Here is a 57,157-nt window from a genome sequence, read left to right on the forward strand (position 1 = left end):
CATCGAAACCACGGTTAAGGTCATCGACCGCATCGAAGCCCGTGTGGCGCGCGATAAGTACCTGAGTACCGGCGAGCTCGACCGCATTTTGCGCGAGGAAATTGTAGCCTTGCTGGAGGATAATAACTCGGGCTCTACAGCCGTGCTGGACAGTGCGGGCAGTACCGGTCAGCCTTACGTTATCATGGTAGTGGGGGTGAATGGCGTGGGCAAAACAACCACCATTGGCAAGCTGGCGCACCGCTTTCACTCGGCCGGCAAAAAAGTTGTGTTGGGTGCTGCCGACACCTTTCGCGCCGCGGCTGTCGACCAGCTTATTATCTGGGGGCAGCGTGTGGGCGTGCCCGTAGTGAGCCACGGCATGAACACTGACCCGGCTTCCGTAGCTTTCGATGCCGTGAAAAAGGGCGTGGAAATGGGGGCTGACGTGGTCATCATCGACACGGCTGGCCGCCTGCACAACAAGGTGAACCTGATGAACGAGCTGAGCAAAATCAAGCGCGTAATGCAGAAGATGATTCCCGATGCTCCGCACGAGGTGTTGCTGGTGCTTGACGGTAGCACCGGCCAAAATGCCTTTTTGCAAGCCAAGGAGTTCACCAAAGCCACCGAAGTCACCGCCTTGGCCATCACCAAGCTCGACGGCACTGCCCGCGGTGGGGTGGTCATTGGCATCTCGGACCAGTTCAGTATTCCAGTGCGCTACATTGGGGTAGGGGAGAAAATGACGGACTTGCAGCTATTTGACCGCCACACGTTCGTGAATTCGCTGTTCAAGAAATAATGACAACTGGTTTTCGTTGGCGCTGAAACCAAGCAGTAGGCAGCCGCAGTTGACAGAACTGTTACAGCCTTGCTATTAACCGATAATTCCCGCCTATATGCGTTGTCTGCTCTTGCCCTTGGGTTTCTGTGCGTTACTAGCTACTGCGGCCTGTGGCTCAAAAAACGACGAACAGCCGCTCATTCCTTACGCGCCGGTAAACCTCAGCATCAACCTCGCCAACCAGGAATACGTGAACCTGCGGTCTCCTAACGGGGCCGTAATGCTGCCCGTGCAGGGCCCTGCTGGCGCTGGCGGCGTGAAAGGCGTGATTGTGGTGCGGCAGAGCGGCAACAGCTACTTAGCATTTGAGCGAAACTGTCCTTATCAACCCTACAGTGCTTGCTCCACAGTAAGCTTGGACCGAAGTTCGCGGCTTTTTATGCGGGATTCCTGCTGCAATTCACAATTTGACTTGCAGGGGCAAATTACCGGCGGCCCCACGTCACGCCCTCTAAAACAGTACGCTACGAGTGTGCAAGGCAATACCCTGAGTGTTATAAACTGAGAATTGCGTAAAATTTTTGAAAAAAACTTGCGGCGGCCTTGGACATCTCTGAAAAGCCGTTGTAGATTTGCACTCCGAAACAACAACAACCGGGTTTCGGAATAGAAAAAGCTTCCTTAGCTCAGCCGGTTAGAGCATCTGACTGTTAATCAGAGGGTCCCTGGTTCGAGCCCAGGAGGGAGCGCTACAATAAGAGAAAGCCCCACATAAATCATTGATTTATGTGGGGCTTTCTCTTGGTATGCCTTTCCTCTCTCGGCTGCCAGTTTGCGTCTCGGCTCGCAGCAAGTACCCCCCTTTGCTTAAAACGCTTTAAAGCACAAATTCGGCAGTTTGTTGGTGATACATCATTCAGCAAGTGGCACCCATAAGCACTATATTCGTAACTGCCGCCCTTATGGCTTCCTGTCTCATTTATGCAGCACCTAACGTTGCGTATCGCCACGCGTTGCGCTATTCTGCTGATTGGCTGCCTAGAAGCATGCCAGCCTGCTGCCTCGGACGCGGACGAGGTGCATCTGGAGCAAATAAATGCCACCCTGCAAGCCCTCAACCAATCACAGGCCCGCGCCTCTAATAAGCAGCTTGACCGGATGGCCGAAGCTTTTGAGCATAATGGCGCTGCCGACAGCGATGTGTTACAGAAGGCGCTGGCCTTACGCGCCCGCACGAATACGGAAGTGGTCTACCTGCACCGCTTGCGGCAGCGGCCGGGTCCGGTGAGCAGTGCCGCGGCCGATACGCTGCGCCAACGGCTGCGCGATTACAGCCAGTACGTGCGCGGGCATGTCCCCGACATCGGTGCGGCCATTGGGTTGGACGTCAAAGATGATTTGGATATACAAGCCGTGGCCGGCCGACGTTTGAATGATCATTCTTTTGGGCAATTCTATTTTGAGGAAAATACCCCAACGGGCAGCTCGGCCATGTTGGGCTTGCACGAGCAGCAGGTGCTGCGTGTTGAACACGAGGCCTTGACCAAGCTGGCTGAGCGCATGGGCCCCGTGGGATTGTTCTTTGACAAGATTGCGCCCGCTGCGGTTGCCGAAGCCGAAGAGGTACGGGCAGGGGAGCCCTATCGCGCGCGGCTATTTCTTGCTGCTGCCTCGCCCAACGTGCAGCACCTGCGCTTGAGCGCTAATGGCGCATCGTTTACAGTGAACCCCGTTACCGGAAATGGGCAAGTCGACTTTCGGGTGCCCGTAGACGCGGTACCGGGCGCGGCTTCCTGGCAGGGTACGATTCAGGGCACTTACCGTGGCCGCAAAGTTTCGTTTCCGTTGCGCGTACCTTATCAAATTGAGGCCCGATGAAGCTTAGGACCCTCTTGCACGTGTTCTTTTCCGTCACCGACTGTGCCGAGCGCCTAGTGCGCCTGGCGTTGTTGCTGCCGTTGGCTGGAACTGCCTTTAGCTGCCAGGGCCCATCCTCGCAGCAGCTATCCGTGGTTCGCCTCCATCAGCTGGAAGGCGCCTTACTCGGTGGCAACGACAATCTATCTAAAGTAAATGCGAGCCAATTCCAGCAAATGGAAATTCAGGCACATGCCACCGGCATGCGACCGGCCGACCAGGCCGTGCTGAGCCAGGCGCGAGCCCTGCACGACAGCGCCCGTGCGCTGTCTTGGTATTTGCGTAGCCTGCGGGAGCGCCTCAATCAACGCACGCATGGCCCGGACTTGCTAGAGCAGTTGGCCACCCGTGGCGCCGTCGGTGAATTTATGCGGGTTCCTGCCGACAGCTTGCGGCAACGACTAAGCAACTATGAGCACCTGCTGCAGCAAACAGATGCAACCACCAGCGAGCATCCAACACGGGCTCCAGGGCAATACGCCCTCGCCCCGTTTGACTTTGAGCATACGACACTAGCAGGGGCGCTGGTAGCGCTGTCCCGCTACGAAACGGAGCTGCTGCTTCAAGAAGAAACGGCTCTGGCAAGGATGAGTGCCAAGCTTACTCCCAGCCGCTTGCGCTCTGCCTTGCACACCATGGTGAGTGCCCAAACTAGCTCTATCAGCCCGGGGGCCACCTACCGCGCCCAGGTGCAGGTAGCGCAGGCCAGGTTCCAGCCCGGTGCCTTGACTATGATGGTTAACGGACGGCCCATACCCGTAGGGCCTGATGGCATTGGCCACGTCGAATTGCCTACATCCGCACTTAGGCAAGGCACCAGGCTACAAACCTATTGGGATGGCAGCATTACGGTCCGCATTAGCAGCCGCGACTCCACCTTCCGCTTGCGGGTGCCCTACACCGTGGTGAAGTAAATTCGTTGCTTCCAGAGCGACCTTTTCTTGTCCCACACTTTCTCGCGCTTTGCTTTCTTTTACTCCTCACTCCATGCCGCTGTTCCGACCTGGTCTTTACATTTATGGCCTTGCTGCTGCCCTACTTACAAGTTGCGCCGCGTCGAAGCTGCCGTTGAGCTATTCATTGGATGACAGTGACAAGGTAGTTGACTTCGCTGCCAATCGCACGTGGAAGCCAGCATTGTCGGATACGCTCGTTGCCCGCCTCGAACGGGGCGTTATTCCTGCGTATAATCAACGCGACCAACCAGTTCCCGCGGATTCTCTGCGGTCCGCGCGGCGCCTGCGTGGATTGGTCTTCGACACCAACCCGACCAAACCGGCCCTGCAGTCTCCGCAGGCCCTAAAAGGCATTCTGCCTTCGGACAGCGGGCAGCAATTCGTCGATTTGCACTTTTATGACCGCGGCGTGCAACTGTATCTTTTTTACGCCCGGGTGCGCCAGACGGACCTGGAGAAGCTTGCCCAGCGTCCGTTGGAGTTTGTGCCGCTTAAGTAGAGGTTAGGTCTTTGCTGGCTCTCTGGATTCGCTCCAAGCTTTAACGGGTGGACTAGTTTATAACGGAGATTCGCGCCATATTAGTGGAAACGATGGCGCAAGTTATTTGCAATCAATGTGGTGGGTTTCTCTCTTCAGAGGCCATTACACGTGGCTTAGACGGTAGTTACCTGAACTGCCATCTATTCCCCACCACCTTTACACCGGCACCAGCAGCAGTCTCCGTTCAGCTTGAACCAGTTGCAGGAAATGGAGTATTGGTCTATCCGGTTCCACTGCACCGAGCAGGAGTTGCGCACCGCCGTGGCGCTGGTGGGGCCGCTTATTATTTCAATGTGGCGTTATTTGCTGCCATAAGCGTTGGGTTGCTGAACAGGGTTCTTGCTTGTCTTACTCGCTGTTCATATTAATCCCTGCTCTAACGTCCTTGTCCTGATTTTTGCTGCCTTGCTCTTTGCCGCTGATGACGACATTTGAACTGTTTAAAGGCGGCGGCGAAATGGGCCAACGCATCCGGCAACTCGACTGGTCGCAGACGTTGCTTGGGCCCGTTGACGCTTGGCCTCAAAGCCTGCTGACAGCCGTCAACATCATGCTGGGCTCGCGCTTCCCGATGATGGTGCACTGGGGGCCGGAACTGGTGCATTTCTACAACGATGGCTATGCCGCCATTTTGCAGAGCAAACATCCCGGCGCTCTGGGCCAGCCCGCCGAGCCGTGGTGGCGGGAAATGTGGCCCTTCCTGCTCGACATCTTCCGGCCGGTGCTGGCCGGGGAGACGACCTATTTTGAGAACAGCTTGGTGCTGCCCAACCGGCAAGGCTTTGTAGAAGAGGCATACTTTACGTTCTCGCATAGCCCGATTTACGCCGAGGATGGTACCGTGGGCGGCATCTTTGTCACAGCGCTGGAAACGACCGGCACGGTGGTACAACAGCGCCGACTGGCCCTGCTCAGCCACCTGACGGCCCAAACGGCCACGTCGGCGCAGCCGGCGGAGGTTGCCCAGCACATCATCGCGGCCCTGGCCACCAATAGCGGCGACGCGCCGTTCGCGTTGCTCTACACCCACGAGCCCCCGACGGCCCATGCCCACCTGCGCGCCTGGTTTGGCTTACCCGCCGGGGAGCCCACCGCGCCCGCTACCTTGCCCACAGACCCAGCAGCGGCTGGCCCGTTCGAATGGCCCGTGGCCGAAGCGTTGCGCTGCGGCAGCCCCTTGCTCGTAGAAGACCTGCCCGAGCGCTTTGCAGGCGTGTGGCCTTGGGGTGCGCGGCCGGAAACGCCCACGCAGGCGCTGCTCTTGCCCCTGCCGGTAGTACCCGCTGGCCCTGCCACTTCTCTGTTGATTGTGGGGCTGAGCCCGCGCCGCCCGCTGGATGAGGCCTACCGGACCTTCCTTGCCTTGGTGGCCGACTACGCAGGCCGGGCCTTAGCGCGGGCCACCGCCCTGCACGAGGCCCAGCAACTGAACCAAGCCCTGCGCGAAGCCAATGCCTCGCTCGATACCTTCGTTCACATCGTGGCCCACGACCTCAAGGAACCGGCCAACAACTTGCTCAGCTTGCTCGAAGCGCACCGCGAAGAACCCCCCGGCCTCGGCCGCGACCACCTCGTGGCGTTGATGGAAGCGGAAGTGCGGGGGTTATTTGGTACCACCCAGGGTTTGTTGCACTTGCTGGAGGCCCAGCACGGAGCCGTTGTCGAAGTGGAGCCTGTGCCGCTGGCCGACGTGTACGCCACCGTGCAGGCTGAAGTCGCCGCGTTGCTCCACCAGCACCAGGGCGAGTTCACGGCCAACTTCCGGGCCGCGCCTACCGTGCGCTACCCCCGCGCCTATTTGGAAAGCATCCTAAAAAACCTGGTGAGCAACGCCCTGAAGTACCGTGCTCCGGACCGGGCCCCCGTTATTCGGGTGCAGAGCCAGCCCCGGGGCGCAGGCGTTGTGCTGACGGTGGCCGACAATGGGCGCGGCATCGACTTGGCCCAGGACGGGCAACGCTTATTCCAGCCCTTCACCCGGCTCGTTGCCGACGGGGTCGGCGTTGGGTTGGGCCTGCACATCATCCAAGCCCTCGTGCAGCAACGCGGCGGTTCGTTGGGTGTGCGCAGTACGCCCGGCGTCGGCACTACGTTTGAGGTGGTGCTGCCCGAATGAGGCCCGGCTTCCACGTCGGCCAGACCTAGTAGCTCACGCCCGACTACTGGAATGCTGACAGCGCTATCTTGCGGGCATGTCAACCAATCGCATTCTCGCACTCGGTGCTGTGGCTCTGATGCTTTACTTGGGCTTTTTCTATGGGCTACGGGCCGCCTTCCCGCGCGCCGAAGTCGGGTACGATACGGCACTCACGGGTCGCATCACCGGAACCTTTATGAGTAAGCGCCAGCGCACCTTCTTCTTAAACGGCCAGAAATCTCCCCGCTATGACTTCGATGCCTTTGCCTTGATGACCACAACTGCTGGGCAGCTCCATGCTGGGTATGAACAGCGGGAAGGTAAGCAGCTCAGCCAGTACCTGCGTGTTGGGGATGTGGTCCGTAAACCAGCCCACGGCATTGCGCTCACGGTGCAGCGTGGCGACAGCCTGACTCAGTGGGTGTGCGCGCCATCGCAGACGACCCATTAGAAAAGCCACCTTGCTACTATGAGCTTCCACACCTTCAACTAGCTTTTACAAGAGGTGCAACTGACCTCCGTTAACCGCGAGGGTATATATCTGGCTCGGCGCTAGGATAACTTTCACCAGGCTCTGAACCTGTGCCAGATGACGGGTGGCTTCTTTGCCGAATTGAACACTATCACACTGGTACCAACAAAATGGGGGTTGACTTCGCCTTATTCGGGCTGCTGCGTATAGATAAACCGCTTCGGCCGTTTAACGCCTTTTTATTAGATAAAAGCCAATTGATAGTAGGGGAGGAGCTACTGTGAATCAGGCTTTAGTAGCTGTTTTTCGCGGAGCTTGTATTCTTCCAAATCCAGGATGGTGAGATACTTTCGAATGACTTCCTCATCGAATTCCGTGTGACGGTTCATCTCGTGTAACAAAGAGCGCTGCTGGTCAAGCAGCTCCAGATAAGCCTGATGGAAGTGGTGCAGGGCGCTATCTGATGGACTGCCGGGTGTTTCCAGTTCCTGGGCAAAGAAACTGGTGTCGAGCAGAAGGCGCGCCCGCAGATTGTGCAGGTAGTCGTTGGATGGGCTATCGGGGGTGGCTACCGATTCCACGTAGCGCAATGCCTGCTGGGCCAGCTTCTTTTGAAGAATTAGCTCCTGCTGCTCTTCCGGGATGGTAACATATCGGGCCCCTAGATCAACCTTCCGAATCAGCCAAGGCAGCGTCAGCCCCTGAAAAACGAGCGTGACCAAAATTACTACGAAAGTGATGAACAAGATGAGGTTGCGGTAGGGAAAAGGCAGCCCCTGCGGCGTGAGTAGTGGAATGGACAGCGCCGACGCCAGCGACACCACCCCGCGCATGCCGGCCCATCCCAACACCAGCGGCCCCCGCCAGCCCGGATTTGTATCGGCCACCGTGATGAAGCGACTGGCTACCTGCGTAAACACCGCCGCGCCAAATGAGCACAGCAACCGGCCCATCACCAGCGTGAAGGAGATAAGCAGGCCGTAGCCGATGGCCGAACTTAGCCCTCCGTCGCCGAGCTGCTGCGTGATGGTGGGCAACTCCAGCCCAATAAGCAGAAAAACCAGTCCATTGAGCACAAAACTCAGCACGGACCACACATCAATGCTTTCAATCCGGCTGCGGTAAGTCAGCATGGTGTTGCGCTTACTGGATAGCAGCAGGCCGCCGCTCACCACTGCCAACACTCCCGAATAATGGAAATGCTCGGCGGCGTAATACAGGCAGTAGGGCGTGAGCAGGGTCAGCACCGTATCGATGCTTGGTGTGGTGGGCAGCCAGCGGTGAATGGCATAGAATACCAGCCCCAGTCCCACCCCAATGAGCGTGCCCAGCACAATAACCAGGAAAAAGCTGCTCGCCGCCTGGCTGAACGCAAACTGCCCCGTGAGCACCGCCGCTAGCGCAAAACGAAACACAATCAGGGAAGAGGCATCATTCAGCAGGCTTTCGCCCTCAATAATGCTGACCATCATGCGTGGCACTTTCACCTGCCGCATAATGGTGGTGGCCGAGATGGCATCAGGGGGTGACACGATGCCGCCCAATAAAAACCCCAGCGCCAACGTGAACCCCGGAATAAGGGCATGCGATACCACCGCCACAATGCATGAAGTGATGATGACCACCGGAAACGCAAAGCTTGTAATCACCCGCCGCCACTTCCAAAACTCCTTCCACGACACCTGCCAAGCTGCCTCGTAGAGCAGCGGCGGCAGAAACACCAGAAACACGATTTCCGGGTCGATGCCAATGTTGGCAAACCACCCCGTGAAGCTCAGTGCCAGCCCACCCAGCACCAGCACAATGGGGTAGGCCAGCCGCATTCGGGTGGCTAGCATTACCAGCGCCAGAATAATGAGGACCAGAAATACGAATTCGAAGAACAGGTTTTGCATAGCGCGACGCCGGAAGTGAAACAACCCAAGCCCACTGCTGGGCTTGCGCAAGGTAATGCACCGCATGCGCTGCTGGCTAGTAGGTTATCCCGTTGCACTGAGTTTGCTGAAAGTGATGACGTGGCCAACACGGCTGCTTTGCGCAGACACCAGCGGTGCGGCCGGCCTACGGTGCTACAGCCGTAGTCCGTCGAGCAATTGCCCGGTGACTTGACTTGGTTGTGCTACTAGTGCACCGTGATGGCTTGCGGCAGTACGTCGGCGCATTCCGCCTGTTAATCGATGGAATGCAAATTGAGTAAGGAGTTAAATGTCTGTTTGGTAATTGTTTGTGTGAATCCATTGCTTTTGGCTTTGTCGGGTGTGGCACAGCACTTGTATCTGGAAGGGCAGACGCGTCAATAAAGAAACCCCGCCTAACGGCTCTGCTACTCGGTAGCTCACCCAAGATTCTTCCCAACCATTCAACGCAACTTTAGCCATGAAAACCTCCTTGCTTTCGCTCATTGCCGCCTTCGGCCTGTTTGCTTCCACCGCTGCTTCGGCCGCTGCTCCCACCGACCACAATGACCCGCGCCGCCTCTCGCCCATCGAACGGGCTCGCTACGAAAAAGCCCAGCGCGACAACGAGCGCCGCATGGCCCTGGAACGGGCCCGCTACGAAGAAGCCCAACGCAAGCAGCAGGCCCTGGAGCGCGCCCGCCTGGAAGCCCAGCGCCGCGAAGACCAGCGCAAAGCCGCCGAGCGCGCTCGTTGGGAAGCCCAGCACCGCAACGACCGCCACAATGGACGCTACGGCCGCTAACCTTCCGTTAAACCACGGATAACCAAAGGCCCCGAAGCTTCACGAAGCTTCGGGGCCTTGCTATGAGAGGGCTTTAAATGCGTCTACTGCCGTGCCACCTCGCTGGGCGGGTAACCAAAATGCCGCGAAAACACCGTGGAAAAGTGCGCCGGGCTGCCAAAACCCACTTGGTAGCTGATTTCTGAGACAGTACCCACTCGCTCCCGCAACAGTTCCAGAGCCCGTTGTAGCCGCGTCGTGCGGATGTACTCAGCCGGGGCCTGCCCGGTGAGGGCGCGTAGCTTGCGGTGCACCTGGGTCCGGCTCAACGCCACGGCCCGGCTAAGATGGTCGACATCGAAGTCGCTGTCACCCAGGTTTTCCTCTACCGTGCTTATCACTTTCTCCAGGAAATTCCGGTCGATGGATGAGAGGCGGGCGGGGGCACTGGGTTGGTCATTATCGGGCAGTGGTGGCAGCTGAGTAGATTGCGCCTCGGTGAGGGCCGCTTGCGGAGTGACGAGCGTGAACGTACGGTTGCGGTCACGCAGGGCTAGCAGGTTACGCACCTGTGCCCGCAACTCGCGCGCTGAAAAGGGTTTGCCCAGGTAGGCATCGGCTCCGGTTTCCAAGCCTTCCAGCCGGTCGGTGCCGGCCGATTTGGCGGTGAGCAGCACGATGGGGACGTGGCTGGTGGCGCTGTGAGATTTCAGCTGCCTTACCACGCCGTAGCCGTCGAGTCCTGGCATCATCACGTCGCTCACAATCAGGTCAGGCACATGTTCCAGGGCTAGTTCCACGCCGCGCAGGCCGTCGGGTGCCTCTAGCAGGCGGTAGCCAGCTGGGGCCAGGCTGGAGCGCACAAATTCCCGCACATCCTCATTGTCCTCAACAAACAGGACGACGTCGGCTTCCGCAACCGGCTCCGGATAATCGTCAAGTGATGGGGTGAAAGCCATCATTTCTGAGGAAAGAGCCGTGGACGCGAGCCGGCTGGCATCCGTTTCCGCCGAGGGGGCACCATTGACCGGCACCAGGTCCATGGGCAGGCGCACCGTGAACGTGGCTCCCTGGCCGGGCGGGCTGCTCACGGCCACGGTGCCGCCGTGCAGTTCGGTAAGCTCTTTCACGAGGGTGAGGCCGACCCCCGTGCCCGGCTGGGCACCCGGCACCGAAGGCGAAGCTCCTTGATAAAAGCGGTTGAACAGTTGCGGCAACTGGCTAGCCGCAATGCCAGGGCCGGTGTCGCGTACCATAAATTCTACGGCTGCGGGCTCAGCGGCTGTGGCGGGTACGACGCGCCAGCCCAGCACGACTTCGCCGCCGTTGGGGGTGAAGCGGAGCGCATTAGTGAGTAGGTTGCTGAGAATGGTTTCCAGTTTGGGCGCATCGAACACCAGGGGCAGCCGCACGGGGCCTTCGGTGCGAAACTGCACGCCCTGCGCCTCGGCCAGCGAGGCAAAAGTAGCCGCTTGCTGCCGGGCCAGGCTGGCGGCGTCGCCGGCTGTGGGCAGCAGCTCCATGGCGCCGGCTTCGAGCTTGCTAAGGTCCAGCAACTGGTTCACCAGGCGCAGCAGGCGTTGCGCATTGCGAAGAATCAGGCTGCCGCTACGGCGCGTGGTGGGGTCGGGATTGTCGATGGCCAGGTCTTCAGCCGGACCCAGTATTAGGGTGAGTGGCGTGCGGAACTCGTGGCTGATGTTGGTGAAGAAGTTGGTTTTTAGCTCATCCAGGCTTTTGAGCTGCTCGGAAGTGGCAAGGCTGTCGCGCAGCTCAGCATAGGCCTTTTCCAGCTCGGCGGCGCGGCGTGTGAGCTGCCGGTTGGCGGTTTGCTGCACCTCTTCCTTCTCACGTAGCGTGGCCAGGGCCCGGCTTTGGGCTTCCTGCTCGGCCGCACGGGCCAGGTTGAAGCGGCTGGCCAAGCCAAACGACAGAAACGCCATTTCCAGCACCCACGCCAGGCCCGTGCCGTTCATGGTCCAGCCATTGGCCGGCAGCACGTTCATTCGGGTCAGCGAGTAAACGAAAACGGCCAGGATAACCAGGCCCCAGCCGGCCATGTAGTAGCGGGCGGGCCGGTAGCCGGTACGCATCACGGCAATGCCAACGGTCAGCATGACCAAGCCCGTGAAGAAGGGCATGAACTGATAAATAAAGGAAAAGATGCCATCGGGAAGCAGGTAGCGGGCCACCAGCGGCAGCGGTGCCGCCACCGCCGAAGCCACCAGCAGCCAGTCAAGACGTGGCACCAGTCGCTTGGTATCCAGAAAGGAGCGGGCCATGAGCGCGCCAAACAAGGTGGCCGCCGTTGTCAGGACTAATAGCAGCAGCTCGTTATTGGCAGTGCTCAGAGCCGGGTAGAACCACCAGAAAAACAGCCCCTTCGACTGCATGTGCAAGCCGCAGAACGCCAGTACATAGGCCACATAATACAGATAGGCTACTTCCCGAATGGAAATGAACAGGAACAGGTTATATAGCCCCAGCATGAGCATGGTGCCCAGAAAAAGCGCCAGTCCAAGGTTTTCCCAATAGCTGAGCCGCTGGAGGGTGTGCTGCTCGCATAGGCTGTAATCGATGATGCCTCCCCGGGTTTGTAGGTATACCGTGACGGGCTGGCCCATGGGTAGGGGCAGCACCCGGTGGTAGCAGCGGTAGGGCACGGCTTGGTTTTGGGCCGCCAGGGAAGCCGGTCCCATTGCCAGCTCCTGCACGTTGCCATCGGGGCCCACCACATAAGCCGTAATTTTATTGGTGCTGGATAACTTGTTGCGGAGTATCCAAGTGGTGTGGGGCGTAGCGGCATTCACCACTGTGGTGCGCAGCCAGACTTCGCCGTTGCCGCCTCGTTCGTTGGGGGCATCTTGCTGGCTACGCCGGAAGCGGGCAGCCCACTCGGGGGCGCGCACCTGCGCCAGCGTCAGGTTATCTGGTTCGCTGGTGGGCACGGCTAATACGTCCCAATGGCGGCCCAAGGTGTAATCCTGAGCAGTATCGCGCAGAAAAAGCGGTGCCTGAGCTGCTACGCCGTGCATCTTGGCCAGCGCGAGCAGCACCAGCAGCCAGCCCCGCCACCTACCCCCAAACCAAGTTGTGCGGTTAGTCATCAGCTCAAGAAAAGGTGCACTGAAAATACCTGGATTGCCAGTCATAAACTGCCATTGTCCCATGATAAAGGTATATCTGCGCTATTAACTATCCGCTTGTCAAATAAATATGAATGCGCCTGTCTTTTGAATATGAGATAGTTAGGTGGGATGAGTTCAGCGAAAAAACAGTGGATGTTCAATGGGCGGCGCTCTACCTACGCTCTGTAAAGGGTATAGGTGCTATGCTGAATATAGAGTAAAAAGAACGTGCCACGCCGAGTTTTCACTCAGAGTGGCACGCTGCTGTTCAGTGGTTTTAGTCAGGCTAGGCCGAGGATTGCCCAGCACAAGGCTATTTCATGTTGGTGCGCCGATTGTTGAGGCGAGTGACTTGCCCAACCCGCTTGCCGCTGCGCTTGATGTGGGCAGTGGGGTCTTTTTCAAGTACCAGTCGCGGCAGGGTGCAATCAGTGAGGGGGACATCCTGGGGGATATAGCCGGCTGCTCCCACGGTTAGTTGCTGGCCTTCATACACTGTGTTCGAAAGCAGAAACTTGCCCTCCGAATCGGTGACGTAAATGTCGTGCGTGCCTTTCACGAGCAGCGTAGCACCCACAAGTGGCACCCCGTTGGGGTCGTAGACTTTTCCTACGAGCGGCACGCAAGCCAGCCGGCCGGACCGGGAAGCAGGTGCCGTCCGTTCGGTCGAGCTGCTGGCAGTAGGGGGCTGGGTGTCAGCGCGCTGAGCACTTGCTGGCCGGGTACTGCAAAACATGGCAACGGTGGCAACGAGAAAAAGTAAGCGCATAACAAGTCAACGTTTGGGGTGGGACAGGGGCGCGGTAGTGTGCCGGTTGGAACTCTAACAGGAAACAATATAACAGTCCTAACACGAAACTCATTGGGTAAAAGTTTCCGTCATATCCGGCAAGTTGAGCAGGCGACTTGCCCGAGCTTGGTATCACCTTTGTAAAGGGGCAAAGGACTATTCATCACGCATTCACACGGGCAGCCATAAATTGCTGCTTTAATCCAACTTCATGCAGTTTAAAATTCAACGGTTGCTGGCTTTTGGGGTGGCTGGGTTGCTGCCGGTGCTGAGCCCGGCGCAGGGCCTAGTCGCGTTTCCGGGAGCCGAGGGAGCAGGGCGCTTTACCAGCGGCGGGCGGGGTTCGTCGGCAGTGCCCACTACGGTGCTGGAAGTGACCAACCTCAGTGACGATGGCAAACCTGGCAGCCTGCGCTACGCCGCGCAGCTTAGCGAGGCCAAAGCACCGGCGCGCACCATTGTGTTTCGGATATCGGGCACTATCCACCTGCTTTCGCCGCTCACATTTAGCAAGGGCAACACTACCGTTGCGGGCCAGACGGCTCCCGGCGACGGCATTTGCCTAGCTGACTATCCGGTGTCGGTGAAGGCGAATAATGTCATCGTGCGCTTCCTGCGCTTCCGGATGGGCGACAAAAACCAGAACAAAGGCTTCGTGGACGGCGCGGGTGGCGACGACGCCTTTGGTGGCCTGCGCAATAACCACCTGATTATCGACCACTGCTCAATGAGCTGGAGCACCGATGAGGCCCTAAGTGTGTACGAAGGCGACAGCACCACGCTGCAATGGAACATGATGGCCGAGCCATTGAACTACTCCTACCACTTCGAAAAGGGGGATACCGACTTTGAGCACCACGGCTTCGGCGGCATCTGGGGCGGGCAGCATGCCTCGTTCCATCACAACCTGTTTGCGCACTGCAAAAACCGCACGCCGCGCTTCAACGGCAGCCGCTACACGCACCCGGCGGGCTTCGAGAACTGCGATTTCAGCAATAATGTCATCTACGACTGGGGCGAAAACAACGTGTACGCCGGCGAGGGAGGCAATTACAACATCGTCAACAACTACTACAAGCCCGGGCCCAGTACCAACGAAAAGGTGCTGGCCCAGGTGCTGAACCCTTACAAGATTGACAAGGAAAAAGGCCGGCTGCCCTATGGCAAGTTTTATCTGACCGGTAACTACGTGGACGGCTCTGCTGCCGTAACAGCCCGCAACTGGCGCGGCGTGGTGATGAACGGCGGTACCGCCGCTGATACGGTGCAGTCGAAGGTGGAAACGCCTTTTTCACTGGGACCCACTACCCTGCAAACGGCTCCCGAAGCTTACGAGGCCGTGCTGCGTGGCGCCGGCGCCATTGCCCCGCGCCGCGACACGCTCGACCAGCGCATCATCCGGGAAGTGCGTACCCGCACCGGCACTATCATCGACGTGCAGGGCCACTACCCGCACGGCACGGCCTACAGTGTGTCGCAGAAAGCCTGGCCGGTGCTGAAGTCCGCCGCCGCGCCCGCCGATACCGACCACGACGGCATGCCCGACGCGTGGGAGAAGGCCAATGGCCTCAACCCCAAGGACGCCGCCGACCGCGCCCTGCGTGCTACTGATGGCTACACGAATCTGGAGAGCTACCTCAATAGCTTGGTGCCGGCCGAAGCGAAGTAGGGAGCAAGTGGGTGAGCCGCAGTATAGATTATTGCCTCGGTAGCTCATCCGATTAGTTCCAGAAATGCATCCGATGCTCCCGGCTACGCGTCCGATGGCCTGGGTGGTGGTTGCCGTTCAACCGCTACCCAGCCCATTCAGCGGGCTGGATTACCGTTCGCGGGAAATGGGTTTCGGAGGCTGAAATGGGCCGGTAAGTTTGGGTCATTCAATCGCCAATAACCCCAACCAAACCCATGAAAACCGCTGCTTTCGCCCGTCGCCTGTCCTTGTCGCTGCTGTTGCTGAGTGCCGCTGGCGCGACGCAGGCTGCCACTCCTGCTGTACTTATGCACACTGTTATTGTGGATAACCCCGCCCAGCACCCCACCTTCACGGTGCGGGTGGTGGGCAAGGGCCAGCCCATGCTGCTGATTCCCGGCCTGACCTGCCCCGGTGCAGTGTGGGACGAGGCCGTGGCTCACTACCAAAAGCAGTACCAGTGCCACATCATCACGCTGGCCGGCTTTGGGGGCAGTGCCCCGGCAGCCACGCTGGCCGACCCGCTACTGCCCGCTGTGCGCGACCAGCTCCTGGCCTACATTAAAACCCAAAAGCTAAACAAGCCCGTGGTGATGGGCCACAGCCTGGGCGGCTTCATGGCGCTGGCTCTGAGTACGGCCCAGCCCGATGCCATCGGCCCGCTCGTGATTCTGGATTCGTTGCCTTACCTGGCAGCTGTGCAAAACCCTACTGCTACCGTGGAAACCGTGAAGCCTATGGCAGAGCAGACGCGCCAGCAAATGAAAAAGGGTCAGATGCCCATGGCAGCCCGCCGGCCGATGGTGGCCGGAATGGTGACCGATACCGCCCGTCAGACGCAAGTGGCCCGGTGGGGCGTGGCCTCGGATGCGCCCACCGTGGCCCAGGCCATGTACGACATGTACACCATGGACCTGCGCAACGACATCAGCCGCATCAAGCAGCCGGTACTGGTGCTCGGGGCTTGGGCTGCCTACGCGCAGTACGGCTCGACCAAGGAAAGCACCCGCGCTGTCTTCACGCAGCAATACGCCAAGCTCCCGCAGGCTCGCATTGAACTGTCGGAAGCTGGCCGCCACTTCCTGATGTACGACGACACTGCTTGGTTCCTGGCCCAGTCCGACGCGTTTCTGAAACAGCCTGCCGTGGCCAAGAAGTAGGGCATGTATTTAACTCACCGTGCAGCCCGTCATGAAGTTAATTTTGCAGACCTGCCTGCTCCGGCTTTTTCAATAATCCTTCCGCTCATGTCCCGCTCCTCAGCCCGCCCGCGCTTGTATTGGATTCTTCAGGTTGGCGGCTGGGGAGCGTATGGACTGCTGGGCGGCGTGCTGTCAGTGGTTTTTGGCAAATTCAGGCCGATAGTTGTGCCCATTGAGGTCATCGTGGCGGGTTCGATGCTGCTGGGCAGCCACGTGCTGCGGCTGTACTTGCGCCGCCACGGCTGGACGCGCCTGCCGCTGGCGGCGCTGCTGCCGCGGCTGCTGCTCGGCAACCTGCTGGTGGCGGTGGGGAGCATGGCCCTGACCGGGGTGCTGGTGTCGCTGCTGTTCTGGGCCCTGCAAACGGGTGAGTACGGCAAGGGCTTTCCGTGGCTGCAATACGTGGGCTACACGGCCAACTCATTTTTCTTTATGCTGCTGTGGTCGGCGGCGTATTTTAGCCTGCATTACTTCGACAACCTGCGCCAGGCCGAAATCGACAAATGGAAGCTGACGGCTGCCGTGCGAGAGGCCGAGATGCGCACCCTCAAGGCTCAAATTAACCCGCACTTCCTTTTCAACGGCCTCAACAACATCCGGGCGCTGGTGCTGGAAAACCCGGTGCGCGCCCGCGAGATGATGACCCACCTCTCGGACCTGCTGCGCTACTCCCTGCAGCTGAACAGCAGCGAGCAGGTGCCGCTGGCCCGCGAGCTTGAAATAGTGGAGCACTACCTCATCCTCGAAAGCCTGCAGTTGGAAGAGCGCCTGCATTTCTCCATCGACGTGGCGCCCGTGGCCCGGGAAGTGTTGCTGCCGCCTATGACGCTTCAGTTATTGGTAGAAAATGCCATCAAGCACGGCATTGCGCCCCGGCCGGGGGGCGGCGGCGTCCACATTTCGGCGCAGCTCGAACGGCCCGGGCAGGTGCTCATCACAGTGCGCAACCCCGGCCACTTCCAGCCCAACCCCGCCGCCCCCGACCACACCGGCGTGGGCCTGCCCAATGCCCACGAGCGCCTCCAAATGCTGTTCGGCCCCACCGCCAGTCTGGCTGTCGCCGACGATGCCCGGCAGGCCGATACTGTGACCGCTGAGCTGCGGCTGCCTTTATTGTCATCATGAGCTCGCCAAGGAGCTTATCACCGAAAAGCGGTTTGCAGTAACTCAAACGGTACAATCGGTAATAAGCTCTTAGCTGCGCGCAGGATGACTGACGACTTCCGAATTACCCATTTATGAACGTTCTACTAGTTGACGATTCGCGCCTGGCGCGCACCGAGCTGCGTCACCTGCTCCAGGCTTTCCCCGATGTGACGGTAGTTGGCGAGGCCCGCCACGCCGATGAAGCCCGTACCCAAATCCAGGCCCTGCGGCCCGACTTGCTGCTGCTCGACGTGCAGATGCCCGGCCAGACCGGCTTCGAGCTGCTGGCTACGCTGGAGGCGGCCCCACACGTCATCTTCACCACCGCTTACGACGAATACGCCCTGCAGGCCTTCGCCGTCAATGCCCTGGACTACCTGCTGAAGCCAGTGCAGGAATCCCGCCTGGCGGCTGCCCTGGCCAAAGCCCGGGCCCAGCTGGCCAAAGCCGCGCCGGCCGAAACTGCTCACGCTAGCCCGGCCGAGGAAGCTCCACTAGCCCCGCTCACGGCCCAGGACCAGGTGTTTGTGAAGGACGGCGAGCGGTGCTGGTTTGTGAAGCTGGCCGACATCAAGCTCTTTGAAATCAATGGCAGCTACACCCGCATTCACTTCGACCAGCACCGGCCGCTTATCCCGCGCACCCTGCAGCAGCTGGAGGCCCGCCTCGACCCCAAAGTTTTCTTTCGCGTCAACCGCCAGCAGATTATCAATCTGAAATGGATTGCCGGCATTGAGCCCTGGTTCAGTAACACGCTCAAGCTAACCCTGCGCGACGGCCCCGAAGTAGAGGTGTCGCGCCAGCAGTCCGTGCGCTTCCGGGAGCTGCTGAGCCTTTAATCATTCTTAGCTATCAACCCCCTTCCAGTGCGCCGGGCTCACAGAAGATGAGGCGGTTGCCGAAGGGGTCGAGAACTTCCATTTCCAATACCCGCTCATTCCAGTAGGCGGGGGCTAGGGTGGGTTGCATGGGCGGCTGGTCCTTGCTCATAAGCCGGCGGTGGTAGGCGGGCAGGCCCCGCACTTCCATGCGGACAGCGGCCCCCATGGCGCTGTCGGCGGGGCTGTCGCTGAGATGCAGCACCACATCGTTGCGCGAAATCTGTAGGTATACCCGGTTTCGCTTGGGCTGCTCTTCCCAGTCGATTCGAAAGCCCAGCCAGCCGATGTAAAATGCCAGCGCCGCAGACTCATCAGCAATGAGGAATACAGGTGTTACCATGTTGCGGAGAAGAAATCAGTAGAAAAAGCAGGCCGGCTTATCTGAATACGAAATATAATGATTTCCAGGTGATACAGGCCTTTGCGCCGGTACCTACGGAACTACCGCGGCTTTGGAGCTTGCCTTGGATAAGGAAGTACATTTAGCGCATGATTTCTTCTTCTGAATACGACCAGTTCGATGCCCTGGCCATGGCTGCCCTTGTGCAAACTGGCCAGCTCACTGCTGCCGAGCTGTGCGCCGCCGCCATTGCCCGCGCCGAAACGGTCAACCCGCGAATTAACGCCGTAGTGCAGCCGCTCTACGAGCCGGCCCGGCAGCGGGCCACGGCGGGGCTGCCCGCCGGGCCGTTTGGCGGTGTGCCGTTTCTGCTGAAGGATTTTGGGGCGCAGTACGCGGGCGTGCCGCACACTTCAGGCAGCCGGGCGCTACGCAGCTTCGTGCCCCAGGAAGATGCCGAGCTGGTACGTCGCTGGCAGGCGGCGGGCCTCAACATCCTGGGCAAAACCAACACCCCCGAGTTTGCCCTGATGGGCGTGACCGAGCCCCTGCTCTATGGCCCTGCCCGCAACCCCTGGCACCTGGACCACACGCCCGGCGGCAGCAGTGGCGGCGCAGCGGCGGCCGTGGCGGCGGGCATTGTGCCGGTGGCCGGGGCAGGGGATGGGGGCGGCTCCATTCGGATTCCGGCGGCCTGCTGCGGGCTGTTTGGGCTGAAACCCAGCCGGGGCCGGGTGCCCACCGGCCCGGAACAGGGCGAAAAGTGGCAGGGTGCGGCCGTAGAACATGTGCTCAGCCGCTCGGTGCGCGACAGCGCGGCCCTGCTCGACGCCACCTGCGGGCCCGATGCGGGCGCACCCTACTTCCTGCCCAACCCCGCACGGCCTTATCTGGAAGAAGTGGGCCAGGCCCCCGGCCGGCTGCGCATTGCCTTTAGCCTGGGACACCCGCTGGGCAGTGCCCTGCACCCGGAATGTGCCACAGCCGTGCGCGAGGCCGCTGGTCTGCTCGAAGGCCTGGGCCACGACGTGGAGGAAGTACCGCTGCCCTTCGATGGCCGGGCTGTGGCCACGGCTTTCCTGATGCTGTATTTTGGCGAAACCGGGGCCAATATTGCTGCCCTGAGCAAGCACTTGGGCCGTCCCGCCCGGTCCGCCGATGTGGAGCCCACCACTTGGCTACTCGGCTTGCTGGGCCGCACCTACACGGCCGCCGACTTTGCCGCCGCCCGCCACACCTGGAACGACAGCGCCCGCCGCATGGGCCGCTTCCACCAAACCTACGACCTGCTCCTGACGCCCACCCTGGCCACGCCGCCCGTGCGCATTGGTGAACTGCAACCCAAGCCCCTGGAGCAAAAGCTGCTGAAACTGGTGAACACTTTCGGCCTCGGTGGCCTCATTCGCCGCTCCGGCATCGTGGAGAAGCTGGCCGAGCAGAGCCTCGAAAAAACGCCCTACACCCAAGTGGCCAACCTCACAGGCCAGCCGGCCATGTCGGTGCCCCTGCACTGGACCGCCGACGGCCTGCCCTGCGGCGTACAATTCATTGCCCGGCTCGGGGCCGAGGACATACTGTTCCGCTTGGCGGGGCAATTGGAACAGGCGCGGCCGTGGTTCGATAAGCGGCCGGCGTTAGTAGAGAAGATGGGATAGAGCGCATTATGCTGCGCTAAACTTGTGCCCGTTGAGGAGGTTGCCGCTACTCTTGTTTCTTTACCACGCTGATGCTGCCGTCGCGTTCCAGGCGTACGGCTTCGGCATCTTCCACGGTGCCAATGTTACCGCTCTCGCGCAGGCCTTCGAGCAGGTCGTCGTGGGTGAGGTGGTTGCGGCGCAGGTTGGGCTCGTTGAGGCGGCCATTTTCGGCCAGCATGAGGCCCTCGCCCTTCACCAGCTTGCCCACAAAATGGCTGCGGAAGGCCGCCCAGGCCAGCACGCGGTGCAGCCCCACCAGCACAAGGCCGGCCAGCAGCGTGCCCCAAAACGGCGAGGCCGCTACCACAGCGCGGCTCATCACGGCTCCCAGCATGATTTTTACTACCATGTCGAAAGCTGTGTTGGCTCCGAATGTGCGCGCGCCCGACAGGCGCAGCAACGCCAGCACGGCGAAGAAAATCAGGATTGCCCTCGTCGTCATTTGCAGCGCCGTGATGGTGTGCGAGTCGGCATCGGGGCCAAAAAGCAAGTCCCAGAGTTGTTTCATGGCGCGATAGAAATTAGAGCAGTGCGTGCTTGAGCAGGGCGTGGGCGCGCTCGGGCCCCACGCGGCGCAGCACCCGAATGCTGCGGCCGTGTGCCTCGTTGTAGGAGCTGAAAAAGTGCTCGATTTCGTGCAGCATGTCGGTACTCAAATCGGTCAGGGCATGAATGCTTTTGTGCTCGTGCGAGTCGGCAGCCACGGCCAGCAGGCGGTCGTTGCGCACGGTGCTGCCGTCGTTTTCCCGCTGTTCCAGCTCCAGGGCCCCAATGAGGCGGGCCTCCACCACACAGCCCGGAAAAGTGGGTGCATCCAGAATAAGCAGCACATCGAGTGGGTCGCCATCCTCGGCTTTGGTAGAGGGCACGAAGCCGAAATCATACGGAAAGCTGTGTCCTTCAGGAAGCACGCCTTTCAGCTTGAAAACGCCCAACTCAGGGTCGAAAGCCACTTTATTGCGCTCGCCCTTAGGTATTTCAACTACTACGTGCACCCGTTGATGGGAGTGCGCTACGTGGGCGGGCAGCTGGTCAAATGAAGTCGTCATGGAGAAAGTCAGCGCTAGTCAGGCAGTTTATTCCCCTATGACGGGCAATATTATGGAGATGTTACTACGGCGCAGCTTAGCAAAAAGCCCCTGCCGCTACCGTGGCAGGGGCTTTTTGGGCATTATAGAACGGGCCTGTGGCGTTAGCTATTTGAACAGCTCGTTCAACTCGCCGGCCAGCCGGATGCCGGCTTTCAGAATCTGCTGCTGGGTGGTGGGGCCGAAGGTGGGGTAGAAGTGCCAGTCGAACTTGGGATTGGTGGCCGCACTGGCATAAATGGGCGGGCACAACTGGTACGACTCAAACAGCCAGGTCGTCACGTCATCCTTCTGCCACTGCTTGATTTGGGCCGGCGTGGCATGGTCGTAATCAGCCGCCATTTCGGTGTAGGTGAAGCCCGTGTAGTCCAGCAGGCCGCTGTCCCAGATGCTGTGCAGGTTGGTTTCATCCTTGCTGCGCCAAGTTACTTTGATGTCGTTGCCGCCTTTGTCCTCGGCGTGGCCGCCCACGTGCAGGGGCTGGTGCACGTCGCCCACCAGGTGCACCAGAAACTTCAGGGCTACCAGCTTTTCGGCGTCGCTCTTCTTGGGGTCTTTCAGGTCCTGGCGCATGTGTAGCAGGGCCTGGTAGGCATTGGTGGGCACGGCTGGCAGCGGCGTGGCATTTAGCAGCGCCGTGAAGGCGGGCAGGGTGAGCCCATCGGGTGTGTTGATGTAGTGCCAGGGCGTGGTGTTGGCGTATAGGGCGTCGCCGCGCAGCTCGTCGGCCCAGGTGCTCACGAGCGGCAGGGTTTCGGTGCCCAGCAGGCGGGCCACTTCGCGTTTGGCGGCAGAAGAGAGGTGGTTTTCGGCGATGCGCGCCACGGCCCGGTGGCCCACCAAGCCCCACGCCAGCAGGCTAAAAGGGGCACAGCAAAAAGCCAGCAGCGCAATACATTTTTTGAGCATAAAGGGAAATAAAGAGAGAAAGTGAATAAACAGTGGCCAATGCCACCTGCACAAAACAGCCTGCAAAGCTAGCCCGATAGGGATGCAGGTGGGCCATTAAGCCTGTGTTTCCATCATGGGCTGCTTAATCTACTGGCCCCAATGCGTCACAAGCACGGTTCGAGAGTAAATTTGACGCCCTGAACCTAATGCGTTCAATATTGCCGTCGCTATGCAGTTGCACCCCATCGTCGATTCCCCTCAGCTGTTCATCGGCCACGACGCGCACAACGGGTGGCTGTATGTTGATTGGAAAGGGGAGCACAACCAGGACTCTTCCCAGAATTGCTGCATGCAGATGCTGAACAGCCTGCGGGACTGGCCCTGCCACAAAATCCTTAACGACAATTCCAGCATCAGCCACACCACCATGCAACTGAGCGAATGGGGGGCTTGGTGGATTGGCGAAATGCGGCGGGCCGGCCTCCAATACATTGCCTGGGTCCTGCCGCGTAGTCTGATGGCCCGCCAGCAGGTCGAAGTAGCGGTAGCTGCCATCGAAGTGCCCCGCGTTACGACTTTCGACGATATTGCTTCGGCCTACGTATGGTTGCAGCAACAGCAGCCGGTGGCCCAACCCAGCCCGCTGGACAGGTGAAACGGGCCGGGCCGCTGCCAACTCTCCTCCGACGCGCGGCCTATGTACACCAACCCCATCATCGACGACAACTTCCCCGACCCCACCATCATCCATGCCCCGGATGGCTGGTACTACGCCTACGGCACTCAAACCAGGCGCGCTGGCGTCGTCATCAACCTGCAGATTGCCCGGTCGTCCGACCTGGTGAATTGGGAGCACCTCGGCGAAGGCTTGCCTGAGAAACCCGCCTGGGCACAGCAAAGCCAAAAAATATGGGCGCCGCACGTTAGCGAGCACGGCGGCCGCTACTACCTCTACTACTCCACCCGGCCCGATGGCGCCGACTTCTTCAGCCTGGCCGTGGCGGTGGCCGAGGCGCCGGCCGGCCCTTTCGTGGACAGTGGCCAGCCGATGTTGCCCGGCCCCGGGTTCACCTGCATCGACCCCATGGCGTTCGACGACCCCGCCACCGGGCAGCGCCTGCTGTATTGGGGCTCCGGGTTCGGTCCCATCTGGGTGCGCGAGCTGGCCGAGGACCGGCTTGGCTTCCAGCCTGGCAGCGAGGCAAAAGCCGTCATTCAGCCCAGCCCCACCAACGACCCCGATGACTACCACCGGCTGGTAGAAGCCGCCTGGGTGCATTTTCGCAACGGCTGGTACTACCTGTTTTTCTCGGGCGACAACTGCTGCGGGGCCAACGCCCACTATGCCGTGCTAGTGGCCCGCGCCCGCCACGCTACCGGCCCCTTCGAAACCCAGGCCGCCGCCCAAGCCAACCCCCACGCCGCCCTGCTGGCCGCCAATGCCCACTGGGGTGCCCCCGGCCACAACTGCGTCGTAACCGATGCCGCCGACCAGGACTGGCTGGCCTGCCACGCCATCGACCCGCTCCAACCCACTTTCGATGCTATCGACGACTCGGAAGGCTACTCGCGCCGCGCCCTCATCCTCGAACGGTTGCAGTACGATGCCGCCGGCTGGCCCGTAGTGGCATCGGATGCGCCCACCAACCAGCCCCAGCCTGCGCCCGTTGGCCGGTAGCGACTTAGATGCGTGGCGCTAAAGCACCGCGCCTGGGGCATTTTCCGTATCTTCGGCAGCCCTTGTTTTTACTTCATTTATGCCGCACTCGCTACTGTCTGTTCACCTTTTGCGTCGCCGGGTAGGGGCTGTGCTCGGGGTGCTTTTATTGGGGGCCAAAGCGGCCACCACCCAGGCCCAGCCCACCGAAATGCACTGCCTGATGCTGCCGCTGGAGCCGGCTGTCCGGGCCCGGCAGTCGGCAGTAGTGATTGAAGCCGAAGTGCTTGATGCCCGCAGCTTTTGGAATACGGCTCACACCCGGCTCTTTACCCGACACCGGCTGCGCCCCTTTGCCCTGCTGAAGGGCCAGCCCGCCGATACCACTGGCCTCGTACTCATCACCGAAGGCGGCCAGTTGGGCCTCGACCAGCAGCGTCTCACCAATACCCTCCAGTTGGAACCCGGCCAACAGGGTGTGTTTTTCCTCACGCCTGCACCCTGGTCGGGCCTGGTTCTCAGCCCGATGCAACGTGCCCTCACGCCCTTTGGCAGCGAGCAGGGTTTTATCGAATACAATACCAATGACGGTACCGCTACCGAGCCATTTCGTGCCTATCCAGCCATCAACACGGCTTTTTATCAGGATATAGCCCGCCTCACGGGGCAGCCGCGTCAGGCATTACAGGCCAATCCGACGCTGCTGGTCCGGCCCATGCGGCGCGGCATGGCGCCTACTATTTCTGGATTTTCGCCCTTGAGTCTGTCGGCGGGTACCGGCGCGGTACTCACCATTACGGGTGCGGGCTTTGGTGCCAGCCGGGGCAGCGGCTTTGTTGAGTTCAGAAATGCCGACGACGGCGGGGCCACCCGCGTGAAAGCCCGCGAATCGGATTACTTGGCTTGGTCCGATACCCGGATTCAGGTACGGGTACCTTCGGTGGCCAGCGGGGGGCACCCGGCGGGCTCTGGCTTGGTGCGCGTCACCACTTCCGACCAGTTTGGCGTGGAAACGCCCACGTCGCTGACCGTCGTCTACGCCCTCACTAACGTGGAAAGCACCGATGGCAACATCCTGCAGCGTCCCAATCACATTGCCCTGAACACCAACGACGGCATCAGCTTCCAGTTCAGCCCGAATTTCAACGCCAACGCCGCGGCGGCCTGGCAGCGGGCCCTGGCCACCTGGCGCTGCCAGTCGGGTATGAACTGGGAAGTCGGCCCCGCCAGCGCCACCAATGCCGTTGCCGACGATGGTCAGAACGTTGTCGCCTTCGACCAGGGCACCGAGTTGCCTGCCTCGGTGCTGGGGCGCACCACCAGCTACTATCGCGGCTGTTATGCGCCCAGCGGCGAGGTGGTGTTCTGGGTGAAGGAGATTGATATGCAGTTCGACGATGCCACCGTGTTCCAGTTTGGTCCGGCTTTAGCAATTGCGCCGCAGATTGATTTTGAGTCGGTGGCCGTGCACGAGCTGGGCCACGCCCAGCAGCTCAACCACCTCAACCTGCCCGGCGCGGTGATGCACTACGCCGTGGCCCGGGGCCAGAACAACCGCCGGCTCAATCCGCTCAGCGACATTGCCGGGGGGCGGCAGGTGCTGCGGGTGCGCAGCTTCCGCAGCCTGGGTTGTGGCGGGGCGGCTTTGCTACCTGCGCCGCTCACCAGCCTTGGCGCGCAGTACGCGGCCGGTACCGGCGTTACCGTAACCTGGGCCACTCGCGACGAATGCTTCCTAAGCGGCTTTACGGTGGAGCGTAGTACCGGCAGCGATACTACTGCCTGGCAGCCCCTGAGCACCGTGGCGCTCAATGCTACTGCCGGCCGGTACCAGATAGTGGATGCGCAGCCGCTACTTGGCCTGCACTACTATCGCCTCCGCCTGTTGCGGCCCGACGGCACGCGCGATAATGCCGCCCCGGTTTTGGCAAGCACCGAAGGCAACGAGCTAAGCATCTTCCCCAACCCCGTAGCCGACAACTACCTGCGCCTGCAATACCCCGCTGCCGCCGACGGTGCCGTTGTATTCCGTGTGTATGATGCGCTGGGTCGCCGGGTGCTCAGTACGGCACTCAGTTCCACCACCGGCCTGAACATACTGAATATTCCCCTGCCCAGCCTGCGCCCCGGCCTCTACGTGCTGAGCTGGCAGGATACGCAAGGCCGCACCGGTACCCGGAAATTCATACGGTTGTGAGCCCCATTTGAGCCGCTAAAACGAGTACCCCGAAGCCGTGCTTCGGTCCATCGGAACAAGATTGTTCACCGTGGGCCAAAGCATAGCTTCGGGGTAGTTGCTACTTAAAAAGTGCAGCCAAGCTACTGCGCCGGCCCGACGACTGCTGCCACTGTTGGGGCCACTTCGTAGCGGTTCAACTGTGCCTCGTCCAGGTTGCCGTTGAACCACTCATCCTCAATATTGGCCCCCAGCTTTTTGTAGAAGGTAATGGCCGGCTCATTCCAGTTCAGTACCTGCCATTTCAGACGTACTGCGCCGATGACGCGGGCCTCAGCCACCACGGCATCGAACAAAAGCCGTCCCAGACCCCCGCGCCGGGCAGTTTCGGTCACCACCAGGTCCTCGAGGTAGAGCATACGGCCCTTCCAGGTTGAATAAGCCGTGTAGAACAGGGCCAGCCCAATGATTTCAGCAGCCTCGTTTTCCAGCACGAAAAAGCTGAAAATAGGCGTGGGACCAAAGCCGTCGTGCCGCATGGCTTCCAGTGTGTTGGTCACGGCTTCGGGGGCCTTCTCGTACTCGGCCAGCTCCTGAATCAGGCCCAGCACCTGGGGCAAGTCGGCCTCCACGCCGCGGCGTAAGGTATAGTTATCAGTCATTGATGGACAGGAACGGTTGGGGGTGAAAGTCGAAACCAGCGCTAACAAAAATGAGCAATGAAAAACGCCGCATTGGGCCCTGTTCATTGCTCACTATTATCTGGCTAACTGCTGGTTTACATCTGCGGCTGCATCTTTTTGATGTCCTCCGTTGCGTTCACCGAGTTCAGCTCGCGGAACTGTTCGGGCTGCTTGGCACCCTTGGTGGTGTCGGGAGCGGCGGGCAACTCGGGCAGCTTGGCGGTTACGATGTCATCTTCACTATCCGACGTGGATGGACCGCACGAAGGCAGCGTGAGCGAAAGCAGGGCAGCGGCCAACAGACCGGGGAGGAGCGTTTTTTTCATGGGTTGGAAAACGAATTCGGCCGCAAGTTACGCACGGAGTGCGGCTTGCGACACGCGAAATGGAGTGGTTTTCTACGGGCCGCACTGCTCGAGCGTTAGCCCGGCCTGGCCCGAAGGCATTTACCGCCCTATTCTTCTAACACCATAAACCACGGCACGCCCAAGCGGCCAGGGCTCAGGGCCACTGTCACGGGCTGGCCGGGCTGCACCAGCTGGTAGTATTCACGGCTCACCTGCACGTCTTTTCCCGCCGCCATTGGCCCCCAGGCGTCCAGGGTGAGATGGTAGGTAGTGGTTTTGCCCGAGGAAATATGTTTGCTCGTCACATGGGGCGTGAAAGCTGTGGGCTCTCCCTCGTCATATACCGTGTTTACCATAGACGCCGCGCTGTAGCCATAAAGCGCTACCAGCAGCAAAACGGCGAGAATGGTGCGCGTCGGCGCGCCCTGCCGGAACAAAAAAATCCGGCTCCCAATAGCCAACAGCACGGCCACGCCCGCCGCTACTTTTCCCACCACCGGCCACAGTTGCGCGTAGCTCACTATTTCGTAGTCGAACAGGGCCCGTATCAATAGCGCCATGCTCGGCGCAAGAAAGCCTACCAGCGCCGAAGGGTAGCCGCTGTTCTTTTGCTCGTCGATGCGCAAGGTGTTGGGCAGTAACCACAGTGCTGCTATCGTGAGGGCTGGTAGCAGCAGGCCCGCTGCCACGGCCCAATTATATGGCGTGGGGTATAATAGCAGCCACGCGCCGGTTAGTCCACCGATAATGTTCAGCCCCCACGCCACTTGCTGGGCCCGGGCCAAAGCCGCTGCCCGCGCCTCGGGTGTAGCTCCCAGCGCATCGTCGGCCAGCAGGGCTGCGGTGGCTTGTTCGGTTTCTGTGCGGTCGAGGTCTGGGTAGTGCCCATCCAGCCATTGAATAATTTCTAGGTGCCGCTCGATGCTGACGCTGATTTTGATGGTGGGCAGGTAGTTTTCTTTGGGATTGATGTAAATGTATTTGTCATCCAGCCGGTAGCCCAAAATCTCATTCAAGCCCAGTGTTTTGGTCTTAAAAGCACCTACCTGACTTATCTCCCGCAGTCCAATAATGAAACGCCCTTTAATGGTGTCAAACAGGGCGTATAATATCACGGCAGCAAAAAACAGGCACATGCCTACAAGAATGACTGCCCCAACTAGTGACGGATTTTCACCCTTCAACAATATAAATGGCAGCGCCAAGCACAATACCAGCAGCGGCGGGAGAAGCAGATACATCAGCATGCGCCAGCCCTTGGCAATGCGGTATTCGGGGTTGTGGGTGTCTTGCCAGGGCAGGATGGGCGATGACGGCATAATGAAAAAAGCTGAGCCAAAAGCGCCGCCAAGGTAGCAAGGCCCGGATACACCCCGCCCAATCCGCCGGCTTACCTTTGCCGGCGCATGCCCGTTTCCCTGTCCGTCGTCATCATCACTTTCAACGAAGCAGCCAATATTGCCCGCTGCCTCCAGGCGCTGGGCGATGTGGCCGACGACGTGCTGGTGGTCGACTCCTTCTCCACCGATGCCACCGTGGATATCTGCCGCCAACACGGTGCCCGCGTCATCCAACACGCCTTCGCTGGCTACGTGGAGCAGAAAAACTATGCCACCAGCCAAGCCGAGTTTGACCACGTCCTGCAGCTCGACGCCGATGAAGTTCTCACCGACGAGCTGCGCCAGTCCATCCGCGATGCCAAACAAAACTGGCAGCATGCCGCGTATGCGCTGGCCCGCCTCACCAACTACTGCGGCCACTGGGTGCGTCACGGCGGCTGGTACCCCGACCACAAGCTGCGCCTCTACGACCGCCGCCTGGGCCGCTGGACCGGCCTGCTCCTGCACGAGCGTTACGAGGTGACCGAGGGCCAAACTACCGGGCAGCTTATCGGCGACGCTCTGCACTACAGCTACCACAGCATTGCTCAGCACGTCAGCCAACTCAACAAGTTCACCAGCATCACGGCCCAGGAGCTAGCCCTGCGCGGCAAAACCAAGGTCAGCCTGTTTCATCTGCTACTCAAGCCGCTCTGGAAATTTGTGCACGGCTATGTATTTCGCCTCGGCTTTCTCGATGGCTTCGCAGGTTTGTGCATTGCCGGTATTTCGGCCTGGGGCGTGTTTCTGAAATTCGCCAAGCTGAAAACCCGCACCGAACACGCCGAAGCATGAGCCCGGAAACGCCCTTCACCTTCCTCGTCTCCCGCACCGATGCCATCGGCGACGTCGTACTGACTCTGCCGGTTTGCGGGCGACTCAAGCAGCTGTTTCCCGGCTGCCGGGTCGTGCTCATCGGTCGCACCTACACCGCTGCCGTAGCCGCTGCTTGTCCCTGGGTCGATGATTTTCTGAACCTAGATGAGCTGCAGCAGCAGAATAAGAATGACCAAGTGGCTACCCTGCGTGATTATGCAGCCGCCGCCATCATCCACGTCTTCCCCAACAAAACCCTGGCCCGCCTTGCCCAAAAGGCCAAAATCCCCCTGCGCATTGGCACCCGCAACCGCTGGCAGCACTGGCTCACCTGCAACCGACTAGTGGCCCTCAGCCGCCGCCATTCGCCTCTGCACGAGGCCCAGCTAAACCCCAAGCTGCTCCAGCCCTTGGGTGATACCTCCGAGCCTACGCTTCCCGAAGTAGCCCAACTGGTGTGCCTGCACGCCACTGAGCTCTTAGCGCCGCAACACCAGCAGTTGCTCCAACAGCGCCAGCCGAACCAGCTCAACGTCATCCTGCACCCGCGCAGCCGGGGTAGTGCCCGCGAGTGGGGTCTCGATAATTTCGCCCAGCTCGCTCGTCTGTTGCACCAAGCAGGCCACCGCGTCTTTATCACCGGCACGGCGGCAGAAGGGGAGGAGCTGGCCACTTGGCTTCAGCAAAACGCGGCTTTCCTTGCGGCTGACCTTACCGGCCAACTCAGCCTGCCGCAGTTCATCGCCTTCATTGCCGCTGCCGATGGCCTCGTGGCTGGCAGCACCGGCCCGCTGCACCTCGCCGCTGCGCTAGGCCGCCACGCGCTAGGCCTCTATCCACCCATCCGGCCCATGCACCCCGGCCGCTGGGCCCCGCTGGGCCCCCACGCCGAGTTCCTGGTGTTCGACAAACCCAATTGCAGCGACTGCCGCAAGCAACCAAGCGCCTGCACCTGCATTCGGGCCATTGAAGCCGCTACTGTAGCGGCGCGGGTGGCCAACTGGCAACCATTGACCGCAGAACAATAAATGCTGCCAGCGCCGAACAATGGCTTATTGAGCCAGTTAGTTTGCTGCATATAGCGTTTCGCGCAACCTACCCGGCATGGCAATCCGTACATCCGCCAGAGTGCCGCACGTTGAATGCCGCTGCCTTTCGCTTTATTTGGCCGAAAGCAGCAACATCCGACGAGCGGCTTCGGCGCGAAGCAACCCGGCCACCCCATGCATCCGAGTAGCTGAAGGCGCCTGATATATTTGTTCTAATTTCCTATTTCTTCGTAGGTTTCGACCTACAACTTCCCCCGCCCACCTGTATGAGCGATTCTCCCGAACGGGTTAAACTAAGCAAAGAGGAAAAAGACCGGCGCTTTCAGGCCGAACTAATGCCCGTGCTCGACCCGCTCTACAACTTTGCCTATCGGCTAACCCTCGACGAGGATGATGCCAATGACCTAGTGCAGGAAACGTACCTTAAGGCGTACCGTTTCTTCGAGTATTTCGAGTCCGGCACCAACGCCAAAGCGTGGCTTTTTCGCATTCTTAAGAATTCGTTTATCAACGACTTCCGCAAGAAGAGCAAGCAGCCTGCCAAAGTCGATTACAGCGAAATCGAAGGCTATTACAACCCTGACGATGTTGAAGCAGAAGGCGAAGTAGGTGCCTCTTCATCCGACATGCGCCAGCAGTCCACTCGTGATTTGATTGGCGATGAAGTGGCCAGCGCCCTAAATTCTTTGCCCGTTGATTTTCGCACCGTCATCATCCTCTGCGACCTCGAAGGCTTTACGTACGAGGAAATGGCCAAAGTGCTTGATATCCCGATTGGTACAGTGCGTTCACGCCTGCACCGCGCCCGCAACTTTCTCAAGGACAAACTGGAGAAATATGCCCAATCAATGGGATATGGTAATGAAGCAATTGACGACGAAACGGAACTAACCGACGACGATAATAATTAACGTCTCGAACAAGGGCATTCAGCTATGGCCCTGCACATCGTTGTCAATCACCCCTTTCCTGTATTTTCACTTATGAACCCATCCGTTACTACAAAAACCAATACGTCGGCCCCCATTGCTACTGCTGTGGACAATGGCCCCGACTGCGAACGAGTGAATACTGTACTAGACCAACTCATCGAAGGCCAGCACGTGACCGCTGAGGACGAAGATTACCTCTACGACCATGCGACCGACTGCTCGCCCTGCTTCGATAGCCTCGACAAGCAGAAGGTTTTTATTGGGTTCCTGAACCAGCGTGTGTCTCGCCGGCCCATTCCGGTCAGCCTGCATGATGCCATTTTGGCTCGCATAGGCGCCACTACAGCCTAAAAACCGGCTGCTTCTGGCTAGCTTTGCGCGATGCAAGGCAAAATCATTGTGTTTTCAGCCCCCTCGGGCGCTGGCAAAACCACCATCGTGCACCGGCTCATGGACCGGCTGCCGGAGCTTAGCTTTTCCATTTCGGCCTGCACCCGCGACCGCCGCGGGCGCGCCGAAGAAAACGGAAAAGACTATTACTTCATCTCCGTGCAGGATTTCCAGGACAAGATTCGCAACGACGAATTTGTGGAATGGGAAGAAGTGTACGAAGGCGCGTTCTACGGCACGCTGAAGTCTGAAATCGAGCGCATCTGGGATAGCGGCAAGCACGCTATTCTCGATGTCGACGTAAAAGGTGGTCTCAGTATCAAGGACTTCTATAAGGACCGGGCTTTGGCAATTTTCGTCCGTCCACCGTCCATCGAGGTCCTCGAGCAGCGCTTACAGGCGCGCGCTACCGATTCGCAATCCAGCATCTCTTCGCGGGTGTACAAAGCCAACTTCGAGCTCGGCTTTGAAAGCCGATTCGACGTGACTGTCGTCAACGACGACTTAGACGAAGCTTCGGCTCAAGCCGAAAAATTGGTGCGTCAGTTTATTAGCGCCGAGCCCGCCATCGTTTAATATATCATCCTAAGCAGCGCGAAGGACCTTATCACGTTCGCGCCGTTAGGGCTGCGATTATTCGTGATAAGGTCCTTCGTCGCTTGCTGCGCGGAATATTCAGGATGACCAACCGCATCGGCCTGCTCTTCGGCTCCTTCAACCCAATACACATCGGCCACCTCATCTTGGCCGAGCACTTTGCCACGCGCACGGATTTAGCCGAAGTCTGGCTGGTTGTCACGCCGCACAATCCTTTCAAAGCTGCCGTCGACCTGCGGCCGGAAACCCAGCGCCTACACCTCGTGCAACTAGCCATTGCTGGCAACCCGCGCTTACGGGCCGAAGACGTAGAGTTTGGCCTGCCACGCCCCAGCTACACCATTGCCACGCTCGATGCCTTGCGCCAGCGTCATCCTACCCACGATTTTGTGCTCCTGATGGGGAGCGACAACCTACCCAGCCTCCCACGCTGGGAGCAATCAGCCCGCTTATTAGCTGAAGTAGACATCTATGTTTACCCACGCCCTGGCACCCCCATCCCTGATTTGAATTCCTTCCCCCGCGTGAAGGTGATGGAAGCACCCTTGCTCGACATCTCGGCCACCTATATTCGCGAAAGCCTCCGCATCGGCCGCAGCATTCGTTATTTGGTGCCCACCACCGTTGAAGCAGAACTAGTTAAGTAGACTAGGCATTACATGCACGTTCTTTTCTGAAATTCACTGTACATGCACACAAAAAAGCCCGACGAGTTTCGCCGGGCTTCTTCTTTTTTAGCAAACCAAAATCAGATGGTCATAATCTCTGATTCCTTCTTGTTGAATACTTTATCAACTTCAGCAATGTAAGTGTCCGTTGTTTTCTGCACCTTCTCCTCGGCGCTTTTCACAGCATCTTCCGAAGCGCCTTCTTTCAGTAGCTTTCGTAATGATTCGTTCACATCCTTGCGAATGCCCCGCACGCGCACCTTACCTGCTTCCGACTCGTTCTTCGCTTGTTTCACCAGCTCACGGCGACGTTCCTCCGTCATCGACGGGATGTTGAGCCGCACTCCATCAGCATCCGATACTGGGTTCAGTCCAAGGTCGCTGTTTTTAATGGCCTTAGCTACCTCGCTCACCATATTTTTTTCCCAAGGCTTTATAAGCAGCGAACGGGCATCTGGAGCCGAGATGTTGGCAATCTGGCTGATGGGGGTGGGGGTACCGTAGTAGTCCACACGCAGGCTGTCGAGCATAGCTGGTGAGGCTTTACCCGCCCGAATCCGGCTCATTTCCACGTTTACATGCGCCAGCGCTTTGCCCATCGACTCCGCTAGCTCATCCAGGTAAAACTGAATTTCTTCGTCCATTTTAGTTAGTTGTCAGTTGATAGTTTTCTGTTGTCAGGTCCAGCTATCAGTGTAGTTTCTTTGGTGCAAACTAACAACTGACAACGAGCAACTGACAACTAAAAATTAAGCTTGTTCCGGCTGGTTGCCCACCAACGGCTGAAGCAGGCTTTGCGTTGGGTCAAGCACCGACTTGTGGCCGTCACGGCCCACACTCGGACTGCCCGCGCTCACCAAGGTGCCCATCGATTCGCCATCGAGCAAGCGCGCCAGATTGCCCGGCGTATTCATATCAAATACGATGATGGGTAGGTTATTTTCCTTGCACAGCGTAAAGGCCGTCATATCCATCACGTTCAGGTTTTTAGCCAGTACTTCATCGAAAGTGATTTCGGCAAAGCGCGTGGCAGTAGGGTCCTTCTCCGGGTCAGCGGTATAAATGCCGTCTACCCGCGTACCTTTCAGTACCACGTCGGCCTCAATCTCAATGGCCCGCAGCGAGGCCGCCGAATCAGTCGTAAAATACGGTGAGCCGATACCAGCCCCGAAAATCACCACGCGTCCCTTTTCCAAGTGCCGCACCGCCCGCCGCCGGATATACGGCTCGCATACCCGCTGAATGGTGAGGCCCGACAGCAAGCGGGTGCTTACTTCCAGTTTTTCCAGGGCACTTTGCAGGGCCATCGAATTGATGACCGTTGCCAGCATGCCCATGTAGTCGCCCTGCACGCGGTCGAGGCCGAAGGCTTCGGCTTCTACACCCCGGTAAATATTGCCGCCGCCAATCACGACGGCCACTTGGATGCCGGTGGCGGCTACAGCCTTAATTTCGGAAGCGTACTGCATCAGCCGCTCGGCGTCGATGCCGTACTGCTGCTGGCCCATCAGCGCTTCGCCGCTGAGCTTGAGGAGGATGCGATTATATTTCAATTTGTAGTTATCTTGTGAGCCCTTTAATTCAGGTCCCGGTTTAAATCCATGATTTAAACCGGGACCTGAAGTGGTTTTCTGTTGATATTTTTCTCAATTAGTTGTGAAACATCGTTTCTACGTGAACTGCACCAGCACTTGACCTTTCTGCACGTTGTCGCGCAGGCCCACCTTGAGGCTTCCAACAGTGCCATCGGCTGGCGCTTTTAAAATATTCTCCATTTTCATGGCTTCCAGTACCAGCAGCGGGTCGCCTTTTTGTACGGTCTGGCCCGGTTGCACTCGGATATCTACAATGAGGCCTGGCATGGGAGCTTTCAACTCGTTGACTTTCGCGGCAGTGGCATTGCTCATCCCCAAGCGCTCCAGCAGCAGGTCGAACCGGTCTTTGGCTTGCAGTTCTACACGCTGACCATTCAGTTTCAACACTATGGTTTTCGCAACGTAGTCCGCTTCTATTACTTCGGCGTTGTAAGAACGGCCTTCGTGCAGAATGTGGAAGCGACCGGCTCCTAAATCGGCAATGTCCCAGGCAAATGGTTGGCCGTTGAGTGTCACGCTGTCAGCGGCGCGGTAGTCAACTTCCCACACTTGGGAAGGGCCGGTGCTTATTTGAAACATTTGAGGGGAGCTTAGGTGGGATAGCAGCCGCGTAGTGATGGCATCGTTAGCTTGCGGGCGAGTAGGGCAAAACCAGGAGCACCGCAGCTAAAGTGGGGTTAAAGGTAGCCCAAATCTCAAATTAATTCGGAAATTGAGGCGTTTTTCGCCCGTTGTTGTTGGCATGAAGTATCTGTTTCCCGGTCTTACCACCCTGATGTTGTGCGCACATTTGCTGGCAATTGGCCAGAAAAGCTCGTCTACTTCAGGCAAAGCCCCAAGTAAAGCACCCGTTCACAAAAAGACGCCCTCCACCCCGCCTCCGGCCCCTGCGTCGGCTGGCCTCGTCGTACCCTCTTGGCTCCCTGCCGAAGCGCCTATCCAGCCGGCTGCCACTATCCTCACGGAGGTGGTGGATACTAAGCTTGACGTGCGCTTTGATTATAAAAAGCAATACTTGCTGGGCACGGCTATTCTGACGCTCCGCTCGCACTTTTATCCACAAAGTGAGTTGGTGTTAGACGCCAAAGGCTTTGATATTCAAAAAGTAGAGCTGGTTGGCGAAAAGAAGAATAAGAACCTCAACTACAACTACAACCGACGCAAAATTGTCATTGCGCTCGACCACCCGTACCCACGTAGTACGCCTTATCAGGTACGCATCGTGTACGTCGCTAAGCCGAACGAATTGCCGCAGGGAGGCTCTGCAGCCATCACTAACGACAAAGGGCTCTACTTTATCAACCCGTTGGGCACTGAGAAAAACAAGCCCCGCCAAGTCTGGACGCAAGGCGAGACGGAGGGTAGTTCCTGTTGGTTTCCCACCATCGACAAACCCAACCAGCGGATGACCCAGGAAATTAGCATGACGGTGGAAAAGCAATTCAAAACGCTTTCCAACGGTCTGCTTACCTCTTCCCAGGCCAATCCCGACGGTACCCGTACCGACACTTGGAAGCTGAGCGAGCCGCATGCGCCTTATTTAGCAACGATGGTAGTGGGTGATTTTGCCATAGTTAGCGACTCTTGGCATGGAAAGCCCGTTGACTACTACGTGGAACCGAAATATGCTGGCACCGCCCGCGCCGTCTTTGGTCACACGCCCGAGATGATGGATTTCTTCTCCAAGAAGCTGGATGTGGAATTCCCATGGAATAAGTATGCCCAGGTAGCCGTGCGCGACTACGTGAGCGGAGCCATGGAAAACACCACCGCCACTACCCACGGCAACACCATTCAAGCCACTAAACGCGACCTGCTCGATGCCAACTATCAAACGGCTGAGTTCGTCATTGCCCACGAATTATTTCACCACTGGTTCGGCGACTACGTGACTTGCGAAAGCTGGAGCAACCTGCCCCTAAACGAGTCCTTTGCCGATTACTCCGAGTACCTCTGGGCCGAGCATAAGTACGGAGCCGACGAAGCTGGCCTCGTTCAGGAAATCAAAATCAACAACTACCTTGAAGAAGCCCAGAGCAAGCGTGAGCCTCTTATTCGTTACCGCTACACCAACCGGGAGGATATGTTCGACCGCCATTCTTACGACAAAGGCGGTCGCGTCTTACACATGCTTCGCAAGTATGTGGGCGACGATGCTTTCTTCGCCGCGCTCAACCGCTACCTCACTCAGAATAAGCAGTCCGCTGTTGAAATCTCCAAGCTGCGCAATGCATTCGAGGAAACAACTGGCGAAGACCTGATGTGGTTCTTCAACCAGTGGTTTCTCAAGCGCGGCCACCCCGAACTGCACATTACTCACACCTATACCAACGGTCAGGTAGCCCTTCACGTGCAGCAAACACAGGATACCCTGTTTCAGCCTGTCTATCGCCTGCCCGTCACAGTCGCCGTCTGGACCGGCAGCAACCAGCCCACTGAGCACCGCATCACCGTTACCAAGGCCGACCAGACATTCATGCTGCCGGCCAGCCAGAAGCCCAACTTGGTGAAGTTTGACAACGAAAGTCAACTCTTAGCGCAGTTCGATGAAGACCGGACCATTGATGAATTGGTCTTTCAATTCTATCATGCCCAGAGCTACCAGCAGAAATCAGAAGTACTCGAATTACTTCAGAATAAAACCGACCAGATGAGCGTAAGCAGCGTAATGCGCAACGCTCTCAATGATAAGTTCTGGAATGTGCGCCGCCTTGCGCTCGACCATCTCCGCCGCTACCGCGGCCCCGAGCCCGAAGGTATGCGCAAAGACATCCAGCGCCTCGCAACCACCGACCCCATTTCCCGCGTCCGCGCCCAGGCCATTACCACCCTTGCTACCTTCCCAGACGGTAAATACGGACCTATCTATGGTGCTGCGCTCAGCGACAGTTCTGCGCTAGTGGCTGCTGCAGCACTCGAAGTACTGGCCAAACAGCCGGAAGCTAATACCGGCCAGCAGGTAGCTGCTATCGAAAACACGACTAGTAGCCCGCTCATCCTTGCTATCGCTAGCTACTATGCATTAAATGGTGGTCTAGACCAATATCCATGGTTCCTGCGCCGCCTGCCAGATGTCACAGAAATGGACCTTTATGCCTACTTCCAGTCCTTTGGCACACTCATGACGCACATTCCGCCGGTAGAGCGCGATAATGGCATCAAAATCTTGGAAGAATACGCCCGGAATGCTCCCCGCTACGAAGTGCGCTTGGGGGCATATAAGAGCCTCGCTTTGCTGCTGCCATCCATGCCAAACATGAAAGCGACGCTCCAAAACATTCGCGAGAAGGAAACAGATGACCGGCTCAAAGCATTTTATAACCTTATGTAGAAGCAAGTTCGCTAAAACAGCGTAAAAAAGAACAACCTTTTTTTACGCTAAAGCTTGCCTTATGTCAAAAATCCTCTAATTTTGCGACTCCTTACGAAACACTACTGCTTCAGCGGTCAGCAAATCGAGAGGGAAGCGCCTCTCGGTAATCGGCCGTGAAGCACCAAATTGGGGGTATCGCATAGCGGCAATTGCGGGTGACTGTAACTCACCTCCTTCGGGTTCATAGGTTCGAGTCCTGTTACCCCCACTTTTTTACATGAGGCCATCTGCGGGAGTAGCTCAGTTGGTAGAGCGGCAGCCTTCCAAGCTGCAGGTCGCGGGTTCGAACCTCGTCTCCCGCTCATTCTGGTAGCTGTTAGCATTTAGCTGACAGTTGCTAGGTTTGAAGAACAAAAGGCTAGCAGCTAACGGCTGTAAGCTCAAAAGGAATAAGCCGTTTTAGCTCAGTGGTAGAGCACTTCCTTGGTAAGGAAGAGGTCATGGGTTCAAATCCCATAAATGGCTCAGATTATTACACAAGTCCAGCAGTCGGAATTATTCCGACCGCTGGCTCGGTTCTCTCAGGCAAGCGACGCACAGTTTTCTATTACAGTAGGGGCTGAGTCTCGCTTTCTTCGTGTAGGGTCCGATTTTTACCTCTCAAATTCACTTCACCACCTCTTTTTTTACTCTTTACAATGGCTAAAGAAAATTTCGACCGGTCCAAGCCGCACGTAAACATCGGTACCATCGGCCACGTCGACCACGGCAAGACCACCCTGACCGCTGCTATCACCATGGTGCTGGCTAACCAGGGCTTGGCCGAAAAGCGTGACTTCTCTTCGATTGACAATGCTCCCGAAGAAAAAGAGCGTGGTATCACCATCAACACCGCTCACGTAGAGTACTCCACCAAAAACCGTCACTACGCTCACGTTGACTGCCCCGGTCACGCTGACTACGTGAAGAACATGGTAACGGGTGCTGCACAAATGGACGGCGCTATCCTCGTGGTAGCTGCTACCGACGGCCCGATGCCCCAGACCCGTGAGCACATCCTGCTCGCTCGTCAGGTAGGTGTTCCCCAGCTGGTGGTGTTCATGAACAAAGTAGACATGGTGGATGACCCCGAGCTCCTCGAGCTGGTGGAAATGGAAATTCGCGAACTCCTCTCGTTCTATGACTTCGACGGCGACAACATTCCGGTTATCCAGGGTTCGGCCCTCGGCGGCCTGAACGGCGATGCCAACTGGGTTCCCAAAATCAACGAGTTGATGGACGCAGTTGACTCGTTCATTCCGATTCCTGCTCGTCTGACCGACCTGCCCTTCCTGATGCCTGTTGAGGACGTGTTCTCGATTACTGGCCGTGGCACTGTTGCTACTGGTCGTATCGAGCGCGGCATCATCAACTCGGGTGAGCAAGTTGACATCTTGGGTATGGGCGCTGCTGCCGGCCTGAAGTCGACGGTTACGGGTGTGGAAATGTTCCGCAAAATCCTCGACCGTGGTGAAGCTGGTGACAACGTAGGTCTGCTGCTCCGCGGCATTGAAAAAGAAGCCATCCGTCGCGGCATGGTTATCTGCAAGCCCGGTTCGGTAACCCCCCACCAGAAGTTCAAGGCTGAGGTGTACGTTCTCTCGAAAGAGGAAGGCGGCCGCCATACCCCGTTCTTCAACAACTACCGTCCGCAGTTCTACCTGCGTACTACCGACGTTACCGGCATCATCTCCCTCCCCGAGGGCGTTGAAATGGTAATGCCCGGCGACAACATCACTATCACCGTTGAGCTCATCAACAAGGTGGCAATGGAGAAAGGCCTTCGTTTCGCTATCCGTGAGGGTGGCCGTACGGTAGGTGCCGGTCAGGTAACCGAAGTTCTCGACTAAGCTCCGGCTTAGCAGCGTAAAAAAAGCCGCTCTCGAAATCTCGGGAGCGGCTTTTTTTGCGCTGAAACAGAAGCAAGTATTTGTTTTTTATTCTGTTTCTCTTACCTTTGCACTCCCTTTAGCGAAATACGCTACTGGGATGTGTCTTTACACGAGTGTAGTTCAAGGGTAGAATAGAGGTCTCCAAAACCTTTGATGGGAGTTCGAATCTCTCCACTCGTGCAATCCGGGCCGTTGGTCCACTCCATGTTGTTTTCAGCGGCAACGCTGTTTTTTTTTCATCCAATGGACAAACTGAGCAATTATTTCCGCGCCACCATCGAGGAAATGCGCTACAACGTAACGTGGCCTTCCACGACTGAGTTGCAGAAAAGCGCTGGCCTTGTGCTGGTGGGCTCGCTAGTGTTTGCCGTGGTAGTAGGTGTCATGGATGTCAGCTTTGAGTCGGTACTGAAAGCTTTTTATAACTCGTTTCGCTAATCAGCAAATAAGATGAGCGAATTGAAATGGTACGTGGTCCGCTCAGTGAGCGGCCAGGAGAAGAAAGCAAAGAACTATCTCGAAACCGAGTTGGCGCGCCACAACCTCACTACCTACGTGCCTCAGGTACTGATTCCGGTAGAAAAGGTGTTCGAGATGCGCAACGGTAAAAAGCGCGTTCGTGAGCGGAACCTCTATCCTGGTTACATCCTCATCGAAGCGGAGCTAGGCCACGGTGAAGTCGACCACATCATCACCAGCACACCCGGTGTAATTGGTTTCCTCGGGGACAAAGACAAAAAAGACGCGGCCAACAACAAGCCTGTGCCGCTGCACATCACGGAAGTGAATCGCATCCTCGGCATCGTGGATGAGGCCGAGCAGCAAGCCGACGCTACCCTCGACAAGCCTTACGTAGTAGGCGAACTCGTGAAAGTGGTCGACGGCCCTTTCAACGGCTTCTCCGGCAACGTGGACGAGGTGTTTGAAGAGCGCAAGAAGCTCAATGTGGTGGTGAAGATTTTCGGCCGTTCGCAGCCGGTAGAACTGAGCTACACCCAAGTAGAAAAAGAAGCATAAAAGAACGTCATGCAGAGCATCGCGAAGCATGACGTTTTAGTGTATTAAATATATCCACGCCGATTATTCGCTCCGGGTCGGTGGGGCTTCCAACAGGAGTTTTCAATACTGAGGCAAGCGCGAGTTACGACGCAGGAGCCACAGCCAAACCAATCAAATGGCCAAAGAAATCAGAGGTTATCTGCGTCTGCAGATAAAGGGAGGCGCCGCGAACCCTTCGCCGCCGGTAGGACCTGCACTTGGTAGCAAAGGCTTGAACATCATGGAGTTTTGCAAGCAGTTTAATGCTCGCACCCAAGATAAAGCCGGCCAAGTTTGTCCTGTACTCATCACCATGTACACCGACAAGTCGTTCGACTTCGTGGTGAAGACGGCACCGGCTCCGGTGCTGCTCATGGAAGCTGCCAAGTTGCAGAGCGGTTCGAAAGAGCCAAACCGTAACAAAGTAGGTTCCGTGACGTGGGACCAAGTACGCACTATCGCCGAAACTAAAATGGTTGACTTAAACGCCTTCAAGGTGGAAGCAGCTATGAAGCAGGTGGCAGGTACAGCCCGCAGTATGGGTATTACCATCAAGGGCGATTCTCCTTTTGCTGAATAATTAAACGGAGAACGAACAGATGGCACAAATAAGCAAAAAGCGCAAGGAAGCCCTTGCCAAACACGACCTGACGCAAATGCGCAGCCTGGTGGAAGCCGCAGTTGTGGTGAAGGACATTACCTACACCAAATTCGATGCTTCAGTAGATATTGACGTTCGCCTCGGCGTGGACCCCCGCAAAGCGGACCAGATGGTTCGTGGCGTGGCTACCCTGCCCCACGGCACCGGTAAAACCGTTCGCGTTCTGGCGCTCGTGACTCCCGACAAGGAGGCAGAAGCTCTGGCCGCCGGCGCCGACTTTGTAGGTTTGGACGACTATATCTCGAAAATCGAAAAAGGCTGGACCGACATCGACGTAATCATCACCATGCCCGCCGTAATGGCTAAGGTAGGTCGTCTGGGCCGTGTGCTCGGCCCCCGTGGTCTGATGCCGAACCCGAAGTCGGGCACCGTAACGACCGACGTAGCCAAGGCTGTGCAGGAAGTGAAAGCTGGTAAAATCGACTTCAAAGTTGATAAAACCGGTATCATCCACTGCTCGGTTGGTAAAGTATCGTTCGATCCGAAGATGCTGGCCGAAAACGCCCTGGAAGTAATCCAGACGTTGGGTCGCCTGAAGCCTTCTTCGTCGAAAGGCACCTACATCAAGAGCATCACGCTCTCGAGCACGATGTCGCCCGCCGTTCCGGTGGACAGCCAAGTAAATTCCGCTAGCTAATTAAACCAACCAAACATGACCCGGGAAGAAAAACAAGCCCTCGTGGATGAGTTGAGCGGAAAGATGCAATCGCACAACTCGTTCTACATTGTCGATGCTTCGGTAATGTCGGTAGCGAAAATCAACGACTTCCGTCGCCTGGCGTTCAACCGCGGCCTGGAATACAAGGTGTACAAAAACACCTTCATCCGGAAAGCACTGGACACCCTCGGCCACGACACGTCGGAAATGGATGCCGCGCTGAAAGGCCAGTCGGGCGTTCTGTTCTCTACGGAGAGCGGCTCGGCTCCTGCCAAAATGCTGCGCGACTTCTACAAAGCCCAAGCTTACCCCCGCGGTGTTGAGCCCAAGCCCGTGCTGAAAGGTGCTTATGTGGATGCCAGCATCTACATCGGCTCGAACCAGCTCGAAGGCCTGACCACCATCAAAGGCAAGCAGGAACTGCTCGGTGAACTCATCGGTCTGCTCCAGTCGCCCGCCAAGAACGTTATCTCTGCTCTGTCGAGCGGTGGCAACAAACTGGCCGGTATCCTCAAAACCCTCAGCGAAAAAGAGGCCGCGTAGCCCGCTGCTTTTTCGCATTCCAATCAAATTTTCAACAACACTTTTTTAAATAATCTACAGAAATGGCAGATTTGAAAGCATTCGCTGAGCAGCTTGTAAACCTGACGGTGAAAGAAGTAAACGAATTGGCAGGCATCCTGAAGGACGAGTACGGCATCGAGCCCGCTGCTGCTGCTCCCGTAATGATGGCTGGTGGCGGTGGCGCTGCTGCTGAAGAGGCTCCCGAAGAAAAGACGTCGTTTGACGTTATCCTGAAGGCTGCTGGTGGTGCTAAGCTGGCTGTAGTTAAACTGGTAAAAGACCTGACCGGTCTGGGCCTGAAAGAAGCCAAAGAACTGGTTGACGGTGCTCCCAAGCCTCTGAAAGAAGGCGTAACCAAAGACGAGGCTGAGTCGCTGAAAAAGCAGCTTGAAGAAGCCGGTGCTGAAGTAGAAGTCAAGTAGTTTCTGCTCCTGAAGCATCTCTGGACCCGCTTCAAATAAGGATTAGACCTGGCAACTTAGCCAGGTCTTTTCCTGTTTGTAGTATGTCAAAAGCGCGAGCTACCAAGTTCGCGCTTCTTTGCGTCGGCTAACCATACTGTTTTTTAGTTGGTTAAGGAGTGGGAAGTTTTGCTTTCCGTTGCCGACGGGCCGCCACCTTGGCCTCCTTTATTACGCTTCTGTGTCCATCTTTTAATCCCCAACGCATTGGCTACACCGAAAGCAACGACGGCTGCCCTGAAGAAAACGGCCGCCGAGCGAATCAATTTCGCCAAGATTAAGAAGGTTATTGAGTACCCGGACTTTCTGGACGTGCAGGTTCGCTCGTTCCAGGAATTCTTTCAGTTGGAAACCGCTGCTGAGCGTCGTTCTAACGAAGGATTGTTCAAAGTGTTCGCCGAGAACTTTCCGATTTCGGACTCGCGCGAAAACTTCGTGCTCAACTTTATCGATTATCACGTCGACCCACCGAAATATTCGGTTGACGAGTGCATCGACCGTGGTTTGACTTATTCGGTTCCGCTGAAAGCCAAGCTGCGTTTGATTTGCAATGATAAGGACAACGAGGACTTCGAGACGATTGAGCAGGAGGTGTTCCTCGGGAATATCCCTTACATGACCGTGAAGGGCTCGTTCGTTATCAACGGCGCCGAGCGCGTTATCGTATCGCAGCTGCACCGCTCGCCGGGCGTATTCTTCGCCCAGAGCAAGCACACGAACGGTACTAAGTTGTATTCGGCTCGTATTATTCCGTTCAAAGGTTCGTGGATTGAATTCGCTACGGACGTGAACAACGTGATGTACGCGTACATCGACCGGAAGAAGAAATTCCCGGTGACGACGCTGCTTCGCGCCATCGGCTACGGCACCGACAAAGATATCCTCGACCTATTCGGGCTGTCGGAAGAAGTGAAGGCCGATAAGAAAAACCTTAAGAAAGTGGTGGGCCGCAAGCTGGCTGCCCGGGTGCTGCGCACCTGGACGGAAGACTTCGTGGACGAGGACACCGGCGAAGTGGTGTCCATCGACCGCAACGAAGTGTTGCTGGAACGCGATGCCACGATTGAGGACGCAGACATCGACGTGATTCTGGAGGCCGGCGCCAAGTCGGTAATCCTGCACCGTGAAAACGTGAACATTGCGGACTTCGCAATTATCTACAACACGCTGCAAAAGGACAACTCCAACTCGGAGAAAGAAGCTGTTGAGCAGATTTACCGCCAACTCCGGAACACGGAGGCTCCTGACGAAGAAACTGCCCGCGACATCATCCAGAAATTGTTCTTCTCGGACAAGCGCTATGACCTCGGAGAGGTTGGCCGCTACCGGATTAACAAGAAGCTGCAAATTGGCATGGAGCAGGAGTCGCGCGTGCTGACCAATGAGGATATTGTTCTCATCGTGAAGTACCTGATTGGTCTCATCAACTCCAAGGCCATTGTCGACGACATTGACCACTTGAGCAACCGCCGCGTGCGCACCGTAGGGGAGCAGCTCTACGCACAGTTCGGCGTGGGCCTAGCCCGTATGGCGCGTACCATCAAGGAGCGCATGAACGTGCGTGACAACGAAGACTTCAAGCCGGTAGACCTAATTAACGCCCGTACCCTGTCGAGCGTTATCAACTCGTTCTTTGGTACGAACCAGCTGTCGCAGTTCATGGACCAAACCAACCCGCTGGCCGAAGTGACGCACAAGCGTCGCGTATCGGCACTCGGGCCGGGAGGTCTGTCGCGTGAGCGCGCTGGTTTCGAAGTACGTGACGTTCACTACACCCACTACGGCCGTCTTTGCACCATTGAAACGCCTGAAGGCCCGAACATCGGTCTGATTTCGTCGCTGTGCGTGCACGCTCGTGTGAATGCTATGGGCTTCATTGAGACTCCTTACCGCGACGTGAAAGCCGGCAAGGTAGACATGAGCGAGAACGTGAAGTTCCTGACCGCTGAGGAAGAGGATACGCACCACATCGCACAGGCCAACTCCCTGTTGGACGATAGTGGCAAACTGACTCAAGAACTAGTAAAGGGCCGTTTTGAAGGTGACTTCCCCGTGGTTAGCCCGGATGAGTACACCTACATGGATGTGGCTCCGAACCAGATTGTATCGGTAGCTGCATCGCTGATTCCATTCTTAGAGCACGATGACGCCAACCGTGCGCTCATGGGCTCGAACATGCAACGTCAGGCTGTGCCATTGCTCCGTCCCGAGGCTCCGATTGTGGGTACAGGTTTGGAAGCGCGCATTGCTAGCGACTCGCGCACACTGATTATGGCGGAAGGCGAAGGTGTAATTGACTTCGTGGACGCTAATAAAATCGTGGTGAAGTACGACCTCACGGAGGACGACATCATGGTGAGCTTCGATGCCGAGCGTATCACTTACGACCTCATCAAGTTCCGTCGTACTAACCAAGATACCTGCCTCAACCTGACGCCGCTCGTGAAGCGCGGCGAGCGGGTAACAAAAGGCCAGGCGCTTTGCGAAGGCTACGGCACCAACCAAGGCGAACTCGCCTTGGGGCGCAACATGCAGGTGGCGTTTATGCCGTGGCAGGGCTACAATTTCGAGGATGCCATCGTCATCTCGGAGCGTGTAGTTCGCGACGACATCTTTACTTCAATTCACATCGAGGAGTTTGAGTTGGAAGTTCGCGAGACCAAGCGTGGCGAAGAAGAACTGACTTCGGAGATTCCGAACGTGAGTGAAGAAGCCGTGCGCAACCTCGACGACAACGGCATCATCCGCCTCGGCGCGGAGGTGAAGGAAGGCGACATTCTGATTGGTAAAATCACGCCGAAAGGCGAGACGGACCCGACTCCAGAAGAGAAGCTGCTCCGCGCCATCTTTGGCGATAAGGCCGGTGATGTGAAGGACGCTTCGCTTAAAGCGCCGCCCTCCTTGCAGGGTGTGGTTATCGGCACTAAATTGTTCTCGCGTCCTAAAAAAGACAAAAACCTCCGGGCCAAGTCGAAGAAGGAAGTGGAAGACCTCAAGTCGACCTACGCGCAGGAACTGCGTGGCGTGAAAGCTATCATGATTGACAAGCTGGTGCAATTGCTGGAAGGCAAAACGTCGCAGGGCATCAAGCACCGCTTCGGCGAGGAGATGATTGCTAAGGGCGTGAAGTTCAACCGCAAGAACATCACTGAGGGCATGTTCCCCGAGAAGAACCCTTACAAGGACGAAAGCAACTACGCCGTTCCGGAAGAAGTGAACCTGTTCAAAGACCTGATTCTGGAAGGCTGGACGGCTGATACCCGTGTGAATGGTCTGGTGCTGGAGCTTGTGCGTAACTATGCTAAGCGCCGCAACACCATCACTGCGAAATTCAAGCGTCAGCGCTTCACTTTGGAAGTAGGCGACGAACTGCCTGCTGGCATCGTGCAGTTAGCCAAAGTTTACATCGCCAAAAAGCGCAAGCTGAAGGTAGGTGATAAAATGGCCGGCCGTCACGGCAACAAAGGGGTGGTGGCCCGCATCGTGCGTGATGAGGACATGCCTTTCCTACCTGACGGCACGCCGATGGACATTGTGCTGAACCCGCTTGGTGTACCAAGCCGGATGAACATCGGTCAGATTTATGAGACGGTACTTGGCTGGGCTGGTCTGAAAATGGGGCGTACGTATTCGACTCCCATATTCGACGGTGCTACCGAGGACGAAGTAGCTCGTGAGTTGACCGAGGCTGGCTTGCCCGACTGGGGCCGTGCTTATCTGCACGATGGCTTGAGTGGCGACCGTTTTGACCAACCCGTAACGGTGGGCGTGATTTACATGCTCAAGCTTGGTCACTTGGTTGACGACAAAATGCACGCTCGTTCCATCGGGCCGTACTCGCTCATCACGCAGCAGCCGCTGGGTGGTAAGGCACAGTTCGGTGGCCAGCGCTTCGGCGAAATGGAAGTTTGGGCACTGGAGGCCTTTGGTGCTTCTAACGTCCTTCAGGAAATCCTGACTGTGAAGTCGGATGACGTGGTGGGCCGTGCTAAAGCGTATGAAGCCATTGTGAAAGGCGACATTCTGCCTAAACCGAACATCCCCGAGTCGTTCAATGTGTTGCTCCACGAACTCCGTGGTCTGGCACTTGAAATCACGATGGATTAATTAGTTGTCGGTTGCGTACTATCAGTTGTTTGTTTTACAACCGAACTGGCAGTAAGCAATCGACAGCTAACAAACTGCCAAGCAACAGGAGTCGCAGATTAAGCGATTCTGGTAACGACAGGTGAGAAAACGCTTCGGTGAAAGAGGGACGAGGGGCTGTTCCGAGATATGGTCAGTGCAGCGAAAACTACCTTCCGCGAATCTTAATCGGAGGCCTTCTCACTAATCAGCTCCGTCAGTTTGATTTAAAATCCGACCTTTTGAAAGTGCCTTTGCTAAACATACCTATCTGTTCTGCAAAGGCACTTTTCTAAGTGTCAAACTGTTTGAAAAACTTGCGCCCTTCTGGCGAACGGCGAAGATTCAAGCAGCTCAAAGCCAACAGCTACTAGCTTAACCCCAATCAAATGGCTTTCGCAAAAAACAAGAAAGTAACTCAGGACTTCTCTAAAGTCACGATTTCACTGGCCTCGCCCGAAGCAATTCTGGAGCGCAGCACTGGTGAAGTGGTGAAGCCTGAAACCATCAATTACCGCACGTACAAGCCCGAAATGGGTGGTCTGTTCTGCGAGCGGATTTTTGGCCCGGTAAAGGACTGGGAGTGCCACTGTGGCAAGTACAAACGCATTCGTTACAAGGGAATCATCTGCGACCGTTGCGGTGTGGAGGTGACCGAAAAAAAGGTGCGTCGTGAGCGCATGGGTCACATCGAATTGGTTGTGCCCGTTGCCCACATTTGGTACTTCAAATCGCTCCCCAACAAAATTGGCTACCTGCTGGGCCTGCCTACCAAGAAGCTAGACCAGATTATCTATTACGAGCGGTACGTCGTTGTTCAGCCCGGTGCTTTGGCTGAAGAAGGCGTACAGATTCTCGATTTCCTTACGGAGGACGAATATCTGGACATCATCGACAAGCTTCCCCGCGAGAACCAGATGCTGCCCAATGAGGACCCCAATAAGTTCATCGCCCGTATGGGTGCTGATGCCCTGCACATGCTGCTGGAACGCATCAACTTGGACGAGTTGAGTTACTCACTGCGTGACTCCGCTGCCCACGAAACTTCGCAGCAGCGTAAGGCTGAGGCCCTGAAGCGTCTGCGTGTAGTGGAAGCTTTCCGCGACGCAGCTACCCGGATTGAGAACAAGCCCGAGTGGATGGTTATCCGCATGGTGCCGGTGATTCCGCCGGAACTGCGCCCGCTCGTGCCGTTGGACGGCGGCCGTTTCGCTACCTCCGACTTGAACGACCTGTACCGGCGCGTTATCATCCGTAACAACCGCCTCAAGCGCCTGATTGAAATCAAAGCGCCCGAGGTGATTCTACGGAACGAGAAGCGCATGCTACAGGAAGCTGTTGACTCGCTCTTCGACAACTCGCGTAAAGTGAACGCCGTGCGTGCCGAAGGTAACCGTGCTCTGAAGTCGCTGTCTGATATGCTGAAAGGCAAGCAGGGCCGTTTCCGTCAGAACCTGCTTGGTAAGCGTGTCGACTACTCGGGTCGTTCGGTAATCGTCGTGGGTCCTGAGTTGAAGCTGCACGAGTGCGGCTTGCCCAAGAACATGGCAGCCGAATTGTTCAAGCCGTTCATCATCCGCAAGCTCATCGAGCGCGGCATTGTGAAAACGGTGAAGTCGGCTAAGAAAATCGTGGACCGCAAGGACGCTGTCGTATGGGACATCTTGGAGAATGTGCTCAAAGGCCATCCAGTGCTCCTCAACCGTGCTCCTACGCTGCACCGCTTAGGTATCCAAGCGTTCCAGCCACGCCTCATTGAGGGCAAGGCTATCCAACTACACCCGCTCGTTTGTACGGCCTTTAACGCTGACTTTGACGGTGACCAGATGGCTGTGCACGTGCCCCTCGGCCCGGCTGCTATTCTGGAGGCCTCCATGCTCATGCTGGCTTCGCATAACATCCTGAACCCCGCCAACGGCGCGCCCATCGCGGTACCGTCGCAGGACATGGTTCTCGGTCTGTATTATGTAACCAAAGGCAAGCGCAGCACCGAAAACGAGAAGATTGTCGGTGAAGACCGGGTTTTCTATTCGGACGAGGAAGTTGTGATTGCCATCAATGAAGGTCAGCTCTCGAAGCACGCCTTCATCAAGGTACGGACCAAGGTGCGTGACGAAAACGACGACTTGGTAACCAGAGTCGTAGAGACAGTAGCTGGCCGTGTGCTGTTCAACCAACTCGTACCTGAAGAGGTAGGGTTTGTTGATGAGTTGCTGACTAAGAAAAAGCTCCAGCAAATCATCTCGCTGGTGTTTAAGCGCACGGGCATGGCTCGCACAGCTCAGTTCCTTGATGACATCAAGACCCTTGGTTTCCAGTCGGCATACAAAGGTGGTCTGAGCATGGGCCTGGGTGATATCAACATCCCGAAAGAGAAAGACGAACTGGTGAAGCAGGCGCAAGCCGACGTAGCGGCCGTAACCCAGAACTACCAGATGGGTCTGATTACGGACAACGAGCGTTATAACCAGGTTATCGACATCTGGACGCGCATCAACAACCAGATTACGGAAACGTTGATGGGCCGTTTGGAGAAGGAGAACCAAGGCTTCAACTCCATCTACATGATGATGCACTCGGGGGCCCGCGGCTCGCGTGAGCAGATTCGTCAGTTGGGTGGTATGCGTGGTCTGATGGCAAAGCCGCAGAAGTCGCTGCAAGGCTCGATTGGCGAGATTATCGAAAACCCGATTCTGTCGAACTTTAAAGAAGGCCTCGACGTAATCGAGTACTTCATCTCGACGCACGGTGCTCGTAAGGGTCTGGCTGACACGGCTCTGAAGACGGCTGACGCCGGCTACCTGACCCGTCGTCTGGTAGACGTTTCGCAGGACGTAATCGTGAATGAGCAAGACTGCGGTACCCTGCGTGGCATCGAGACCTTCGCGTTGAAAGACAACGAGGACATCGTCGAGCCGCTGTCGGAGCGTATCCTCGGCCGTGTGACGGTACACGACATCGTAGACCCGAATACTAACGAAGTGCTGCTGCCCTCGGGCTCGGAAATCAAGGAAGACACCACTCGTCGCATCGACATTGCTGGTATTGAATCGGTGGAAATCCGTTCGGTACTGACTTGCGAAAGCAAGCGTGGTATCTGCGCCAAGTGCTACGGCCGCAACCTGGCTTCGGGCCGCATGGTGCAGCGTGGCGAGGCTGTCGGCGTTATTGCTGCCCAGTCGATTGGTGAGCCCGGCACGCAGTTGACCCTGCGCACATTCCACGTAGGTGGTACGGCTTCTAACATCGCCGTTGAATCGAGCATCAAAGCCAAATTCGCTGGTGTGGTTGAATTCGAAGACGTTCGTACGGTGGCTACCACCAACGCCGAAGGCGTGAAGGGTGCTGTGGTAATGGGCCGCTCGGGTGAAATCCGCATCGTGGAAAAAGGCACTGGCCGCGTCTTCACTTCCAACCACGTTCCCTACGGCTCATTCATGTTGGTGGAAGAAGGCCAAGAAGTGGAAAAAGGCACGGAGCTGAACACCTGGGACCCCTACAACGCCGTTATTCTGGCCGAGTTTGATGGTACCGTGGTGTTCGATGCCATCACCGAGGGCATCACGTTCCGCGAGGAATCGGATGAACAGACTGGTCACCGTGAGAAAGTGATTATCGAATCCAAGGCTAAGGACCAGAACCCGTCCATTATCATTCGCCCCGGCAAAAAGGGCGATGTGGAAGGTCAGAAATCCTATAGCATCCCAGTGGGTTCGCACTTGAACGTGGAGAATAACGACAAAATCTCGGCTGGTCACATCCTTGCCAAGATTCCTCGCTCGGTGGGCAAGACCCGCGATATTACTGGTGGTCTGCCGCGTGTAACGGAGCTTTTCGAAGCCCGGAACCCGTCAAACCCCGCCGTGGTATCGGAAATCGACGGCGTGGTAACCTACGGCACCGTGAAGCGTGGCAACCGTGAAATCTTTGTGGAGTCGAAAGACGGCGTGAAGAAAAAATACATGGTGCCGCTGTCGAAGCACATTCTGGTGCAGGACAACGACTTTATCCGCGCCGGCATGCCGCTGTCGGATGGCGCCATAACGCCTTCGGATATCCTAAGCATTCAGGGCCCCGGCGCTGTGCAGGAGTACCTCGTGAACGAGATTCAGGAAGTGTACCGCTTACAAGGTGTGAAAATCAACGATAAGCACATCGAAGTGGTAGTTCGCCAGATGATGCAGAAAGTTGTGATTCTGGATGCCGGTGACACGTCGTTCCTCGAAAATCAGGTGATTGATAAAATCATCTTCATGGCCGAGAATGACATGATTATCGACATGAAAGTGGTGACCGAAGCCGGTGATTCAACCAACTTGAAGCCCGGTCAGATTGTGACGGCCCGTCGCCTCCGCGACGAGAATAGTAGCCTGCGCCGCCGTGACCTTGCTCTCGTGCAAGTGCGCGACGCTCAACCTTCGGTTTCGCGCCCCACGCTGCAAGGCATCACGCAGGCGTCGCTGGGTACGCAGTCGTTCATCTCGGCCGCATCCTTCCAGGAGACGACCAAGGTGCTGAGCGAAGCCGCTATCCGTGGCAAAGCCGACCAGTTGTTGGGCCTGAAGGAGAACGTAATCGTTGGTCACCTCATTCCGGCTGGTACTGGCTTGCGCGAATACACGCGTCAAGTAGTAGGCTCGAAAGAGGAAATGGAGGCTGCCCAAGCCGCCCAGACCGCCGAAGCGGCTACTCCCGCCAAGCGCCCCAGCCGTGCTGGCAAGCGCGAAGTGTCGGCTGAGTAATCTGCCGTAGGTTTGTAATGGAAAAGCCGACTGGGGTGACCCAGTCGGCTTTTTCTATTTTACTTTACGCCAGACCTCATTACATACTGCTACCTAACACTTCAAATTGATGTCTTGGATTCTCTGGGTTGTAATTGGCTTATTGTTTACCGTAGCACTGGTAATGGTGTTGAACAGAAAGTCATCTTCAACAAGAAAGAAAGGCGCTTTGGTAGCATTGATATTGGCTATTGCAGGTCCTCCAATAATTGGTGACGCAATGGGATGGTTTATCCTGCTCATTCCCGTTCCAATGCTGGTTGGGATTTATACATTGATTTTCTTCCCGAAAAACCAGAGCTAACGAATAATGATATCATTGTTCAGGCTTTCCTAATAAACCAGACTCATGCAACCAACCGACCAAAACCCGGACCCCAACGCCATCAACATCGAGCTTTCCGAAGCCATGGCTGAGGGCGAATACGCCAACCTCGCTATGATTGCGCACAGCAACAGCGAGTTCGTGATAGACTTCATTCGCATGATGCCTGGCCTGCCCAAGGCCAAGGTGAAGGCGCGCATCGTCGTCACGCCCGAGCACGCCAAGCGCCTGCTGCAAGCCCTCACCGAGAACATCGAGCGGTTCGAAGCCGCCTTCGGCACCATCAAGATGCAGAGCGAAGCCCCCAGCTACCCGATGAACTTCGGCGGCGCGGTAGGGGAGGCGTAAGCTGAAGCAGAATCCTTAGTTGCGAAAGCGCCTCCATTTTCGTGTGGAGGCGCTTTTGGTTTTGGCAAAAACGGGCTTTCCTAAAATTAACATCCTCACTCTGTTTGCTATTGCGACGGAATACTCTTACCTTTGCAAGCCAAATTTTAGGGGCAAACGGCTCCAAACCAACCATACACTAAATGCCAACCATTAACCAACTCGTACGGAAAGGCCGTGAGGCTTTGACTACCAAGTCGAAGTCGCCCGCCCTTGATTCGTGCCCGCAGCGTCGGGGCGTGTGCACCCGTGTGTACACCACCACGCCTAAGAAGCCGAACTCGGCTATGCGCAAAGTGGCCCGTGTGCGCCTTACCAACGGTAAGGAAGTAAACGCATACATCCCCGGTGAAGGCCACAACCTCCAGGAACACAGCATCGTGCTGATTCGTGGCGGCCGGGTAAAAGACTTGCCAGGCGTACGTTACCACATCATCCGTGGCGCCCTGGACACCGCCGGTGTAAGCGGCCGCACGCAGCGCCGTTCGAAGTACGGTGCCAAGCGTCCGAAGCCCGGTCAACCCGCCGCAGCAGCTGGCAAGGGTGGCAAAGGCGCACCCGCTAAAAAGAAATAAATAGAATTAGTAGCGAGTAATAAGTATTGAGTGGCAGGCCAGTCCTGCTGCTCGCTACTCAATACTTACTACTACATACTTACTACTATCATGAGAAAGTCAAAACCGAAGAAGCGCATCTTGCTGCCGGACCCTAAGTACAAGGAGACGCTGGTAACCCGTTTCGTGAACTACATGATGTACGACGGCAAGAAAAACCTGGCGTACACCATCTTCTATGATGCCTGCGACCTTGTGGAGCAGCGTACCAAGGAGAGCGGCCTTGAAATGTGGCGCAAAGCGTTGAACAACGTGATGCCCACCGTGGAAGTGAAAAGCCGCCGCGTAGGTGGTGCCACCTTCCAGGTTCCGATTGAAGTGCGCGCCGACCGCCGCATTTCGGTGGGTGCCAAGTGGATGATTCAGTACGCCCGTCGTCGTGGTGAGAAGACCATGAAGGACAAGCTGGCCGGCGAAATCATCGCTGCTGCCAAAGGCGAAGGTGCTGCCGTTAAGAAGAAAGACGACACCCACCGCATGGCTGAGGCCAACAAGGCCTTCTCGCACTTCCGTTTCTAAACTGGAAATTTGGGTTTGGGGTCTTAGGGACTTGGATTTATTTGACGGACTGTTCTGTTAAACGACCCAAGACCTGAGACCCTAAATTTTAAGCCTTAACCAACATCATGGCCGTTAACAAAGACCTTTATTACCTCCGCAACATCGGGATTATGGCGCACATCGACGCCGGTAAGACCACGACGTCGGAGCGTATTCTGTACTACACGGGTAAAACCCACAAAATCGGGGAAGTGCACGACGGTGCCGCCACGATGGACTGGATGGAGCAGGAGCAGGAGCGCGGCATCACGATTACCTCGGCTGCCACCACTACCTTCTGGAACTACCCCACCGACATCAAGGGCGACCCGACGTCGGAAACCAAGCAGTATAAAATCAACCTGATTGACACCCCCGGCCACGTTGACTTCACGGTAGAAGTAGAACGTTCGCTGCGCGTGCTCGACGGTGCCGTTGCGTTGTTCTGCGCCGTTTCGGGTGTAGAGCCGCAGTCGGAAACCGTATGGCGTCAGGCTGACAAGTACAAAGTGCCCCGCATCTGCTTCGTCAACAAGATGGACCGTGCCGGCGCTGACTTCTTCAAAGCCGTAAACGAAATCAAGGAGAAACTGGGCGCAAACCCCATTCCCCTGCAGATTCCGATTGGTGCCGAAGAAACCTTCAAAGGCGTCGTTGACCTGCTGACTGGCAAAGCCATCGTGTGGGACGACAAAACCGAAGGCAAATCGTACGACGAAATCCCCGTTCCCGAGGACCTCGTTGACACGGTAGCCGAGTGGCGCGAGAAGCTGGTAGAAAGCGTAGCCGAGTACGACGACACGTTGATGGAGAAATTCTTCGACAACCCCGACTCGATTACCCGCGAAGAAATGATGGTTGTTATCCGCCAGGCGGTTATCGACATGAAGTTCTCGCCTGTACTCTGCGGTTCGGCTTTCAAAAACAAGGGTGTACAAACGATGCTGGATGCCGTGATGGCCTACCTGCCTTCGCCGCTCGACATGCCCGCCATCATCGGTACCAACCCCGATAGCGGCGAGGAGATGGAGCGTCACCCCGACAACTCGGAGCCCTTCACCGCCCTGGCGTTCAAAATTGCTACCGACCCGTTCGTAGGCCGTCTGTGCTTCTTCCGCTGCTACAGCGGTGTGCTGGACTCGGGCTCGTACGTGCTCAACAACCGCACCGGCAAGAAGGAGCGTATCTCGCGCCTCATGCAGATGCACTCCAACAAGCAGAACCCCATCGACAAGATTCAGGCCGGTGACATTGCTGCAGGTGTTGGTTTCAAAGACATCAAAACCGGCGACACGCTGACCGACGAGAAGAACCCGATGGTTCTCGAGTCGATGAGCTTCCCCGAGCCGGTAATTGGTTACGCCATCGAGCCGAAAACGCAGGCTGACGTCGACAAAATGGGCATGGCCATCGCCAAGCTCATCGAGGAAGACCCCACGCTGCGCGTGAACACGGACGAGGAAACCGGCCAGACCATCCTCCGCGGCATGGGCGAGCTTCACCTTGAAATCATCATCGACCGCATGCGTCGTGAATTCAAAGTGGAAATCAACCAGGGTGCCCCGCAGGTGGCATACAAGGAGATTCTCACCAAGATGGTTGACCATCGCGAAACATACAAGAAGCAGACCGGTGGCCGCGGTAAATTCGGCGACATCGTGTTTGAGCTGGGCCCGAAAGAAACCGAGCCGGAGAAACCCGGTCTGGAGTTCGACAACGCCATCGTAGGTGGTGTTATTCCCCGCGAATTCATCCAGCCCATCCAGAAAGGTTTCGAAGAGGCTATGAAGCGTGGTCCGCTGGCCGGCTTCCCGCTCGAAGCCATGAAGGTGCGTCTGTACCACGGTTCGTTCCACGACGTTGACTCGGACGCCCTGTCGTTCGAACTCGCCGCCCGTGACGGTTTCCGTGAAGCTGCCAAGAAGGCCGGCCCGAAATTGCTGGAGCCCATCATGGCTGTTGAAGTGGTTTGCCCCGACGAATACACGGGTCCCGTAACTGGTGACTTGAACCGTCGTCGTGGTCTGATGAAAGGCATGGACACCAAAGCTGGTGCCCAGGTTATCAAAGCCGATGTTCCGCTGTCGGAACTGTTCGGCTACGTAACTGCGCTCCGCACGATTTCGTCGGGTCGTGCTTCTGCTTCGCTCACGTTCTCGCACTACGAGCAAGTGCCTACGAACTTGGCCGAAGGCATCATCGCCAAAACCAAAGGAGGTAAATAAGTGACTCAAGGTTAGTGGCTGATACTGCTTCAGCCACTAGCTAATGGTCATTAAATCAAAGCTTTTCAAAACGGAGGCAATCGGCTTCCAACCAATTCCAATGAACCAGAAAATTCGCATTAAGCTGAAAAGCTACGACCACAACCTCGTAGACAAATCGGCCGAGAAAATCGTGAAAGCTGTGAAGGCCACCGGTGCCATCGTTAGCGGCCCGATTCCTTTGCCGACCCAAAAGGAGAAGTTCACCGTGCTGCGCTCGCCCCACGTGAACAAGAAGAGCCGGGAGCAGTTCCAGCTTTGCACCTACAAGCGCCTCGTGGATATCTTCTCGACCTCGTCGAAAACCGTTGATGCCCTGATGAAGCTGGAATTGCCCAGTGGCGTTGACGTAGAAATCAAAGTCTGAGGCATCGATTTTAGTCTTAATTGAGTTAAAGCCCTACCGCAATTCGTTGCGGTGGGGCTTTTTCTTTGGAACTTGCAGCGCCACTACTCACTATTCATGCTTGCTGTCTTTTCCCTTGCGCGACTACACCGATTTGCTTTCTTCTTCTGTGCCTGCATTATCATCAGCATTTTCTTGGTCAATTGGCTGAGAGTGGCTCTGGGTATTGCAATGGGAGGGTTGGCTGTGACAGGCGTAGTCTATGCCTTGGTACATAAGCGTATCGCTAACCAGTCACTTTGGCCAGTCTTCGGGAGCATCGCAATGGTGTTCGTATTGCATTTGTTGGCCGGCGTTCAGACCCATGCCGCCAATATGGATGAGTATCGATTTGACTTGGGAATGCAGTTGCCGTTCCTGATTCTTCCGCTGTCGTTCTGGCTGTTGCCGCCGTTTCCCAGCCGCTACTTACGTTGGTTGTGGTGGATACTCATTATAATGACGGTACTAGCTGCTTGCGGCGCCACCATCAATTACTT

At 57.2% G+C, this 57,157-nt stretch carries 53 protein-coding genes and 5 tRNA genes (2 of these 58 only partly in view); 45 read left to right on the forward strand and 13 right to left on the reverse strand.

Annotated elements, in window-relative coordinates; translation table 11 throughout:
• The 9 genes from ftsY to J4E00_RS24915 all read left to right on the forward strand — a co-directional run.
• Positions 1-784: the 3' portion of a signal recognition particle-docking protein FtsY gene (ftsY, locus tag J4E00_RS24875; RefSeq protein ID WP_208178080.1), read on the forward strand. 188 nt of this gene lie to the left of the window's left edge; only the last 784 of its 972 coding nucleotides appear in the window; its start codon lies off the left edge, out of view; it ends in the stop codon at positions 782-784.
• Between the two features lie 97 nt (positions 785-881).
• Positions 882-1,331 carry a hypothetical protein gene (locus J4E00_RS24880; RefSeq protein ID WP_208178081.1) on the forward strand — a complete coding sequence of 150 codons (450 nt, stop codon included), beginning with the start codon at positions 882-884 and terminating at the stop codon, positions 1,329-1,331.
• A gap of 110 nt (positions 1,332-1,441) precedes the next feature.
• Positions 1,442-1,515: transfer RNA gene (locus J4E00_RS24885), tRNA-Asn, on the forward strand.
• A gap of 232 nt (positions 1,516-1,747) precedes the next feature.
• Complete coding sequence (locus J4E00_RS24890; protein WP_208178082.1) at positions 1,748-2,644, forward strand: hypothetical protein; 897 nt, start codon at positions 1,748-1,750, stop codon at positions 2,642-2,644.
• Between the two features lie 20 nt (positions 2,645-2,664).
• A complete protein-coding gene (locus tag J4E00_RS24895) occupies positions 2,665-3,597 on the forward strand; it encodes a hypothetical protein (protein ID WP_208178083.1) in 933 nt (310 codons plus the stop codon).
• A 73-nt stretch (positions 3,598-3,670) separates the two neighbouring features.
• Complete coding sequence (locus J4E00_RS24900) at positions 3,671-4,138, forward strand: hypothetical protein (protein ID WP_208178084.1); 468 nt, start codon at positions 3,671-3,673, stop codon at positions 4,136-4,138.
• Between the two features lie 231 nt (positions 4,139-4,369).
• A complete protein-coding gene (locus J4E00_RS30345; protein ID WP_410779765.1) occupies positions 4,370-4,495 on the forward strand; it encodes a DUF3606 domain-containing protein in 126 nt (41 codons plus the stop codon).
• Between the two features lie 106 nt (positions 4,496-4,601).
• A complete protein-coding gene (locus J4E00_RS24910; protein WP_208178086.1) occupies positions 4,602-6,296 on the forward strand; it encodes a sensor histidine kinase in 1,695 nt (564 codons plus the stop codon).
• 76 nt (positions 6,297-6,372) lie between these two features.
• The gene (locus J4E00_RS24915; RefSeq protein WP_208178087.1) at positions 6,373-6,768 is read left to right on the forward strand and encodes a hypothetical protein; all 396 of its coding nucleotides are present in this window, start codon (positions 6,373-6,375) and stop codon (positions 6,766-6,768) included.
• A 296-nt stretch (positions 6,769-7,064) separates the two neighbouring features.
• On the opposite strand, the gene J4E00_RS24920 is transcribed toward J4E00_RS24915, so the two are convergent.
• Positions 7,065-8,684, reverse strand: a complete 1,620-nt coding sequence (locus J4E00_RS24920; RefSeq protein ID WP_208178088.1) for a Na+/H+ antiporter — start codon at positions 8,682-8,684, stop codon at positions 7,065-7,067.
• A gap of 481 nt (positions 8,685-9,165) precedes the next feature.
• Here J4E00_RS24920 and J4E00_RS24925 point away from each other — a divergent pair, with 481 nt between their 5' ends.
• Positions 9,166-9,489 (forward strand): hypothetical protein, encoded by a 324-nt coding sequence (locus J4E00_RS24925; protein WP_208178089.1) that lies wholly within the window; start codon positions 9,166-9,168, stop codon positions 9,487-9,489.
• Positions 9,490-9,572: 83 nt separating this feature from the next.
• On the opposite strand, the gene J4E00_RS24930 is transcribed toward J4E00_RS24925, so the two are convergent.
• Together J4E00_RS24930 and J4E00_RS24935 are read right to left on the reverse strand one after the other, a co-directional pair.
• On the reverse strand, positions 9,573-12,575 hold the full coding sequence (locus tag J4E00_RS24930) for a 7TM diverse intracellular signaling domain-containing protein (protein WP_208178090.1): 3,003 nt from the start codon (positions 12,573-12,575) through the stop codon (positions 9,573-9,575).
• Positions 12,576-12,909: 334 nt separating this feature from the next.
• Positions 12,910-13,365, reverse strand: coding sequence for a carboxypeptidase-like regulatory domain-containing protein (locus J4E00_RS24935; protein ID WP_208178091.1), 456 nt, complete (start codon positions 13,363-13,365; stop codon positions 12,910-12,912).
• 232 nt (positions 13,366-13,597) lie between these two features.
• Here J4E00_RS24935 and J4E00_RS24940 point away from each other — a divergent pair, with 232 nt between their 5' ends.
• The 4 genes from J4E00_RS24940 (at position 13,598) to J4E00_RS24955 (ending at position 18,263) form a co-directional block, all read left to right on the forward strand.
• Positions 13,598-15,055 carry a polysaccharide lyase family 1 protein gene (locus J4E00_RS24940; protein ID WP_208178092.1) on the forward strand — a complete coding sequence of 486 codons (1,458 nt, stop codon included), beginning with the start codon at positions 13,598-13,600 and terminating at the stop codon, positions 15,053-15,055.
• Positions 15,056-15,291: 236 nt separating this feature from the next.
• Positions 15,292-16,236 (forward strand): alpha/beta fold hydrolase, encoded by a 945-nt coding sequence (locus J4E00_RS24945; RefSeq protein WP_208178093.1) that lies wholly within the window; start codon positions 15,292-15,294, stop codon positions 16,234-16,236.
• Positions 16,237-16,323: 87 nt separating this feature from the next.
• Positions 16,324-17,403, forward strand: coding sequence for a sensor histidine kinase (locus J4E00_RS24950; protein WP_208178094.1), 1,080 nt, complete (start codon positions 16,324-16,326; stop codon positions 17,401-17,403).
• A 113-nt stretch (positions 17,404-17,516) separates the two neighbouring features.
• Positions 17,517-18,263: a LytR/AlgR family response regulator transcription factor gene (locus tag J4E00_RS24955; RefSeq protein WP_208178095.1), complete on the forward strand. Its 747-nt coding sequence runs from the start codon at positions 17,517-17,519 to the stop codon at positions 18,261-18,263.
• Between the two features lie 13 nt (positions 18,264-18,276).
• Here the strand turns inward: J4E00_RS24955 and J4E00_RS24960 are convergent, their stop codons facing one another.
• Complete coding sequence (locus tag J4E00_RS24960) at positions 18,277-18,645, reverse strand: glyoxalase superfamily protein (protein ID WP_208178096.1); 369 nt, start codon at positions 18,643-18,645, stop codon at positions 18,277-18,279.
• 149 nt (positions 18,646-18,794) lie between these two features.
• Here J4E00_RS24960 and J4E00_RS24965 point away from each other — a divergent pair, with 149 nt between their 5' ends.
• The gene (locus J4E00_RS24965; protein WP_208178097.1) at positions 18,795-20,300 is read left to right on the forward strand and encodes an amidase; all 1,506 of its coding nucleotides are present in this window, start codon (positions 18,795-18,797) and stop codon (positions 20,298-20,300) included.
• Positions 20,301-20,346: 46 nt separating this feature from the next.
• Here the strand turns inward: J4E00_RS24965 and J4E00_RS24970 are convergent, their stop codons facing one another.
• The 3 genes from J4E00_RS24970 to J4E00_RS24980 form a co-directional block, all read right to left on the reverse strand.
• Positions 20,347-20,850 (reverse strand): DUF421 domain-containing protein, encoded by a 504-nt coding sequence (locus tag J4E00_RS24970; protein WP_208178098.1) that lies wholly within the window; start codon positions 20,848-20,850, stop codon positions 20,347-20,349.
• A gap of 13 nt (positions 20,851-20,863) precedes the next feature.
• Positions 20,864-21,391 carry an inorganic diphosphatase gene (locus J4E00_RS24975; RefSeq protein ID WP_208178099.1) on the reverse strand — a complete coding sequence of 176 codons (528 nt, stop codon included), beginning with the start codon at positions 21,389-21,391 and terminating at the stop codon, positions 20,864-20,866.
• A gap of 147 nt (positions 21,392-21,538) precedes the next feature.
• Entirely contained in the window at positions 21,539-22,339 is an 801-nt protein-coding gene (locus J4E00_RS24980; RefSeq protein WP_208178100.1) for a S1/P1 nuclease, read from the reverse strand.
• Between the two features lie 211 nt (positions 22,340-22,550).
• Between J4E00_RS24980 and J4E00_RS24985 the strand changes: the two genes are divergently transcribed.
• From J4E00_RS24985 to J4E00_RS24995, 3 genes are all read left to right on the forward strand, one after another.
• Entirely contained in the window at positions 22,551-22,976 is a 426-nt protein-coding gene (locus tag J4E00_RS24985; protein ID WP_208178101.1) for a hypothetical protein, read from the forward strand.
• Positions 22,977-23,018: 42 nt separating this feature from the next.
• Positions 23,019-23,999: a glycoside hydrolase family 43 protein gene (locus J4E00_RS24990; RefSeq protein ID WP_208178102.1), complete on the forward strand. Its 981-nt coding sequence runs from the start codon at positions 23,019-23,021 to the stop codon at positions 23,997-23,999.
• 79 nt (positions 24,000-24,078) lie between these two features.
• A complete protein-coding gene (locus J4E00_RS24995) occupies positions 24,079-26,175 on the forward strand; it encodes a T9SS type A sorting domain-containing protein (RefSeq protein ID WP_208178103.1) in 2,097 nt (698 codons plus the stop codon).
• Between the two features lie 122 nt (positions 26,176-26,297).
• On the opposite strand, the gene J4E00_RS25000 is transcribed toward J4E00_RS24995, so the two are convergent.
• From J4E00_RS25000 to J4E00_RS25010, 3 genes are all read right to left on the reverse strand, one after another.
• Positions 26,298-26,816 carry a GNAT family N-acetyltransferase gene (locus J4E00_RS25000; protein ID WP_208178104.1) on the reverse strand — a complete coding sequence of 173 codons (519 nt, stop codon included), beginning with the start codon at positions 26,814-26,816 and terminating at the stop codon, positions 26,298-26,300.
• Positions 26,817-26,932: 116 nt separating this feature from the next.
• Positions 26,933-27,163, reverse strand: coding sequence for a hypothetical protein (locus tag J4E00_RS25005; RefSeq protein WP_208178105.1), 231 nt, complete (start codon positions 27,161-27,163; stop codon positions 26,933-26,935).
• A 128-nt stretch (positions 27,164-27,291) separates the two neighbouring features.
• The gene (locus J4E00_RS25010) at positions 27,292-28,503 is read right to left on the reverse strand and encodes a hypothetical protein (RefSeq protein ID WP_208178106.1); all 1,212 of its coding nucleotides are present in this window, start codon (positions 28,501-28,503) and stop codon (positions 27,292-27,294) included.
• An 87-nt stretch (positions 28,504-28,590) separates the two neighbouring features.
• Between J4E00_RS25010 and J4E00_RS25015 the strand changes: the two genes are divergently transcribed.
• The 6 genes from J4E00_RS25015 to nadD all read left to right on the forward strand — a co-directional run bounded on the left by J4E00_RS25015 (position 28,591) and on the right by nadD (position 32,994).
• Complete coding sequence (locus J4E00_RS25015; protein WP_208178107.1) at positions 28,591-29,358, forward strand: glycosyltransferase family 2 protein; 768 nt, start codon at positions 28,591-28,593, stop codon at positions 29,356-29,358.
• On the forward strand, positions 29,355-30,407 hold the full coding sequence (locus J4E00_RS25020; RefSeq protein WP_208178108.1) for a glycosyltransferase family 9 protein: 1,053 nt from the start codon (positions 29,355-29,357) through the stop codon (positions 30,405-30,407). Before J4E00_RS25015 ends, J4E00_RS25020 begins: the two co-directional genes overlap by 4 nt.
• A 287-nt stretch (positions 30,408-30,694) precedes the next feature.
• Positions 30,695-31,339 (forward strand): sigma-70 family RNA polymerase sigma factor, encoded by a 645-nt coding sequence (locus tag J4E00_RS25025; protein WP_208178109.1) that lies wholly within the window; start codon positions 30,695-30,697, stop codon positions 31,337-31,339.
• Positions 31,340-31,411: 72 nt separating this feature from the next.
• Positions 31,412-31,711 (forward strand): hypothetical protein, encoded by a 300-nt coding sequence (locus tag J4E00_RS25030; protein WP_208178110.1) that lies wholly within the window; start codon positions 31,412-31,414, stop codon positions 31,709-31,711.
• 30 nt (positions 31,712-31,741) lie between these two features.
• On the forward strand, positions 31,742-32,326 hold the full coding sequence (gmk, locus tag J4E00_RS25035; RefSeq protein ID WP_208178111.1) for a guanylate kinase: 585 nt from the start codon (positions 31,742-31,744) through the stop codon (positions 32,324-32,326).
• 104 nt (positions 32,327-32,430) lie between these two features.
• Positions 32,431-32,994, forward strand: a complete 564-nt coding sequence (nadD, locus tag J4E00_RS25040) for a nicotinate (nicotinamide) nucleotide adenylyltransferase (protein WP_208178112.1) — start codon at positions 32,431-32,433, stop codon at positions 32,992-32,994.
• Between the two features lie 101 nt (positions 32,995-33,095).
• On the opposite strand, the gene frr is transcribed toward nadD, so the two are convergent.
• From frr to J4E00_RS25055, 3 genes are all read right to left on the reverse strand, one after another.
• A complete protein-coding gene (gene frr / locus J4E00_RS25045; protein ID WP_208178113.1) occupies positions 33,096-33,659 on the reverse strand; it encodes a ribosome recycling factor in 564 nt (187 codons plus the stop codon).
• A 105-nt stretch (positions 33,660-33,764) separates the two neighbouring features.
• On the reverse strand, positions 33,765-34,568 hold the full coding sequence (pyrH, locus tag J4E00_RS25050) for a UMP kinase (protein WP_208178114.1): 804 nt from the start codon (positions 34,566-34,568) through the stop codon (positions 33,765-33,767).
• A gap of 117 nt (positions 34,569-34,685) precedes the next feature.
• Positions 34,686-35,189, reverse strand: coding sequence for a biotin/lipoyl-containing protein (locus tag J4E00_RS25055; protein WP_208178115.1), 504 nt, complete (start codon positions 35,187-35,189; stop codon positions 34,686-34,688).
• Positions 35,190-35,352: 163 nt separating this feature from the next.
• Here J4E00_RS25055 and J4E00_RS25060 point away from each other — a divergent pair, with 163 nt between their 5' ends.
• From J4E00_RS25060 to J4E00_RS25160, 21 genes are all read left to right on the forward strand, one after another.
• Positions 35,353-37,941 (forward strand): M1 family metallopeptidase, encoded by a 2,589-nt coding sequence (locus J4E00_RS25060; protein WP_208178116.1) that lies wholly within the window; start codon positions 35,353-35,355, stop codon positions 37,939-37,941.
• A gap of 170 nt (positions 37,942-38,111) precedes the next feature.
• A tRNA-Tyr gene (locus J4E00_RS25065) sits at positions 38,112-38,191 on the forward strand.
• A gap of 21 nt (positions 38,192-38,212) precedes the next feature.
• Positions 38,213-38,285 (forward strand) — tRNA-Gly (locus J4E00_RS25070).
• A 91-nt stretch (positions 38,286-38,376) separates the two neighbouring features.
• Positions 38,377-38,448: transfer RNA gene (locus J4E00_RS25075), tRNA-Thr, on the forward strand.
• Between the two features lie 173 nt (positions 38,449-38,621).
• Positions 38,622-39,812, forward strand: coding sequence for an elongation factor Tu (tuf, locus tag J4E00_RS25080; protein ID WP_046245268.1), 1,191 nt, complete (start codon positions 38,622-38,624; stop codon positions 39,810-39,812).
• A 151-nt stretch (positions 39,813-39,963) separates the two neighbouring features.
• Positions 39,964-40,034, forward strand: a tRNA-Trp gene (locus tag J4E00_RS25085).
• Between the two features lie 63 nt (positions 40,035-40,097).
• On the forward strand, positions 40,098-40,292 hold the full coding sequence (gene secE / locus J4E00_RS25090) for a preprotein translocase subunit SecE (RefSeq protein ID WP_208178117.1): 195 nt from the start codon (positions 40,098-40,100) through the stop codon (positions 40,290-40,292).
• 12 nt (positions 40,293-40,304) lie between these two features.
• The gene (gene nusG / locus J4E00_RS25095) at positions 40,305-40,871 is read left to right on the forward strand and encodes a transcription termination/antitermination protein NusG (RefSeq protein WP_196286002.1); all 567 of its coding nucleotides are present in this window, start codon (positions 40,305-40,307) and stop codon (positions 40,869-40,871) included.
• 157 nt (positions 40,872-41,028) lie between these two features.
• The gene (gene rplK, locus J4E00_RS25100; protein ID WP_046245265.1) at positions 41,029-41,472 is read left to right on the forward strand and encodes a 50S ribosomal protein L11; all 444 of its coding nucleotides are present in this window, start codon (positions 41,029-41,031) and stop codon (positions 41,470-41,472) included.
• 19 nt (positions 41,473-41,491) lie between these two features.
• Positions 41,492-42,190, forward strand: a complete 699-nt coding sequence (gene rplA / locus J4E00_RS25105; protein ID WP_208178118.1) for a 50S ribosomal protein L1 — start codon at positions 41,492-41,494, stop codon at positions 42,188-42,190.
• 15 nt (positions 42,191-42,205) lie between these two features.
• Positions 42,206-42,754, forward strand: coding sequence for a 50S ribosomal protein L10 (gene rplJ / locus J4E00_RS25110; RefSeq protein WP_201985336.1), 549 nt, complete (start codon positions 42,206-42,208; stop codon positions 42,752-42,754).
• Between the two features lie 62 nt (positions 42,755-42,816).
• Positions 42,817-43,197, forward strand: a complete 381-nt coding sequence (rplL, locus tag J4E00_RS25115; RefSeq protein ID WP_208178119.1) for a 50S ribosomal protein L7/L12 — start codon at positions 42,817-42,819, stop codon at positions 43,195-43,197.
• Between the two features lie 276 nt (positions 43,198-43,473).
• Entirely contained in the window at positions 43,474-47,343 is a 3,870-nt protein-coding gene (gene rpoB, locus J4E00_RS25120; protein ID WP_208178136.1) for a DNA-directed RNA polymerase subunit beta, read from the forward strand.
• 407 nt (positions 47,344-47,750) lie between these two features.
• The gene (gene rpoC, locus J4E00_RS25125; protein WP_208178120.1) at positions 47,751-52,103 is read left to right on the forward strand and encodes a DNA-directed RNA polymerase subunit beta'; all 4,353 of its coding nucleotides are present in this window, start codon (positions 47,751-47,753) and stop codon (positions 52,101-52,103) included.
• Positions 52,104-52,212: 109 nt separating this feature from the next.
• Entirely contained in the window at positions 52,213-52,446 is a 234-nt protein-coding gene (locus J4E00_RS25130; protein WP_208178121.1) for a hypothetical protein, read from the forward strand.
• A 45-nt stretch (positions 52,447-52,491) separates the two neighbouring features.
• Positions 52,492-52,815 (forward strand): DUF3467 domain-containing protein, encoded by a 324-nt coding sequence (locus tag J4E00_RS25135; protein ID WP_046245258.1) that lies wholly within the window; start codon positions 52,492-52,494, stop codon positions 52,813-52,815.
• Positions 52,816-52,997: 182 nt separating this feature from the next.
• Positions 52,998-53,429 (forward strand): 30S ribosomal protein S12, encoded by a 432-nt coding sequence (gene rpsL, locus J4E00_RS25140; RefSeq protein ID WP_068191715.1) that lies wholly within the window; start codon positions 52,998-53,000, stop codon positions 53,427-53,429.
• Between the two features lie 90 nt (positions 53,430-53,519).
• A complete protein-coding gene (rpsG, locus tag J4E00_RS25145) occupies positions 53,520-53,987 on the forward strand; it encodes a 30S ribosomal protein S7 (RefSeq protein ID WP_035567919.1) in 468 nt (155 codons plus the stop codon).
• A gap of 107 nt (positions 53,988-54,094) precedes the next feature.
• Positions 54,095-56,233 (forward strand): elongation factor G, encoded by a 2,139-nt coding sequence (gene fusA, locus J4E00_RS25150; RefSeq protein ID WP_208178122.1) that lies wholly within the window; start codon positions 54,095-54,097, stop codon positions 56,231-56,233.
• 100 nt (positions 56,234-56,333) lie between these two features.
• Positions 56,334-56,639, forward strand: a complete 306-nt coding sequence (rpsJ, locus tag J4E00_RS25155; protein ID WP_035567915.1) for a 30S ribosomal protein S10 — start codon at positions 56,334-56,336, stop codon at positions 56,637-56,639.
• Between the two features lie 96 nt (positions 56,640-56,735).
• Positions 56,736-57,157, forward strand: the beginning of a protein-coding gene (locus J4E00_RS25160; RefSeq protein WP_208178123.1) for an O-antigen ligase family protein. Its footprint extends 847 nt past the window's final position; the window shows 422 of its 1,269 coding nt (coding positions 1-422); its start codon is at positions 56,736-56,738; its stop codon lies beyond the right edge, outside the window.

The sequence above is a fragment of the Hymenobacter negativus genome (assembly GCF_017571495.1).
Lineage (GTDB): Bacteria > Bacteroidota > Bacteroidia > Cytophagales > Hymenobacteraceae > Hymenobacter > Hymenobacter negativus.

Coding starts and splice junctions, on each gene's coding strand:
- J4E00_RS24915 (WP_208178087.1), top strand. CDS start 6,373: ATGTCAACCAATCGCATTCTCGCACTCGGTGCTGTGGCTCTGATGCTT.
- rpsJ (WP_035567915.1), top strand. CDS start 56,334: ATGAACCAGAAAATTCGCATTAAGCTGAAAAGCTACGACCACAACCTC.
- frr (WP_208178113.1), bottom strand. CDS start 33,659: ATGGACGAAGAAATTCAGTTTTACCTGGATGAGCTAGCGGAGTCGATG.
- J4E00_RS24980 (WP_208178100.1), bottom strand. CDS start 22,339: ATGCTCAAAAAATGTATTGCGCTGCTGGCTTTTTGCTGTGCCCCTTTT.
- rpsG (WP_035567919.1), top strand. CDS start 53,520: ATGAGAAAGTCAAAACCGAAGAAGCGCATCTTGCTGCCGGACCCTAAG.
- J4E00_RS24880 (WP_208178081.1), top strand. CDS start 882: ATGCGTTGTCTGCTCTTGCCCTTGGGTTTCTGTGCGTTACTAGCTACT.
- rplA (WP_208178118.1), top strand. CDS start 41,492: ATGGCACAAATAAGCAAAAAGCGCAAGGAAGCCCTTGCCAAACACGAC.
- J4E00_RS24950 (WP_208178094.1), top strand. CDS start 16,324: ATGTCCCGCTCCTCAGCCCGCCCGCGCTTGTATTGGATTCTTCAGGTT.
- tuf (WP_046245268.1), top strand. CDS start 38,622: ATGGCTAAAGAAAATTTCGACCGGTCCAAGCCGCACGTAAACATCGGT.
- J4E00_RS24940 (WP_208178092.1), top strand. CDS start 13,598: ATGCAGTTTAAAATTCAACGGTTGCTGGCTTTTGGGGTGGCTGGGTTG.
- J4E00_RS25055 (WP_208178115.1), bottom strand. CDS start 35,189: ATGTTTCAAATAAGCACCGGCCCTTCCCAAGTGTGGGAAGTTGACTAC.
- J4E00_RS24900 (WP_208178084.1), top strand. CDS start 3,671: ATGCCGCTGTTCCGACCTGGTCTTTACATTTATGGCCTTGCTGCTGCC.
- J4E00_RS25030 (WP_208178110.1), top strand. CDS start 31,412: ATGAACCCATCCGTTACTACAAAAACCAATACGTCGGCCCCCATTGCT.
- nadD (WP_208178112.1), top strand. CDS start 32,431: ATGACCAACCGCATCGGCCTGCTCTTCGGCTCCTTCAACCCAATACAC.
- J4E00_RS24975 (WP_208178099.1), bottom strand. CDS start 21,391: ATGACGACTTCATTTGACCAGCTGCCCGCCCACGTAGCGCACTCCCAT.
- rplL (WP_208178119.1), top strand. CDS start 42,817: ATGGCAGATTTGAAAGCATTCGCTGAGCAGCTTGTAAACCTGACGGTG.
- J4E00_RS25135 (WP_046245258.1), top strand. CDS start 52,492: ATGCAACCAACCGACCAAAACCCGGACCCCAACGCCATCAACATCGAG.
- J4E00_RS24970 (WP_208178098.1), bottom strand. CDS start 20,850: ATGAAACAACTCTGGGACTTGCTTTTTGGCCCCGATGCCGACTCGCAC.
- J4E00_RS25015 (WP_208178107.1), top strand. CDS start 28,591: ATGCCCGTTTCCCTGTCCGTCGTCATCATCACTTTCAACGAAGCAGCC.
- J4E00_RS24945 (WP_208178093.1), top strand. CDS start 15,292: ATGAAAACCGCTGCTTTCGCCCGTCGCCTGTCCTTGTCGCTGCTGTTG.
- J4E00_RS24890 (WP_208178082.1), top strand. CDS start 1,748: ATGCAGCACCTAACGTTGCGTATCGCCACGCGTTGCGCTATTCTGCTG.
- gmk (WP_208178111.1), top strand. CDS start 31,742: ATGCAAGGCAAAATCATTGTGTTTTCAGCCCCCTCGGGCGCTGGCAAA.
- J4E00_RS24985 (WP_208178101.1), top strand. CDS start 22,551: ATGCAGTTGCACCCCATCGTCGATTCCCCTCAGCTGTTCATCGGCCAC.
- J4E00_RS24910 (WP_208178086.1), top strand. CDS start 4,602: ATGACGACATTTGAACTGTTTAAAGGCGGCGGCGAAATGGGCCAACGC.
- J4E00_RS25130 (WP_208178121.1), top strand. CDS start 52,213: ATGTCTTGGATTCTCTGGGTTGTAATTGGCTTATTGTTTACCGTAGCA.
- J4E00_RS24995 (WP_208178103.1), top strand. CDS start 24,079: ATGCCGCACTCGCTACTGTCTGTTCACCTTTTGCGTCGCCGGGTAGGG.
- rplK (WP_046245265.1), top strand. CDS start 41,029: ATGGCCAAAGAAATCAGAGGTTATCTGCGTCTGCAGATAAAGGGAGGC.
- rplJ (WP_201985336.1), top strand. CDS start 42,206: ATGACCCGGGAAGAAAAACAAGCCCTCGTGGATGAGTTGAGCGGAAAG.
- J4E00_RS24960 (WP_208178096.1), bottom strand. CDS start 18,645: ATGGTAACACCTGTATTCCTCATTGCTGATGAGTCTGCGGCGCTGGCA.
- J4E00_RS25020 (WP_208178108.1), top strand. CDS start 29,355: ATGAGCCCGGAAACGCCCTTCACCTTCCTCGTCTCCCGCACCGATGCC.
- J4E00_RS25025 (WP_208178109.1), top strand. CDS start 30,695: ATGAGCGATTCTCCCGAACGGGTTAAACTAAGCAAAGAGGAAAAAGAC.
- J4E00_RS24955 (WP_208178095.1), top strand. CDS start 17,517: ATGAACGTTCTACTAGTTGACGATTCGCGCCTGGCGCGCACCGAGCTG.
- rpsL (WP_068191715.1), top strand. CDS start 52,998: ATGCCAACCATTAACCAACTCGTACGGAAAGGCCGTGAGGCTTTGACT.
- rpoC (WP_208178120.1), top strand. CDS start 47,751: ATGGCTTTCGCAAAAAACAAGAAAGTAACTCAGGACTTCTCTAAAGTC.
- J4E00_RS24920 (WP_208178088.1), bottom strand. CDS start 8,684: ATGCAAAACCTGTTCTTCGAATTCGTATTTCTGGTCCTCATTATTCTG.
- J4E00_RS25000 (WP_208178104.1), bottom strand. CDS start 26,816: ATGACTGATAACTATACCTTACGCCGCGGCGTGGAGGCCGACTTGCCC.
- J4E00_RS24935 (WP_208178091.1), bottom strand. CDS start 13,365: ATGCGCTTACTTTTTCTCGTTGCCACCGTTGCCATGTTTTGCAGTACC.
- nusG (WP_196286002.1), top strand. CDS start 40,305: ATGAGCGAATTGAAATGGTACGTGGTCCGCTCAGTGAGCGGCCAGGAG.
- fusA (WP_208178122.1), top strand. CDS start 54,095: ATGGCCGTTAACAAAGACCTTTATTACCTCCGCAACATCGGGATTATG.
- J4E00_RS24965 (WP_208178097.1), top strand. CDS start 18,795: ATGATTTCTTCTTCTGAATACGACCAGTTCGATGCCCTGGCCATGGCT.
- J4E00_RS25060 (WP_208178116.1), top strand. CDS start 35,353: ATGAAGTATCTGTTTCCCGGTCTTACCACCCTGATGTTGTGCGCACAT.
- J4E00_RS24930 (WP_208178090.1), bottom strand. CDS start 12,575: ATGACTAACCGCACAACTTGGTTTGGGGGTAGGTGGCGGGGCTGGCTG.
- J4E00_RS25010 (WP_208178106.1), bottom strand. CDS start 28,503: ATGCCGTCATCGCCCATCCTGCCCTGGCAAGACACCCACAACCCCGAA.
- J4E00_RS24990 (WP_208178102.1), top strand. CDS start 23,019: ATGTACACCAACCCCATCATCGACGACAACTTCCCCGACCCCACCATC.
- J4E00_RS24925 (WP_208178089.1), top strand. CDS start 9,166: ATGAAAACCTCCTTGCTTTCGCTCATTGCCGCCTTCGGCCTGTTTGCT.
- secE (WP_208178117.1), top strand. CDS start 40,098: ATGGACAAACTGAGCAATTATTTCCGCGCCACCATCGAGGAAATGCGC.
- J4E00_RS25005 (WP_208178105.1), bottom strand. CDS start 27,163: ATGAAAAAAACGCTCCTCCCCGGTCTGTTGGCCGCTGCCCTGCTTTCG.